This window comes from Sabulibacter ruber (genome assembly GCF_017355955.1).
Lineage (GTDB): Bacteria > Bacteroidota > Bacteroidia > Cytophagales > Hymenobacteraceae > Nibribacter > Nibribacter ruber_A.
Genome location: NZ_JAFFID010000001.1, coordinates 345395 through 402001, shown reverse-complemented (window position 1 = coordinate 402001; position 56607 = coordinate 345395). Strand labels below are relative to the sequence as shown.

General features: G+C 49.1%; 53 protein-coding genes (1 of these 53 running past the window's edge). 32 read left to right on the top strand and 21 right to left on the bottom strand.

Annotation, left to right across the window (positions count from 1 at the left end; all coding sequences use genetic code 11):
• Both JT719_RS01715 and trmB read left to right on the top strand, forming a co-directional pair.
• Nucleotides 1-908, top strand: partial view of a bifunctional folylpolyglutamate synthase/dihydrofolate synthase gene (locus JT719_RS01715; protein ID WP_341350730.1) — the 3' portion only. Its footprint begins 385 nt before the window's first position; only the last 908 of its 1293 coding nucleotides appear in the window; its start codon lies off the left edge, out of view; the stop codon is at nt 906-908.
• Between the two features lie 3 nt (nt 909-911).
• Entirely contained in the window at nt 912-1634 is a 723-nt protein-coding gene (gene trmB / locus JT719_RS01710) for a tRNA (guanosine(46)-N7)-methyltransferase TrmB (protein ID WP_207430456.1), read from the top strand.
• A 110-nt stretch (nt 1635-1744) separates the two neighbouring features.
• Here trmB and trpF read toward each other — a convergent pair whose 3' ends face one another.
• The gene (trpF, locus tag JT719_RS01705) at nt 1745-2365 is read right to left on the bottom strand and encodes a phosphoribosylanthranilate isomerase (protein WP_207430454.1); all 621 of its coding nucleotides are present in this window, start codon (nt 2363-2365) and stop codon (nt 1745-1747) included.
• Nucleotides 2366-2649: 284 nt separating this feature from the next.
• Between trpF and mnmA the strand changes: the two genes are divergently transcribed.
• From mnmA to JT719_RS01685, 4 genes are all read left to right on the top strand, one after another.
• A complete protein-coding gene (gene mnmA / locus JT719_RS01700) occupies nt 2650-3756 on the top strand; it encodes a tRNA 2-thiouridine(34) synthase MnmA (protein ID WP_207430452.1) in 1107 nt (368 codons plus the stop codon).
• Between the two features lie 18 nt (nt 3757-3774).
• A complete protein-coding gene (locus JT719_RS01695; protein WP_207430450.1) occupies nt 3775-4485 on the top strand; it encodes a hypothetical protein in 711 nt (236 codons plus the stop codon).
• 215 nt (nt 4486-4700) lie between these two features.
• The gene (rpe, locus tag JT719_RS01690) at nt 4701-5357 is read left to right on the top strand and encodes a ribulose-phosphate 3-epimerase (protein ID WP_207430448.1); all 657 of its coding nucleotides are present in this window, start codon (nt 4701-4703) and stop codon (nt 5355-5357) included.
• A gap of 5 nt (nt 5358-5362) precedes the next feature.
• Nucleotides 5363-7822 carry a TonB-dependent receptor gene (locus JT719_RS01685; RefSeq protein ID WP_207430447.1) on the top strand — a complete coding sequence of 820 codons (2460 nt, stop codon included), beginning with the start codon at nt 5363-5365 and terminating at the stop codon, nt 7820-7822.
• Between the two features lie 106 nt (nt 7823-7928).
• Here the strand turns inward: JT719_RS01685 and JT719_RS01680 are convergent, their stop codons facing one another.
• Nucleotides 7929-8753, bottom strand: coding sequence for a DUF2911 domain-containing protein (locus tag JT719_RS01680; protein WP_207430446.1), 825 nt, complete (start codon nt 8751-8753; stop codon nt 7929-7931).
• 485 nt (nt 8754-9238) lie between these two features.
• Here JT719_RS01680 and hisG point away from each other — a divergent pair, with 485 nt between their 5' ends.
• From hisG to JT719_RS01630, 10 genes are all read left to right on the top strand, one after another.
• Complete coding sequence (gene hisG / locus JT719_RS01675; protein WP_207430445.1) at nt 9239-10090, top strand: ATP phosphoribosyltransferase; 852 nt, start codon at nt 9239-9241, stop codon at nt 10088-10090.
• 2 nt (nt 10091-10092) lie between these two features.
• Nucleotides 10093-11373, top strand: a complete 1281-nt coding sequence (hisD, locus tag JT719_RS01670) for a histidinol dehydrogenase (protein ID WP_207430444.1) — start codon at nt 10093-10095, stop codon at nt 11371-11373.
• A 27-nt stretch (nt 11374-11400) separates the two neighbouring features.
• Complete coding sequence (hisC, locus tag JT719_RS01665; RefSeq protein WP_207430443.1) at nt 11401-12468, top strand: histidinol-phosphate transaminase; 1068 nt, start codon at nt 11401-11403, stop codon at nt 12466-12468.
• A 3-nt stretch (nt 12469-12471) separates the two neighbouring features.
• Nucleotides 12472-13566: a bifunctional histidinol-phosphatase/imidazoleglycerol-phosphate dehydratase HisB gene (gene hisB, locus JT719_RS01660; RefSeq protein ID WP_207430442.1), complete on the top strand. Its 1095-nt coding sequence runs from the start codon at nt 12472-12474 to the stop codon at nt 13564-13566.
• Complete coding sequence (gene hisH / locus JT719_RS01655; protein ID WP_207430441.1) at nt 13566-14147, top strand: imidazole glycerol phosphate synthase subunit HisH; 582 nt, start codon at nt 13566-13568, stop codon at nt 14145-14147. Before hisB ends, hisH begins: the two co-directional genes overlap by 1 nt.
• 3 nt (nt 14148-14150) lie before the next feature.
• The gene (gene hisA, locus JT719_RS01650) at nt 14151-14870 is read left to right on the top strand and encodes a 1-(5-phosphoribosyl)-5-[(5-phosphoribosylamino)methylideneamino]imidazole-4-carboxamide isomerase (protein ID WP_207430440.1); all 720 of its coding nucleotides are present in this window, start codon (nt 14151-14153) and stop codon (nt 14868-14870) included.
• 205 nt (nt 14871-15075) lie between these two features.
• Nucleotides 15076-15828 carry an imidazole glycerol phosphate synthase subunit HisF gene (gene hisF / locus JT719_RS01645; RefSeq protein ID WP_207430439.1) on the top strand — a complete coding sequence of 251 codons (753 nt, stop codon included), beginning with the start codon at nt 15076-15078 and terminating at the stop codon, nt 15826-15828.
• Nucleotides 15829-15953: 125 nt separating this feature from the next.
• Nucleotides 15954-16604, top strand: coding sequence for a bifunctional phosphoribosyl-AMP cyclohydrolase/phosphoribosyl-ATP diphosphatase HisIE (gene hisIE, locus JT719_RS01640; RefSeq protein WP_242693043.1), 651 nt, complete (start codon nt 15954-15956; stop codon nt 16602-16604).
• A 22-nt stretch (nt 16605-16626) separates the two neighbouring features.
• Nucleotides 16627-17178, top strand: a complete 552-nt coding sequence (locus tag JT719_RS01635; RefSeq protein ID WP_207430436.1) for an RBBP9/YdeN family alpha/beta hydrolase — start codon at nt 16627-16629, stop codon at nt 17176-17178.
• 47 nt (nt 17179-17225) lie between these two features.
• Entirely contained in the window at nt 17226-17834 is a 609-nt protein-coding gene (locus tag JT719_RS01630) for an HD domain-containing protein (protein WP_207430434.1), read from the top strand.
• A 57-nt stretch (nt 17835-17891) separates the two neighbouring features.
• Here the strand turns inward: JT719_RS01630 and JT719_RS01625 are convergent, their stop codons facing one another.
• The 3 genes from JT719_RS01625 to JT719_RS01615 all read right to left on the bottom strand — a co-directional run bounded on the left by JT719_RS01625 (nt 17892) and on the right by JT719_RS01615 (nt 20227).
• A complete protein-coding gene (locus JT719_RS01625) occupies nt 17892-18761 on the bottom strand; it encodes an alpha/beta fold hydrolase (RefSeq protein ID WP_207430432.1) in 870 nt (289 codons plus the stop codon).
• A 12-nt stretch (nt 18762-18773) separates the two neighbouring features.
• Nucleotides 18774-19343 carry a TetR/AcrR family transcriptional regulator gene (locus tag JT719_RS01620; protein ID WP_207430430.1) on the bottom strand — a complete coding sequence of 190 codons (570 nt, stop codon included), beginning with the start codon at nt 19341-19343 and terminating at the stop codon, nt 18774-18776.
• A 152-nt stretch (nt 19344-19495) separates the two neighbouring features.
• Nucleotides 19496-20227, bottom strand: coding sequence for a LytR/AlgR family response regulator transcription factor (locus JT719_RS01615; protein WP_207430428.1), 732 nt, complete (start codon nt 20225-20227; stop codon nt 19496-19498).
• Between the two features lie 275 nt (nt 20228-20502).
• Here JT719_RS01615 and JT719_RS01610 point away from each other — a divergent pair, with 275 nt between their 5' ends.
• The 5 genes from JT719_RS01610 to JT719_RS01590 all read left to right on the top strand — a co-directional run bounded on the left by JT719_RS01610 (nt 20503) and on the right by JT719_RS01590 (nt 25145).
• Nucleotides 20503-21288 carry a cysteine peptidase family C39 domain-containing protein gene (locus JT719_RS01610; protein ID WP_341350729.1) on the top strand — a complete coding sequence of 262 codons (786 nt, stop codon included), beginning with the start codon at nt 20503-20505 and terminating at the stop codon, nt 21286-21288.
• Nucleotides 21263-22729, top strand: coding sequence for a RimK family protein (locus JT719_RS01605; RefSeq protein ID WP_207430426.1), 1467 nt, complete (start codon nt 21263-21265; stop codon nt 22727-22729). Before JT719_RS01610 ends, JT719_RS01605 begins: the two co-directional genes overlap by 26 nt.
• Nucleotides 22726-23967, top strand: a complete 1242-nt coding sequence (locus JT719_RS01600; protein ID WP_207430424.1) for a carboxylate-amine ligase — start codon at nt 22726-22728, stop codon at nt 23965-23967. The genes JT719_RS01605 and JT719_RS01600 overlap by 4 nt, the downstream gene beginning before the upstream one ends.
• A complete protein-coding gene (locus tag JT719_RS01595) occupies nt 23964-24665 on the top strand; it encodes an N-formylglutamate amidohydrolase (protein ID WP_207430422.1) in 702 nt (233 codons plus the stop codon). The genes JT719_RS01600 and JT719_RS01595 overlap by 4 nt, the downstream gene beginning before the upstream one ends.
• An 84-nt stretch (nt 24666-24749) precedes the next feature.
• The gene (locus JT719_RS01590) at nt 24750-25145 is read left to right on the top strand and encodes a phage holin family protein (protein ID WP_207430420.1); all 396 of its coding nucleotides are present in this window, start codon (nt 24750-24752) and stop codon (nt 25143-25145) included.
• A gap of 92 nt (nt 25146-25237) precedes the next feature.
• Here the strand turns inward: JT719_RS01590 and JT719_RS01585 are convergent, their stop codons facing one another.
• Nucleotides 25238-25606 carry a DUF779 domain-containing protein gene (locus JT719_RS01585; RefSeq protein ID WP_207430418.1) on the bottom strand — a complete coding sequence of 123 codons (369 nt, stop codon included), beginning with the start codon at nt 25604-25606 and terminating at the stop codon, nt 25238-25240.
• Between the two features lie 141 nt (nt 25607-25747).
• Entirely contained in the window at nt 25748-27280 is a 1533-nt protein-coding gene (locus tag JT719_RS01580) for an aldehyde dehydrogenase family protein (RefSeq protein WP_207430416.1), read from the bottom strand.
• Between the two features lie 132 nt (nt 27281-27412).
• On the opposite strand from JT719_RS01580, the gene JT719_RS01575 reads away from it, so the two are divergent.
• Nucleotides 27413-28345, top strand: a complete 933-nt coding sequence (locus JT719_RS01575) for an AraC family transcriptional regulator (protein WP_207430414.1) — start codon at nt 27413-27415, stop codon at nt 28343-28345.
• 80 nt (nt 28346-28425) lie between these two features.
• Here the strand turns inward: JT719_RS01575 and JT719_RS01570 are convergent, their stop codons facing one another.
• A complete protein-coding gene (locus JT719_RS01570; protein ID WP_207430412.1) occupies nt 28426-29358 on the bottom strand; it encodes a D-2-hydroxyacid dehydrogenase in 933 nt (310 codons plus the stop codon).
• Between the two features lie 291 nt (nt 29359-29649).
• Between JT719_RS01570 and JT719_RS01565 the strand changes: the two genes are divergently transcribed.
• Nucleotides 29650-30231 (top strand): TetR/AcrR family transcriptional regulator, encoded by a 582-nt coding sequence (locus JT719_RS01565; RefSeq protein WP_207430410.1) that lies wholly within the window; start codon nt 29650-29652, stop codon nt 30229-30231.
• A gap of 32 nt (nt 30232-30263) precedes the next feature.
• Nucleotides 30264-31517 carry a beta-ketoacyl-ACP synthase II gene (gene fabF / locus JT719_RS01560; protein WP_207430408.1) on the top strand — a complete coding sequence of 418 codons (1254 nt, stop codon included), beginning with the start codon at nt 30264-30266 and terminating at the stop codon, nt 31515-31517.
• A 143-nt stretch (nt 31518-31660) separates the two neighbouring features.
• On the opposite strand, the gene JT719_RS01555 is transcribed toward fabF, so the two are convergent.
• Nucleotides 31661-32701, bottom strand: a complete 1041-nt coding sequence (locus tag JT719_RS01555; protein ID WP_207430406.1) for a nucleoid-associated protein — start codon at nt 32699-32701, stop codon at nt 31661-31663.
• Nucleotides 32702-32976: 275 nt separating this feature from the next.
• Between JT719_RS01555 and JT719_RS01550 the strand changes: the two genes are divergently transcribed.
• On the top strand, nt 32977-33654 hold the full coding sequence (locus JT719_RS01550) for a TIGR02117 family protein (RefSeq protein ID WP_207430404.1): 678 nt from the start codon (nt 32977-32979) through the stop codon (nt 33652-33654).
• A gap of 271 nt (nt 33655-33925) precedes the next feature.
• Nucleotides 33926-34306 carry a hypothetical protein gene (locus tag JT719_RS01545; protein ID WP_207430401.1) on the top strand — a complete coding sequence of 127 codons (381 nt, stop codon included), beginning with the start codon at nt 33926-33928 and terminating at the stop codon, nt 34304-34306.
• A gap of 120 nt (nt 34307-34426) precedes the next feature.
• On the opposite strand, the gene JT719_RS01540 is transcribed toward JT719_RS01545, so the two are convergent.
• The 4 genes from JT719_RS01540 to gyrA form a co-directional block, all read right to left on the bottom strand.
• Nucleotides 34427-34987 carry a DUF4136 domain-containing protein gene (locus JT719_RS01540; protein WP_207433210.1) on the bottom strand — a complete coding sequence of 187 codons (561 nt, stop codon included), beginning with the start codon at nt 34985-34987 and terminating at the stop codon, nt 34427-34429.
• 74 nt (nt 34988-35061) lie between these two features.
• A complete protein-coding gene (locus JT719_RS01535) occupies nt 35062-35460 on the bottom strand; it encodes a methylglyoxal synthase (RefSeq protein ID WP_207430400.1) in 399 nt (132 codons plus the stop codon).
• Nucleotides 35461-35596: 136 nt separating this feature from the next.
• Nucleotides 35597-36754 (bottom strand): tetratricopeptide repeat protein, encoded by a 1158-nt coding sequence (locus tag JT719_RS01530; RefSeq protein ID WP_207430398.1) that lies wholly within the window; start codon nt 36752-36754, stop codon nt 35597-35599.
• Between the two features lie 63 nt (nt 36755-36817).
• Nucleotides 36818-39355: a DNA gyrase subunit A gene (gyrA, locus tag JT719_RS01525; protein ID WP_207430396.1), complete on the bottom strand. Its 2538-nt coding sequence runs from the start codon at nt 39353-39355 to the stop codon at nt 36818-36820.
• 459 nt (nt 39356-39814) lie between these two features.
• Here gyrA and JT719_RS01520 point away from each other — a divergent pair, with 459 nt between their 5' ends.
• Nucleotides 39815-40582 (top strand): hypothetical protein, encoded by a 768-nt coding sequence (locus JT719_RS01520; protein ID WP_207430393.1) that lies wholly within the window; start codon nt 39815-39817, stop codon nt 40580-40582.
• 81 nt (nt 40583-40663) lie between these two features.
• Here JT719_RS01520 and JT719_RS01515 read toward each other — a convergent pair whose 3' ends face one another.
• Genes JT719_RS01515 through JT719_RS01505 form a run of 3 tightly spaced genes read right to left on the bottom strand, consistent with a single transcriptional unit; the run spans nt 40664 to nt 44816 of the window.
• Complete coding sequence (locus tag JT719_RS01515; RefSeq protein ID WP_207430391.1) at nt 40664-42415, bottom strand: M14 family metallopeptidase; 1752 nt, start codon at nt 42413-42415, stop codon at nt 40664-40666.
• 8 nt (nt 42416-42423) lie between these two features.
• Nucleotides 42424-44088: a M14 family metallopeptidase gene (locus tag JT719_RS01510; RefSeq protein WP_207430389.1), complete on the bottom strand. Its 1665-nt coding sequence runs from the start codon at nt 44086-44088 to the stop codon at nt 42424-42426.
• On the bottom strand, nt 44085-44816 hold the full coding sequence (locus tag JT719_RS01505; RefSeq protein WP_207430387.1) for an HD domain-containing protein: 732 nt from the start codon (nt 44814-44816) through the stop codon (nt 44085-44087). Before JT719_RS01505 ends, JT719_RS01510 begins: the two co-directional genes overlap by 4 nt.
• Nucleotides 44817-45284: 468 nt before the next feature.
• On the opposite strand from JT719_RS01505, the gene JT719_RS01500 reads away from it, so the two are divergent.
• Both JT719_RS01500 and JT719_RS01495 read left to right on the top strand, forming a co-directional pair.
• A complete protein-coding gene (locus JT719_RS01500; RefSeq protein ID WP_207430385.1) occupies nt 45285-46340 on the top strand; it encodes a BamA/TamA family outer membrane protein in 1056 nt (351 codons plus the stop codon).
• 174 nt (nt 46341-46514) lie between these two features.
• Nucleotides 46515-46874 carry a cupin domain-containing protein gene (locus JT719_RS01495; RefSeq protein ID WP_207430383.1) on the top strand — a complete coding sequence of 120 codons (360 nt, stop codon included), beginning with the start codon at nt 46515-46517 and terminating at the stop codon, nt 46872-46874.
• 50 nt (nt 46875-46924) lie between these two features.
• Here JT719_RS01495 and pgl read toward each other — a convergent pair whose 3' ends face one another.
• From pgl to gndA, 3 genes are all read right to left on the bottom strand, one after another.
• Nucleotides 46925-47650 (bottom strand): 6-phosphogluconolactonase, encoded by a 726-nt coding sequence (gene pgl / locus JT719_RS01490; RefSeq protein ID WP_207430382.1) that lies wholly within the window; start codon nt 47648-47650, stop codon nt 46925-46927.
• Nucleotides 47647-49185: a glucose-6-phosphate dehydrogenase gene (gene zwf / locus JT719_RS01485; RefSeq protein WP_207430381.1), complete on the bottom strand. Its 1539-nt coding sequence runs from the start codon at nt 49183-49185 to the stop codon at nt 47647-47649. The genes pgl and zwf overlap by 4 nt, the downstream gene beginning before the upstream one ends.
• An 89-nt stretch (nt 49186-49274) precedes the next feature.
• On the bottom strand, nt 49275-50693 hold the full coding sequence (gene gndA / locus JT719_RS01480; RefSeq protein ID WP_207430380.1) for an NADP-dependent phosphogluconate dehydrogenase: 1419 nt from the start codon (nt 50691-50693) through the stop codon (nt 49275-49277).
• Nucleotides 50694-51226: 533 nt separating this feature from the next.
• Between gndA and JT719_RS01475 the strand changes: the two genes are divergently transcribed.
• A complete protein-coding gene (locus tag JT719_RS01475) occupies nt 51227-52315 on the top strand; it encodes an SDR family oxidoreductase (protein ID WP_207430379.1) in 1089 nt (362 codons plus the stop codon).
• A 93-nt stretch (nt 52316-52408) separates the two neighbouring features.
• Here JT719_RS01475 and JT719_RS01470 read toward each other — a convergent pair whose 3' ends face one another.
• Complete coding sequence (locus tag JT719_RS01470) at nt 52409-52864, bottom strand: hypothetical protein (protein ID WP_207430378.1); 456 nt, start codon at nt 52862-52864, stop codon at nt 52409-52411.
• A 500-nt stretch (nt 52865-53364) separates the two neighbouring features.
• Between JT719_RS01470 and JT719_RS01465 the strand changes: the two genes are divergently transcribed.
• Together JT719_RS01465 and JT719_RS01460 are read left to right on the top strand one after the other, a co-directional pair.
• Entirely contained in the window at nt 53365-54000 is a 636-nt protein-coding gene (locus JT719_RS01465; protein WP_207430375.1) for a protein-L-isoaspartate(D-aspartate) O-methyltransferase, read from the top strand.
• Nucleotides 54001-54150: 150 nt separating this feature from the next.
• Nucleotides 54151-55044 (top strand): cyanophycinase, encoded by an 894-nt coding sequence (locus JT719_RS01460; protein WP_207430374.1) that lies wholly within the window; start codon nt 54151-54153, stop codon nt 55042-55044.
• A 65-nt stretch (nt 55045-55109) separates the two neighbouring features.
• On the opposite strand, the gene JT719_RS01455 is transcribed toward JT719_RS01460, so the two are convergent.
• Nucleotides 55110-56414 carry an erythromycin esterase family protein gene (locus JT719_RS01455; protein ID WP_207430372.1) on the bottom strand — a complete coding sequence of 435 codons (1305 nt, stop codon included), beginning with the start codon at nt 56412-56414 and terminating at the stop codon, nt 55110-55112.
• Between the last annotated feature and the right edge of the window lie 193 nt (nt 56415-56607).

Here is a 56607-nt window from a genome sequence, read left to right as displayed (position 1 = left end):
TTGACTACTTTGTAGAGCAACAGGTAGACATTGCCGTTATTGAAGTAGGGCTGGGCGGCCGCCTGGATTCCACCAACATCATCACGCCGCTGGTCTCGCTTATCACCAACATCAGCTATGATCACCAGGCATTGTTGGGCAACACCCTGCCCGAAATAGCCGGGGAAAAAGCCGGAATCATCAAAGCAGGTGTTCCGGCAGTCATCAGCACTACGCAGTCTGAGGTTTCAGCGGTTTTTGAGAAAAAGGCCCAGGAAACCCAAAGCCCGCTCACGTTTGCTGACCAAACCTTTAAAATAGAGTACCTGGAGAGCACCGGACTGAACTCTTTATATACTGTTTACAGTGGAGACCAAGAGTACCTGGAAAAACTGGAACTCTCATTGCTAGGCAATTACCAGCGCTTCAATTTGCCGGGTGTATTGGCAACGGTAGAAGAACTGAACCGGCAAGGCTTCCAGATATCAGAGGAACACCTTCGGGAAGGCTTGCGGAAAGTGCAGGAACTGACGGGGCTTAAAGGGCGCTGGCAGGTACTGGGGCAGAATCCCTTGATGATCTGCGATACCGGGCACAACGTAGATGGACTGCGCGAAGTGATTAAACAGCTTATTGCCCTGAAGGCCAGGCAGGTTCACATTGTTTTTGGGGCGGTGAATGACAAAGACATCCAAAGTGTGCTCCGGCTATTGCCGGTCAGCTACAGATACTATTTCTGCCAGGCGCAAATTCCCCGGGCCCTGCCGGTGCAGCAACTGTGGGAAGAGGCGCAGTTTGCCGGTTTAAAAGGGCATGCCTACCCAACTGTAGAAGACGCGGTTTTAGCTGCGAAAGCCTTTGCCCGGGAAGATGAGGTTATTTTCATTGGCGGTAGTACCTTTGTGGTGGCGGAAATCGCCGAGTTATAATTCATGGGCAGAGGGAAATTAGAAAAGTTTGCCGTAAACGCTACTCGCCGCAATGTGGTGGAGCCAGGCAAAGAACTGTTTGAACAACTGAAAGGCCGCTGGAACAGCGAGTTTTTCCAAAACGAAAATCCAATCATTCTGGAAGTAGGCTGCGGTAAGGGCGAGTACACTATTGGTATGGCCCAACGCTACCCGGAAAAGAACTTTATTGGCATTGACATCAAAGGAAACCGGATCTGGAAGGGCAGCACCCTGGCCGAGGAAGCCGGTTTAACCAATGTAGCTTTCCTGCGGATCTTCATTGAAACCTTGGAGCAGCACTTCGGGGAGAGCGAGGTAGACGAAATCTGGATCACCTTCCCGGACCCTAGGCCCCGCAAGCGCGACATCAAACGCCGGCTTACCTCGCCAAGGTTCCTGGAGATGTACGAGCGCATTCTGAAACCCGGCGGAAAACTGCACCTGAAAACAGACAGCGCCTCGTTGTTTGAGTATTCTGTGGAAGTACTGGAAGAGCGTGGCGTCTATAACCTGCTTTATACCTGGGATTTATACCAGTCTGATCTGCAGGAGCACACCATGGGCATCTACACAACCTTTGAGAAGACTTACCTGGAGCAGGAGGTGCCCATCAAGTATCTTCAATACACTATTCAGCAAGACAAACCCAGCAAGGAGGTACCTGAGAATACCGAGGCCTTCAACCACGTTCGGTTTACTTCCTGATGCTTTTAAAAGAAGAGACCTGTTTCCGGCGCGTTTTCCTGAAAGTGCGCCAGAAACAGGTCTGCTTTTTTGAGTGATCTTCTTTTTTGATAGAACCCTTGTGCTACGGGTTAGTCTTCCAGTTGCTCAAAGATCTCTTCCAATTCATCAAAGTTCTTGAACCCGGGACGAATCTCCTGGCCACCTTTCAGGGAAATACCTGCCGGGTGAATGATCTCCAGGGCTTCGCGGGTATTTTCCTTGGTGAGGCCAAACCCTAGTAAGATGGGGTACTTTTTGGAAATATCCCGCAGGAAACGCAGGTTGGTTTCATCAATGAAAGTGAAGTCTTCTGAGTCAATCAGGAAGTACTCCACGTGCTGTTGGTACATCTCCAGCGTACTGATAATATTTTCCTCCACGGTGTCTTTGTCTATGAGCAGCCGCAGAATGATAGGCAGGGGCAGATCGTCTAATTCTTCTATAAAGTAGAGGCTGTTTAATTGGAGCATGTCAACTTTGTACTCCAACAGCAGTTCTTCTATTTCCGGAACAGAAAGATCGTTCACCTCACCTACCAGCTTCACCCCGGAAACCCAACCGGAGATTTCCTTGAAAGTGGTGGAGGAAATGTGCTGCGGAAGCCCTTCCTGTAAAGCAAACCCCAGCATCTCCACGCCCATTCCGGCGCAGTAGCGGGCATCGCTAAGGTTGGTAATCTGGTTTACTAAAACAATTGTATTAAGTGCCATTTCAGTTTTTTGCTTGTTTTAAGGAAATCGGCCCTGAAAAGAACCAATGTCGGCTCAAAAGTAATGCGTTTCACTTTTTCTGCCTATAAACTTTCGGTAAAAGGGCTTATTTGTTCGCCAAACTCCTTTTGTTCTCCATTAAACTTATTTCATTCTCAAAGGGTTAGAAAAAGACAAGGGGATAAGTGCCTGAGGCTCAATAAAGGGGCAATCCGCTTGAATTTTACTATATTTGTAACATTGTTTTTCGGCGGGACTGTGAATCCCGTTTCATCTTAGAAAAAATGAGTTCAAAAGGAAGAGTACTTGTTGCCATGAGTGGCGGCATTGATTCCTCTGTGGCGGCGGTTCTGCTGCACGAGCAGGGGTACGAAGTAGTGGGCATGACCATGAAAACCTGGGACTACTCCAGTTCCGGGGGGAGCAAGAAGGAAACCGGCTGCTGCAGCCTTGATTCCATTAATGATGCACGTGACATTGCCGTACAGTTAGGCTTTCCGCACTACATCATTGACATCCGCGAAGAGTTCGGGGATTACGTCATCAATCATTTCACCGATGAATACATTGCCGGCCGTACGCCCAACCCGTGCGTGCTCTGCAACACCCACATCAAATGGGATGCCTTGCTGCGCCGCGCCGATAAATTAGGCTGTGACTTTATTGCCACCGGGCACTACGCCAACGTACGCCTGGAAAATGGCCGTTACGTGATCTCTAAAGGAAAAGACCACAACAAAGACCAATCTTACGCGCTTTGGGGAATCTCGCAGGAGAGCCTGAGCCGCACTATTTTCCCGCTGGGCCACCTGCACAAAACCGAAATCCGGCAAATGGCCATGGACCGCGGATTTGATGCTCTGGTGAAGAAATCTGAGTCTTACGAGATCTGCTTTATTCCGGACAATGACTACCGCGGATTCCTGAAAAGAAGGGTCCCAACCTTGCAGGAGCAAGTGGCCGGCGGTGAGTTTGTGCTGGAAGACGGTACCGTAGTGGGCAAGCACGAAGGCTATCCGTTCTACACCATCGGGCAGCGTAAAGGTTTGGGAGTGGCATTAGGATATCCGGCCTTTGTAACCAGAATCGAAAAAGAAACGAATAGGGTAGTGCTGGGCAACTACGAGCAGCTGGCCAAGAACGGCATGAACGTAGGCAAACTGAGTATGGTGAAGTACGAGAACCTGCACGGGCTGCCAACCGAGACCGTGACCAAGGTGCGTTACAATGATCCGGGTACTGCTGCCACCATTGAACAAGTGGGCGACAAAATGTTGGTGAAATTCCATGCCGGTGTAAACGCCATTGCTCCAGGCCAGGCCGCCGTCTTCTACGAAGGCGACGACGTCATTGGGGGCGGCTGGATTGAAACCAGCTTTATAGTGGACTAATTTGGTCTTTTAATTCATATGAAAAGAATCTTGCTCTTTGTGGTCGCGTTGACCAGCCTTCTGACTTCCTGCGGTGATGAGGAAATAACCAGAGACCCGGACAGTGTTGGGTATCAATACTACCCGTTGGAAGTAGGCCGGTACTGGATCTTCAATGTCACAGAGAACAAGTACACTAATAATATAAAGGTAGAAACCACCGCTTACCAGACTATGGAACGGATAGACACTGTTCTGAAAGACCAGACCGGGAAAGAATGGTACCGGGTAGAGCTTAGCCGCCGGGCCGATGCCAGCTCCAGTTGGGTAATCAATGGTGTGAAACTGATTTCTCTGAGTTCCTCTGATCTGCGGGTTCAGGAAAACAACCAGACTACCGTGCAAATGGTGTTTCCGGTAAAGAACGGGTATTCTTTCATCTCCAATGGATTCCAAAACAGCGAAGACCCGGTGTACTACACGTATGAAAACTTGGGTCAGGCGCTTTCAGAAGATGGCTTGTCCTATGACAACACGTTAACCGTCATTAGGGCAGATTTTGACAAGTTACTGGACCTGGATGAAGCTTATACAATACTCGCTACAGAAGTGGGTCCCGTGAAACGAAGCGTAATCTTCTATGAGTATTGTAACAGCGGACAGGGTACTAACTGTGAAGTAGGCACCGATTACATTGTCTCTGGTTCAGATAAAACCGAGATCCTGGAAAGTACCGGTATTGAAGAATAACTTCGCTTGAATTGCAAGAAAGCCTCGCCTGGAAAATGTTTCCGGCGGGGCTTTTTCATTTGGGTTGGCAGTAAGTTTTAACCTGGTTTTAGCTTAATCTCAGAAAACTAACGCTATAATAGATTTGATAAGGCATTTAGGACTTGCTAAATACAAGGTTCATTGCTTTTTGCGGTCAGAAACCGTTGCTTTGTATTAGAATAAAAATTATCAAAATGCCTCATTTAATTGCTCCTTCCGTATTGGCTGCCAACTTTGGCCAATTAGACCAAGATGTAGAAATGCTCAACCAAAGCGCCACCGACTGGATTCACGTTGACGTGATGGATGGCCGCTTCGTGCCCAATATTTCCTTTGGTTTCCCGGTACTGCAAGCCATCCAGAAGCGCGCCCAAAAGCCTTTGGATGTGCACCTGATGATTGAACACCCTGAGCTTTACATTGAACAGTTCAGAGAAGGCGGCGCTGATATCATTTCAGTACATTATGAGGCTTGCCCGCACCTGCACCGCACCCTGCAGCAGATAAAAGCCACCGGGGCTAAAGCAGGGGTTGCCCTTAATCCGCACACGCCGGTCACGTTCCTTTCTGAGGTAATTCAGGACATTGATGTAGTTTGTATCATGTCAGTGAACCCCGGATTTGGTGGCCAGAAGTTTATTCCGCATACCTATGAGAAGATCAAAGCCCTGAAAACGATGATTCAGGAGAAAGGGTCTTCCTGCCTCATTGAGATAGACGGTGGCGTAAACCTGGAAAATGCTCCTTTGTTGTTACAGGCGGGGGCCGATGTATTAGTGGCTGGGTCCTTTGTATTTAACTCCACTGATCCAAAGCAGACCATTCAAAATCTAAAAGATATCTCTATCTAATCTATATGGGCTTTCGAACGGGTTGGTGGGCAGGAATCCTGTTGCTTTTGATTGGCTTTCCGGCCATGGCGCAGCAAGCCTTTTTACAGGGAATTGTTCAGGATGCGCAACAGAAACCCTTAGTTGGGGCTACCATCACCCTGCAAGACAAATCCCATTCTCTTGTTTCAGATGGCCAAGGAAGATTTGCACTAACGCTTGATGCCAATACTCCTTACACCTTAGTTGTTAGTTATATAGGGTACCAGGTGCACCGGCAAGAGATAGAGCTTTTGCCCCAGGAGAAACGTTTTGTCACCATTGAACTGCAGGAAGACAATACCCAACTCAAAGCCATCAGTATCAGGGGCCGGAGCCAAACCGATACCCGAAACGAGGCCAGCATTACCCGATTAGATCCCCGTCTTACCCAAACCCTGCCGGCTCCATTCCAGGAGTTTAACAAAATACTGCTCACCTTGCCGGGCGTTACCAGTAACAATGAGCTTTCCTCCAGCTATTCAGTACGGGGCGGAAGCTATGACGAGAACTTGGTGTACGTAAACGGAATAGAGGTGTACCGGCCGTTCCTGAACGTAAGCGGTCAGCAGGAAGGCTTGAGCTTTGTCAACCCAGATCTGGTGGAAGATGTGACCTTTTCCTCTGGTGGTTGGCAGCCCAAGTATGGCGATAAGCTTTCCTCGGTACTAGATATCCAATACCGGAAGCCTACCAAGTTTGCTGCTTCCATTTCAGGGAGTTTAACCGGAGGATCTGTGCACGCGGAGGGAACCGCTGCCCAAGGCCGGTTTGGCTTTCTGCTGGGTGCCCGGCATAAAAATGCGGCTTACGTGCTCAACAGCCTGGAGGTGCAGGGTGATTATCGGCCTAAGTTCTCAGATGTACAAACGTATCTCACCTATGACCTTTCCTCCAAAGAGCATCGTGCCTCAGGGCGTGAGCCCAGAACAATGCTGAGCTTTTTGGGCAATGTAGCGCAAAACAACTACCAGGTACGGCCAGATACAAGGGAAACCACTTTTGGAACCCAATCGCAGATTATGCGCCTCTTGGTGGGGTATGACGGGCAGGAGCAGATGCGGTACACCACTTACCAGGGAGGGCTGAGGTTACAGCATGAAGTAAGTCCAGATTTCAGGACAGAGCTGATCCTTTCTGGCCTATACAGCCAGGAACGTGAAATCAGGGATCTGGAATCTGGTTACCGGTTCTGTGATGTGATGCCCTCGCCGGGGGTATCGCCTTATAACCGGTGCGTGGGAGAACGAGGCGTAGGTACCCGGTATGACTACTCGCGTAATAAGCTTAGAGCGGCCATGCAGACACTGGAGATAAGAACCACCTGGACAGCTTCGGCCAGGAGCCAATTCAGTGCCGGTATCAAGGGCGGCCGGGAGAATATCCAGGATGTTCTGCAGGAGTATTCTTTTCAGGACTCTTCGGATTACGTGTACAACCTGACTACGCTTCAAACGCAGCAAGAATTGGCTTCCTGGCGGTATCAGGGATTTGCCCAGCACCAGTTAGCCATTGACAGCCTGAAGACTTTGACCTACGGCGTACGCTTCCACTACTGGAGTGTCAATCGGCAGTTGTCTATCAGTCCCAGGGTGCAGTATGCTGTACAGTTTGCAAATCTGCCGCAATGGTCATTCAAAATGGCAACTGGTTTGTACGTGCAAGCCCCATTGTACCGTGAGCTACGGGATGCCCAGGGAAACCTGCACAAAGATGTCTACAACCAACAATCCTGGCACTTTATCACGGGTACTGAGTACCGGTTTCAGAAATGGGGAAGACCTTTTAAACTCACTGCTGAGGCTTATTACAAGTACTTGCCGTCGGTGATTCCTTATGAGCAGGACAACATGCGCATCCGGTACCTGCCGGGGGTAGAGGCTAAAGCCTATGCCGTGGGGTTAGATCTGCGGGTAAACGGCGAATTCATTAAAGGAGAAGAGTCCTGGTTTAGCATAGGCTTCCTACGCACCAGGGAGAACCTGGTAGGAGATTCCACCATCATCCGAGATCCCCAAACCGGGCAGGTAGTGAGCAGAACCGAGAAAGGTTACATCAGAAGACCCACCGATCAGTTCCTGAACTTCGGGATCTTCTTTCAGGATCATTTACCCAACAACCCCACCTTGCGCATGTACCTGAACACGGTGTTCAGTACTGGGTTGCCGTTTGGCCCTTCGGGTGACATTAACTTGAGAAGCAGTTTTCCCGGACCATCTTACAAGCGGGTAGACATTGGGTTCTCCAAGCTCATTACCATCAGAGGCACAGAATTAAATGGTCCGGGTTTAAACAGCCTCTGGTTAAGCCTGGAGGTCCTGAACCTGATTGCTGCCAACAACGTGATTTCCTATAACTATGTGCGGGATTTCAACGGAATCACTTATGCCGTTCCTAATTATCTGACCGGAAGGCTAGTGAACCTTCGGTTTATAGCGAAGTTCTGACATGCAGAACAGCCTTTTTTTGAATCAATATAAAAACAGAGAAGCCGGTCAAGTTCATTGACCGGCTTCTCTGTTTTTGTGCCTATTTATAGAAAACAGACGAAAATCAATTCACCGCAAAGCGTTTTTCTTTCCAGAGCACCGCGTCATCTTCTATTTCATCGGCGTACGCCTCGTAGCTTTCTTTAGCCTTGCTTTCTTTGGCTTTTTTACCTAGTCTTTGGGCTTTCTTGTTGAGCTCCAACGCTTCTGAATACTCGTTTTTCTGCGCCAATAAACGGGCTTTGAGCCAGGTATTGTAAAAGTTCTCCCCAATACCAATGGACTTATCTACCCACTGTAAAGCCAGTTCATGGTCTGAGTTTTGCATTAGGAGGTAATTCACGGCTTGGGCGTAAACTGTCCAATCGGTGGGTTTGGCCATGGAAAGCGAGTCTTTGATGAGGTTCAAGGTTTCCTTATGCGTCTCAACTCTGATAGGCACCACCAGTTGCTTGTTGGCCCAGGTTAAAGTCAATCGGCCTATATTGGTGGAAATGTCTTTTACTGAGTACTCCAGGGTTTCATGGAAGGGAGCGGGTTGCGGACTGAAAGGGATGCGCACCTGGTCTTGTTTCGGGTCATAGCCATCGGTGCCCCAAAGGCCTTTCTGCTTGCTTAAAATGAGGGTCCAGTTTGTAGAGTCTACTGGTAAGACATACAAGGTATAGGTTCCGGCCGGAATGGTCTCCTGGGAGATACGAACTTCTGTACTGAATTTAATGGTTGTCGCTTCATTGGCTCCGGCGCGCCACACCTGCCCGTAAGGAACCAGCTTTCCCCAAACCTCCCGGTTCTTAACTCCTGGAGCGCCATAGTTTATGTTGACTTCCGTTACTCCAATGGTGTACGTTAAGTTAGCCCTGGGACTAGGCTGAGGCAATTTCAGCATGGTTTGGGCAAAAGCAGAAGCGGAACAGAGGAGAAGAAAAACAGCAACTATGTATTTAGTCATTTTTAAAACAATGTGTTTTTAGGAAGTACAGTATAAACTAAAACAGCCCCAAGCAGAAAAAAACATGCCAATGATTTTGGCTTATTTTGCTAATATATTGTAAAAAACAAATATCGTGCTTTTTTTAGAATTAATCAAGTCAAAAAAACAGCAGGGATGTTGATTGTTTTTCAAGGGAACGCACTACCTTTGGTTTACATTATGAGCAGCACCTACAAAAATATCTCCCTTTCTAACGCCGCTTCTGCGGTACATGGGGTGCATTGCCATCACTTCCATCATTCCTCTTAGGAGGAATAAAATCATCATATCGCCCGTACTGGGGCTGGGCCCCATTTAGCCGTCGCTTTACTCAGAGATAAGCGATGCAGCCACTATCTTTGTTCCCGATTTCACGCTTCGCAAAGCAATTATTTAAAAATATGATCCGGTTAGCCATTCAAAAATCCGGGCGCCTTTCAGATGATTCCTTAAAACTCATCCGGGAGTGCGGCATCTCTTTCATCAGTGCTTCTTCCAAACTCAAAACCGAAGCCACCAATTTCCCCCTAGAAATCCTGTTCTTGCGCGACGACGACATTCCCGGCTACGTAGCCGACGGCGTGGCCGACATTGGCATTGTGGGTCAGAACGTGCTGGTAGAGGAAGGTCTGCAGGATTTATCTGTGAAGAACCTGGGCTTCAGCAAGTGCCGTCTTTCTTTGGCGGTATCCAAAGGAGACACGTACACCGATGTTACTTCTTTACAGGGCAAGAACATTGCGACTTCTTACCCCAACCTGCTACAGGAATTTTTAACCTCGAAAGGGGTGCAAGCCGACATCCATACTATCAGCGGCTCCGTGGAAATTGCTCCCAGCATTGGCCTGGCGGATGCGGTGTGTGACATTGTAAGTTCCGGCTCCACGCTTATCAGCAACGGTCTTCGCGAAGTGGAAACCGTTTTCAAATCAGAAGCAGTTTTAATTGCCAACAAGAACCTGGATGCTGATAAGAACCGGCTGTTGCAGCAGTTGTTGTTCAGAATGGAAGCGGTTCAGAAAGCGCAGAAATCTAAGTACGTGGTTTTGAACGCACCTAACTCAGCTATTCCGCAGATCAAGCCATTGTTGCCAGGCATCAAATCGCCTACCATCATTCCGTTAGCGGAAGAAGGCTGGAGCTCGCTGCACTCGGTTGTGAACGAAGATGATTTCTGGGACATCATCCAGAAACTGAAAGAAGCCGGTGCCGAGGGTATTTTGGTGGTTCCTATCGAAAAGATGATTGGGTAAGTATGAAAACCTATCTATATCCTAAACAAGAGGAATGGGCAGCCTTAACCCAGCGACCAGTTCAAAAGCTGGATGAATTAAGGGCCGGCGTGCAACAGACCTTTGATCTGGTTCAGCAACGTGGCGATGCGGCTCTGATAGAATTAGCAGCCAAATTCGACAAAGCTACGCTGCAAAGTGTATGGGTAACCGAAGAGGAAGTTGCCGCTGCCATTCCGCAAGTTTCAGAAGAACTGAAAGAAGCTATTGAGTTAGCTTACAATAACATAAAGCGTTTCCATGAAGCGCAGCGTGAACCAGTACAACAGGTGGAGACCATGGCAGGAGTTACCTGCTGGAGGAAATCTGTGGGAATTCAGAAGGTAGGTTTGTACATCCCAGGAGGTTCAGCACCTTTGTTCTCTACGCTGCTTATGCTGGGTGTTCCCGCCCAGATTGCCGGTTGCCGCGAAATCATTCTTTCTACTCCGCCTAGTGCAGACGGTTCTATTAACGCTACCATTCTCTATACCGCTAACAGACTTGGCATTAAACGCATCCTGAAAGCAGGTGGGGCGCAGGCAATTGCTGCTATGGCTTTCGGGACGGAGACTGTTCCGGCTGTAGATAAGATTTTCGGTCCGGGTAACCAGTACGTAACCGCAGCCAAGCAAATGGTGACGCAAATAGGAGTAGCCATTGATATGCCGGCAGGTCCATCAGAAGTATTGGTCATTGCAGATGATTCTGCGGATGCAGACTTCGTAGCTGCCGACTTACTTTCACAGGCAGAACACGGCCCCGACTCACAGGTTGTTTTTGTTACGAATTCCGAAAATCAGCTCAAAAACGTACAGGCTGCCGTAGCAGACCAGGTAGCAAAACTACCACGGCAGACAGTTGCTGAACAAGCGCTGAATAACAGTATTGGTGTGGTAGTAAGCACGCTGGAAGAAGCGTTAGCTTTCTCTAACCTGTATGCTCCTGAGCACCTAATCCTTTCTGTGGATGCACCTGAAGTACTGGCTGAAGAAGTAACCCAAGCTGGTTCTGTCTTCATGGGCCACTTTAGCCCGGAATCGGTAGGAGACTATGCTTCAGGAACTAACCATACGTTACCTACCAACGGGTATGCCCGCAACTATAGCGGTGTTTCTCTGGATAGCTTCGTGAAGAAGATTACGTTTCAGCAACTGACTCGTGAGGGATTAGAGCGCATTGGCCCTGCCGTAGAAATAATGGCAGAAGCAGAAGGGTTACATGCCCATAAAAATGCAGTGACCATTAGACTAGCCAAGAAATAACAATACTGATTACCTGAACTAACAAACATGTTTTCAATAGATAATTTCATTCGTCCGCACCTGAAGTCACTGAAGCCTTATTCATCGGCACGTGATGAGTTTGAAGGCGAAGCCAGCGTCTATCTGGACGCAAACGAAAATAACCTGGGAAGTCTGGCAGGAGGCGTAGATTATAACCGCTACCCAGACCCTTACCAGAAAACCATCAAAGAAAAGCTGTCGAAGCTGAAAGGGGTAAGACCTGAGCAAATTTTCATTGGCAACGGTTCAGACGAAGCCATTGACCTGCTGATGCGCTTGGTATGCGAGCCAGGCCGTGACGAGGTGTTGCTGTTGCCTCCAACCTACGGCATGTACGAGGTAAGCGCTAACATCCACAACATAGGCATTCAGCGGGTACCGCTAGATGAGCGTTTTCAGCCTGTTTTTGAGAAAATAGCCGAAAAACAAACCGAGCGTACCAAAATTCTTTTCCTGTGCTCACCTAATAACCCAACCGGAAATATTCTGGAGCCTGCCACGGTAGAGAAGCTCATCCGTTCTTTTAGTGGTTTGGTAGTAGTAGATGAAGCATACATTGACTTCACCGATTCACCTAGCTGGATTACCCGTTTAGACGAGTTCCCGAACCTGATGGTGATGCAGACGCTTTCTAAAGCCTGGGGAATGGCCGGCCTTCGTTTAGGAATGGCTTTCGCTTCGCCGGAAATTATTGGCTACCTGAACAAGATTAAGCCTCCTTACAACATCAACGTGGTCACGCAGGAACTGGTAAGTGCTGCTTTAGATAAAACTGCACAACTAGAGGATATGCTGCAAGTTATTATCAAGGAGCGTATTCGATTGATGGATGCTTTTGCAGCACTTCCGCTTATTGAAAAGGTGTACCCGTCAGATGCCAATTTTGTGCTGGTACAGGTACCGAACGCGAATGAACTGTATGCCTACTTGCTAGAGCGTGGCGTAGTAGTTCGTAACCGTTCTACTCAACCGGGTTGTGCGAATTGCCTGCGCATTACCATTGGCACACCTGCCGAAAACGATAATCTTTTAGAATCACTGAACGCTTATTCTGCTCAAGAAGCCACTCTGTAAACCATGAAAAAAGTTTTATTCATAGACCGCGACGGTACCATTCTTCTTGAACCACCTACCGATTATCAGGTAGACTCATTTGAGAAGTTCTCTTTCTACCCGAAGGTCATCCGTAACCTTTACAAGATATTTACAGAGCTGGATTACGAATTCGTGATGGTCACCAACCAGGACGGACTAGGCACAGATTCTTACCCTGAAGATACGTTCTGGCCTTACCAGAACAAGATGCTGGAAATTCTGGAAGGCGAGGGCATTAAGTTCTCTCACATCCACATTGACCGCAGCTTTGAACACGAGAACAGTCCTAACCGCAAGCCACGCCTAGGCATGATGGGCCAGTACTTAACTGGTGAATATGACCTTGCCAACTCTTACGTAATTGGTGACCGCCTTACTGATGTGCAGATGGCAAAAAACCTCGGTTCTAAAAGCATCTTGTTACAAGACGTAGCCAATGAAGATGCTTCCTTCATCAGCACAGATTGGGACGAGATATACAACTTCTTGCGTTTGCCAGCCCGTACCGCTACTATTCAGCGGAACACTAATGAAACGCAAATCAGCGTGGAGATAAACCTGGACGGCGAAGGTAAATCAGATATGCAGACGGGTGTTGGCTTCTTTGACCATATGCTGGACCAATTGGCTCGCCATTCAGGCGTTGACATGCGCATTCATGTGAAAGGCGATTTGCACATTGATGAGCACCATACTATTGAAGATACTGCTTTAGCTTTAGGGGAAGCCTTCGCACAAGCCATTGGCGACAAACGCGGCATTAACCGTTACGGCTTCCTGTTACCAATGGATGATGCCCTGGTACACGCTGCTATTGACTTCTCTGGTCGCCCATGGTTGGTGTGGGATGCTAAGTTTTCTCGTGAGAAAGTAGGAGACATGCCAACCGAGATGTTCATGCACTTCTTCAAATCCTTCTCAGACACGTCAAAGTCTAACCTGAATATAAAGGCTGAAGGCGAGAATGAGCACCACAAAATTGAGGCTATCTTCAAAGCCGTGGCCAAAGCTATTAAGATGGCGTTAGTGCGTGACGTGAATAAGATGGAGATTCCAAGCACCAAAGGCGTTCTATAATGAAAATCGTCATAGTAGATTATAAAGCAGGTAACGTGCAGAGCGTGCTCTTCGCCTTGGAGCGACTAGGCGCACAAGCAACCGTTACCTCTAATGCCGAAGAGATCCAATCTGCGGATAAGGTAATTTTCCCGGGTGTGGGCGAAGCTTCTTCAGCGATGCGTGCGTTGAAAGAAAATAACCTGGATCTGCTGTTGCCTACGCTTACGCAACCATTCCTGGGTGTTTGCCTGGGAATGCAGTTGTTGTGCCAGCACTCTGAAGAAGGTGATACCGAGATGCTCGGAATCATTCCGGTGCCGGTGAAAAAATTTGAGGCAGCGGTGAAAGTGCCGCACATGGGTTGGAACAATTTGCATCACCTAAAGAGCAATTTATTCACTGGAATTAAGGAAGATGAGTACGCTTACTTCGTGCATAGCTTTTATGCTCCGGTAACAGAGCATACCATTGCGCAGAGCTCGTACCCAGAGCCTTTCAGTGCCGCCCTGCAGTACAAAAACTTCTACGCGGTTCAGTTTCATACTGAGAAAAGTGGTCCTGCGGGAGCACACATTCTTCAGAACTTCTTAAATCTCTAAGCCATGGACATTATTCCGGCTATTGACCTTATTGGCGGACAATGCGTTCGCCTCACCGAAGGTGATTTTTCGCAGCAGACTACGTACCACACAGACCCGGTTGAAGTAGCAAAACAATTTGAAGGCCTTGGCCTGCGCCGACTGCACCTGGTAGACTTAGATGGCGCTCGTGCCAAACAACCAGTGAACCTTCCGGTGTTGGAGCGCATCGCCAGCCAAACCAAACTGCATATAGATTACGGCGGAGGTCTGCAAAGCTCTGAAGCCATCCGTCAGGCGTTTGATGCCGGTGCAAAGCAAATCACCGCTGGTAGCATTGCGGTACGCGAGCCACAAACCGTAGAAGCCTGGCTGCAGGAGTATGGTGCTGACCGTATCATTGTAGGCGCTGACTTCAAAGACAACCGCATTGCCATCAATGCTTGGGCGGAGCAAAGTGAATTAACACTGGAATCGTTTTTAGCCTCTTTTGCCGAAAAGGGCGGAAAAACGTTCATCTGCACCGATGTAAGCAAAGACGGCAAACTGCAAGGTTCTTCTATTGAGGTTTACCAGCGTTTACTGGAGCAGTTTCCTACGCTACAGTTCATCGCTAGCGGCGGCGTAACTACTATTGAAGAAGTACGTCAACTCCGCGAAGCTGGTCTGCATGGTGCTATCATCGGCAAAGCCATCTATGAAGGCACCATTTCCCTGGAAGATCTGGCGAAAGAAGTTATCTAGTTAACAAGGTTTGCTGGCGCGAGCGTCCCGCTCGTGTCCCCACGCATTACTGACTAGTGATTCACTGAGACGCAAAAGAGCATCAGGTCTGCATACGGACACGAGCCGGAGGCTCGCGCCAGCGGAAAAAATGATTTAAACAAGTAAGATGTTCAGACTTGACTCTGAAGTCCAGCATCTAACATCTAAATACTAGCATCTACAAATGCTCACAAAAAGAATTATCCCTTGCCTGGATATCAAGAACGGACGAACTGTAAAGGGCGTACGGTTTGAAAATATCCGCGATGCCGGTGACCCGGTGGAACTGGCAGCTTTGTACGCGAAACAGGGCGCTGATGAACTGGTGTTTCTGGACATTACTGCTACCAACGAGAAACGCAAAACCCTGCGTGAATTGGTGCGCGAGATAGCCCGTTATATAGATATTCCATTTACTGTTGGTGGTGGTATAAGTGCTGTGGAAGACGTGGAAGTACTGTTGCAGAACGGCGCCGATAAAGTATCAGTGAACTCCTCGGCCATCCACCGACCGGAACTGATTACTGAACTGGCGAGCCGTTTCGGGAGCCAATGCGTGACCGTGGCCATTGACACCAAAAGCACCCCAGAAGGCTGGAAAGTCTTCAGTAAAGCAGGTACGGTAGATACCGGACTTTGGGCGCTGGACTGGGCCAAGGAAGTGGTAGATCGTGGCGCCGGAGAGATCCTGCTTACCTCCATGAGCAACGACGGCACCAAGAACGGCTTCGCGCTGGATATTACGGGCGAGATTTCCCGCAACGTGATAGTTCCGGTCATTGCCTCAGGCGGAGCCGGGAATGAGCAACACTTCTTAGATGTATTTGAAGCCGGTGCTGATGCCGCATTGGCCGCCAGTATATTCCACTTCCAGGAGGTACCGTTACTCGGCTTGAAGAAGTTCTTGGCGGAGAATAAGATTGATATAAGATGTTAGAGCCAAACCTCACAGGTTAAAAAAACTGTGAGGTTTTCCTTTACTGACACAATCTGTTTTTGACTTGTTTCTCTAAAACCATGTCAAAAACAGAAACATCTCAAAAGCAGACAAAGGTTAAAAACATGACCATAGATTTCAACAAAGGAGAGGGGCTGGTACCCGCCATCATCCAGAATGCCGCTACCGGTAAAGTATTGATGCTGGGCTACATGAATGAAGAAGCCTTTCAGCAAACTCAATCTACAAGCTTGGTAACCTTCTTCTCCCGCTCCAAGAACCGCCTCTGGACCAAAGGCGAAACATCGGGCAATACGCTCAAGGTGGTGAAGATAGAACTGGACTGCGACCAGGACACCCTTCTGATATTGGTGGACCCAACCGGACCAGCCTGTCATCGCAACACTGAGACCTGCTTTGATGTGGAAGGCGACAGAGACTCTTATCATCTGAGAAGCTTCCAGAACTTCACGCCAACCGAACAAGCGTTGCAGTTCATCGCTCAACTGGAGCAAACCATTAAGGACCGTAGAAAGAACCCTATTGAAGGCTCCTATACCAATCACCTGTTCAACAAAGGCCTGAACAAAATGGCCCAGAAAGTAGGGGAAGAAGCTGTAGAAGTGGTCATTGATGCAGTAGCCGGAAACACAGAACCGATGAAAGGCGAAGCAGCTGACTTGATCTTCCACTTACTGGTGCTGTTAGAAGCAAGTGGGCTCTCTCTGGCAGAAGTAGTGCAGGTTCTGGAAAGCCGTCATAAGCCTAGGGAGTAAGGTTAATATTAATTGAAGTGAAATGACTTTTAACGCTACCATTCTCATCGTCCCGGGTTTGGGGAATTCAGGTGACCAGCACTGGCAATCGCTTTGGGAAAAGCAGTTTGAATTTTCCAGGGTGCAGCAGCTGGATTGGGAAACTCCAGATTGTGCTGATTGGGTAGAGACCTTGGAGACCGCTGTAAACCAGCATAATCCAGAAAACCTCATCCTGGTGGCACATAGCCTAGCCTGTATCACCATTGCGTTTTGGGCCGCAAAATACCAAAAGAGGATCAAAGGAGCCCTTTTGGTAGCGCCTAGTGACACAGAAGCTGCTTCTTTTCCGGAGGGAACCACCGGATTCACGCCCATTCCTTTGCTAAAACTGCCATTTCCTTCTGTGGTGGTGGCCAGCGACAACGATCCTTACATGGAACTAGGTCGGGCAGAATACCTGGCAAGCCAGTGGGGCAGCAGCTTCCTGAATATCGGAGCGGGGGGCCATATCAACGTAGCCGCAGGATTCGGAGAGTGGCCCCAAGGCTTGGAGCCTCTCCAGCAACTTGACTCAGGAGTAGAATTCAAATGATTTAGTTCTTTAGGTTAATAGAAATTACTCAAATTACCAGGTTGATTATGACACCCTTTGATACCCTCCTCCAGCAAATTGCTTTCATTCACGAGATAGACAAACTCAAATACATCATCCGCAAAACTCGCCTCTTCAACAGCGACCGGCACGAAAACGACGCGGAGCACAGTTGGCACCTGGCCATGATGGCGATGGTGCTGGCAGAGCATGCCAATGAACCGGTGGATGTACTCAAAGTCCTGAAGATGCTGCTGGTGCACGACCTGGTGGAAATAGACGCCGGTGATACCTTTTTGTTTGATACCGTACTCAACCACACCAATACTGAGGCAGAGCGGAAAGCCGCCGAAAGGCTGTTCGGGTTACTGCCCGAGCAGCAGGCAAAAGAACTCATCACCGTGTGGGAAGAGTTTGAAGCCGGAGAAACCCCCGAGGCCAGATTCGCCAAATCCATTGACCGTTTAGAGCCAATCCTGCAAAACGTCTCTAACCAGGGTGGCACCTGGATGGAATTTAACGTTCCTTATAACAAGGTCCTTGAGAAAACCCTAATAATAAAGCAGGGTTCTACCGCCTTATTTGATTTCGCCAAAACCTTGATTGATACCTCCGTTGAGAAAGGGATATTGAAAAAGGAAGCCTCTGAAGCATAATGTTTTCCCTCTGATTCACCTTTAATTCTGATTAAACCAGACAAATATCCGTTCCTGCTATCGGGATGCTTTCACAAATTCTTGGATGGCATTAGTCACTGTATCAGGTGCTTCCTCCTGTACAAAGTGCCCTGTCTCTAGGTTTACAACCTTAGATAACGGAAGCGTTTCCTGCCACTTCTCCAAAAAGGAGGCGGGAATCAGTTTGTCCTGTTTGCCCCAGATAATGAGAGTAGGGTCATCCAGAAGCAAGTCTCTTTGATGGTAAAGACCTTGGAAGAAGGCTGTTTCGCCAGCCAGGGCCTTCGCAAAGTGCCAGGTGCCTATTCTTTCTTTTCTTTTTTGGAAAGGACCCAGGTACTGCTGGTGAATCGGTTTGGTGAGGGTCTCCTTTTTATAAAAGGCTTTCGGGAGGAGAAACCGGGGAGAGAAGTTCAGGTTCACGTACAGGAACTTGCCAAAGCCACTGCCAAACAACCTGCTGCCTTGCATCATAGGCTTCACCTCCGTGAGCGGCCACATCCAGGAATTCAGCACTACTAACCGGGCTACTTTTTCGGGGTTCTTCATGACCCAGCCCAGTCCAATGGGCCCACCAAAGTCATGCACCACCAACGTGACCTTATCCAGCCCCAAATGATTTACCAGAAATTGCAAGTTGGAGCTATGATCTTCCAAGGAATAAGAGAAGTCTCTTGGTTTGGAGGAAAGGCCAAAGCCGAGATGATCCAGAGCGATGCACCGGTAATTTCTGGAGAGTTCCTTTACCTGATTTCGCCAGAGAAAAGACCAGGTGGGTGTACCATGCACAAACAGGAGAGGCTCGCCCTGGCCCTCGTCTATGTAATGTAAATGTCCGTTGGGTATGGGCAAATAATTATGTTTAAAAGGGTACTCATCTCGGTTAAGCCATGCTGGTGTTTCCATAAGATGAAAAATTTAAGAGGCCAGGTGATTTTTAAGTTGCACAATGTAGCGGATCATCACATCCTGTAATGGATAGTTGGGGAGCATGAGGTAATGCTGGGCAATGCCGTCAATGGTGGCAAACATCAATACGGCTTCGGCAGAAGGAGAGGTGGAGCCAGCCGCTGCCAGGTTCTGGGTGAGCAACTGCAACACCAGTTGGTTTTCCTGTTCTACTTCCTTTTCCAGTTCTTTCAAAATTTCAGACTGTAAACGGAGGCTGTGGTAGAGCCGCCAGAAATTCTTGTTTTGCTCCAGCACCTGGAAGGTAGTCCTGATGTGGTGCTCCAGGTACCCGAAAGGAGTGAGGCCCTCCGGTTTTTCAAATGATTTCAGAATATCTTCCCTGCCTTTCACCAGAATTGCTTTGAGCAGTTCGTCTTTGCTTTTATAATAATTATAAAGAAGCCCCAGGGAAATGCCTGCGCTCTCCGCAATCTGCCGGATGGAGGTCCGGTCGTACCCTTGTTCGGCGAACAAAGCCATGGCCGTATCAATGATGTTTTGCGCACTCGCTTCACGCTGTAATACTCTCTTTGACATATGAGTGAACGTTTGTTCAATTTCTAAATGAATGAACACTTGTTCAATGTATAAATTAGAAAGATAAAAGCAAAATTAAACTCCCGTTTTAAGTCTCTTTTACAAAAAGAAGCTTAAAACGGGAGCGAAGAATATTCTGGAATAATTGAAAGTTATAGCTTGTTGATGCGGCTATAGAATTTAGACTGGTAAGAACCGCCAATGGGAATGTACTTGTCCTGCATCAGCACGGAGTCGTCTTCAATCAATTCAATCTTTTTCAGGTTGATGATGAACGAACGGTGGATGCGCAGGAACTGGTCAGAAGGCAGTTTCTGGTCAATGGCGCTCATGGTGGTGTACACAATGTGCTTTTTGTTATCAGTGTTGATCACCACATAATCACCTCGGGCCTCAATAAAGGAGATGCTGTTCAGGTTCAGCTTGATGATCTTGTTGTCTACCTTCACAAACAATTCATCTGGCTGCGCGGCGGCTTGGGCGGCAACCGGAACCTGGTGGCCATTCACGCCTTCCAGTTTCTTGGTAGCATTGAGCACGGCTTGCGTGAAACGGGTAAAATCAACCGGTTTGAGCAGGTAATCGGCTACCTGCAATTCAAAGGCCTGGATGGCGAAATCCTTATGGGAAGTGATGAGAATGGTCAACGGCTTATGAGGCAGAGTGCGCAGCAGCTCCAGACCCGTCATCTCAGGCATTTCCACATCCAGAAACAGGAGGTCTACGCCATCGTTCTTCAATAGCCAGGCCAGCCCTTCCACACTGGAGCTGAACGTCTGAACCAACTCTAACGAAGGAGTAGATTTGATATGACGCTCCAGAATCATCCGGCTCAGTTCATCATCGTCTATAATTATTGCGCGAAAGGGGGTTTCCTTTTTCAAAGGCTTCACATTTGAATTTAACAATCCACTAGGCTCTCTAGCCCCAAAGATATTAATCTAAACTTCTTTTTCTGTATTGATACCGCCTAAATTTATAAAAGATACGCTCCTCATCAAAATAGAAATATTTAAGTAACAGTACTTTACCGGTTTTTAGCCCCCTTTTTAGAAAAAGACCATAAACCGGTCGGCAAGATACTTCCGCCAGAAAAGCACGCGGGCAAGTAACTCCCTCGTAAAAACACGTATAAAAGGCACAACCAGAGAAAAGAAAAGTGCTTCCAGTTACGCTGTTAAATTCACTCAGGATCCTTACCCAGCCAGATGATTCCACCTGCGGACCCACCAGTTTGCACGCCGTCTACCAGTATTTCCAGGACATAGTGCCGCTGGAGCAGGTGATCTCAGAGGTGTCGTTTTTAGAGGAAGGAGGTACCCTGGCGGTGTTGCTGGGTTGCCACGCCTTACGCAGGGGGTACAAAGCCCGCATCTACACTTATAACCTGCACGTGTTTGATCCTACCTGGTTCAAGATGGGACGGGAAAAGATGATCCAGAACCTGCGTGAGCAGATGATCTATAAATCAGATGCCAAGCTGCACGTAGCTACCAATGCCTACATTGAGTTTCTGGAGCTGGGCGGGGAAATCCTGCACAAAGACCTGACTTTAAGCTTGCTGGATCAGTACTTCTCCAAAGGGATTCCGCTGCTGACCGGCCTCAGCGCTACCTACCTCTACAATTGCGCCCGTGAACGCATCAATGACCGGGGCGAGTCCATCTATGACGATGTGCGGGGCGAACCTTTGGGCCATTTTGTGGTGCTGGCCGGCTTTGACAACGAACAGGAAAAAGAACACGTGATTGTGGCAGATCCTTACCAGGAGAACCCATTGTTTGGAAACAACTATTACAACGTACCGGTTTCAAGGCTCATCAATGCCATCATGCTGGGCATAGTTACCTATGACGCCAACCTGCTGGCCATACAACCTCAGGGTATTAAAACAAATACAACAGAACAGACCAACCTTCATGCGCAAACTAGTAGTGGTCAATAATCCCAAGGATTGGGACCTTGATGTAGAAGATGTGGAAGTAGTAGACGCGCAGCGGTATCTCACCGATCCTGCCTACACAGAATTAAAAAGTGCCCGCATCTTTAACCTGTGCAGGTCTTACAAATACCAGAGCAGCGGCTATTACGTCTCGCTCCTGGCCGAAGCCAGAGGCCACCGGGCTATCCCCAACGTAACGACTATCCAGGACCTGAAGTCGCAGACCATTGTGCGGGCCATCACCGATGAGATCAACGAGACCATCCAGAAAAGCCTGCACAAGCTCAAGTCCAAGAACTTCACCCTCAGCATTTACTTTGGGCAGAACGTAGCCAAACAATACGAGAAACTGAGCAAGCAGCTGCATGACCTGTTCCAGGCGCCTCTGTTGCGGGCGCAGTTTGTCTACAACAAAGAATGGGTGCTGGAAAGCATCAACCCCATTCCGGTGAACGAAGTACCCGAGCATCACCTGAAAGACCTGTATAAGTTCGCGAAGGCCTACTTTGCCCGTAACCGCTTCTCCAACATCAGAACCAATAAGAAGATCTATGACCTGGCTATTCTGGTGAACCCCGCCGACAGTGATCCGCCCTCCAACGACAAGGCCATCCAGAACTTCATTGAGGCGGCAGAAGGGCTTGGTTTCTACACCGAACTCATCACCAAGGAAGATTACCGGCGGCTGTCCGAGTTTGATGCCTTGTTTATCCGGGAAACTACCTCGGTGAACCACCACACCTATCGGTTTGCCAGGAGGGCCCATGCCGATGGGCTGGTGGTGATTGATGACCCCATCTCCATTCTGCGGTGCACTAACAAAGTCTACCTGGCCGAACTGCTTACCAAAGCCAAGGTGAACATCCCCAAGAGCATGATCATCCACCGGGACAACTGCTGCAAAGTGGTGGAAGAACTGGGCCTGCCCTGCGTGCTGAAGAAACCGGATTCGTCTTTCTCGCAGGGCGTGGTGAAGGTCAAAACCCAGGAAGAGCTGGAGGAGAACCTCAAGGAAATGCTTTCTGAGTCTGACCTCATCATCGGGCAGGAGTTTAAACCCACAGACTTTGACTGGCGCATTGGCGTGCTGGACAAACAGCCGCTCTATGCCTGTAAGTATTTCATGGCCAAAGACCACTGGCAGATTTACAACTGGGACGGCAAGAAGAAAGACATCACCGGCGATTTTGAAACCGTACCGTTTGAGCAGGTGCCCTTCTTTGTGCTACACACCGCCCTGAAAGCCGCCAACCTCATTGGCGATGGCTTATACGGGGTAGACCTAAAGGAAATTGACGGTAAGGCCTACGTCATTGAGGTAAACGATAACCCTAACATTGACCACGGTGTGGAAGATAAAATCCTGAAAAAGGACTTGTACCACACCATCCTGAAGTCCATCAAGCGGCGCATTGACAACCAGAAGAAATTTGAGAACACATGAGCGGGCCCAAAAGATTAGGTTTGTTTGAAGGTTACGGCGTGGAAATGGAATACATGATTGTGGACCGGGATACGCTGGAAGTAAAGCCCATCTCAGATGAAGTCCTGAAAGCGGAGGCCGGTGAACTTACCTCTGACGTGGAGCGTGGTTCTATGGCCTGGTCTAATGAACTGGTGCTGCACGTGCTGGAACTGAAAACCAACGGACCGGCCCCTGAGCTTTCTTCCTTAGCCCTTAAATTTTACGGAGAGGTGAAGCGGGTGAATGCATTGCTGGCGCCTTTCAACGCCATGCTGCTGCCCACTGGTGCCCATCCGTTCATGAACCCTTACACCGAAACCAAACTTTGGCCCCACGAAGCCAGCGAGATCTACGAAGCCTACAACCGCATTTTCAATTGCCAAGGCCACGGCTGGTCTAACCTGCAGAGCACGCATTTGAACCTGCCTTTCAGCTCAGACGAGGAGTTTGGCAGGTTGCACTCGGTTATCAGGTTGGTGCTGCCGCTCATTCCAGCCTTAAGTGCCGCATCGCCGGTGTTAGACGGGAAAGTATCGGGTTTGCTGGACACCCGCCTGGAGGTGTACCGCACCAATCAGCAGAAACTGCCTTTTATTGCGGGGAAAGTAGTACCAGAGGCGGTGTTTTCCCAAGCTGAGTATGAGGCGCAGATTTTCCAGCCCATGTTCCGGTCCATAGCCCCCTATGACCCCGAAGGAGATTTGCAGGAAGAGTTCCTGAACTCCAGAGGCGCCATTGCGCGGTTCAGCCGGGGAGCCATTGAGATCAGGATTATTGATAACCAGGAATGTCCCTTGGCAGATATTGCTATTGTGGCGTTGGTGTCAGAAGTACTGAAGAAACTAGCGGCCAGAGAGTGGAGCACTTTTGAAGATCAGCAGAAAATGGACACCGATTACCTGGCCTCGGTTTTCCTGTCTTCTCTGAAAAACGGCCCCAAAACAGAAGTAGAAAATGCTGACTATTTGCGGTTGCTGGGCATCAGTCAGGAGAAAGCAAATTTGAAAGAAATATGGCAGCATCTCTGGCGGCAGGTTCAGGGAGAGGCTGTGTTTACTCCCACCATTTCCCAAGCCATTGAAACTATTGTTCAGCAGGGCAGTCTGGCGGAGCGGATTTTGCAGGCCCTGGGGCGGGAGCCCTCTTTGGAGAGAATCAAAGACGTGTACAGAAAGCTAGCCGATTGTCTGGCTCAGAACCAATTGTTTGTGCCATGAAAGATCCCCGCGTGAAAGTGCTGGTTACCTGTGAACACGGAGGAAACGAGATTCCCCCGGCGTACGCCTCCGCTTATGAGCAAGCGGAGCAGGTACTTTCCACGCACCGCGGGTATGACATTGGCGCCTTGGAGTTGTTCCACCAGTTTGCCGAATCCGCTGATTTCTCGCTCTACAGTACCACCAGCAGGTTGGTGGTTGAGTTGAACCGGTCTTTGCACCATCCCAATCTTTTCTCTGAATTCATGCACCCACTTTCTACTGCCCAGGCAGAGGAGGTACTTAACCATTTTTACTTTCCTTTCCGGGAAAAGGTAGAAAACCAGGTGGCAGAGTGGGTGCAGCAGGGTTTCTTTGTAATGCATGTATCGGTGCACAGTTTTACGCCTGAGCTGAATGGGAAGGTGCGCAAAGCCGACATCGGGCTGTTGTATGATCCCAAACGGGAACGCGAGCAGCTTTTTGCGGCCCGTTGGCGGCAGCAGATTCAGGTATTGAACCCCAGGTACAAAATCAGGTACAATTATCCTTACAAAGGTACCGCCGATGGATTTGTCACTTACCTCCGTCGGCACTTCACCAATGAGCAGTATGCCGGGCTAGAACTGGAGGTGAACCAGCGGTTTCCGGTAGCAGAGCAAGTGCAATGGCAGGAACTGCAAAAGGTTTTGATACAATCTTTTGTAAAAGCCCTTTAACCAAAATTTACAAAACGCAGTATATGTAGCAACACCCATATAAACCGGGTACCTGTTCTTTTACACCACCTAAACTATGAAAAAATGACTTGGATTATTGAGCTTCTTGTAAGTGCGGGAGTGATTCTGCTAATGGCCTACATTCTGCCTCAGGTAACTATCAAAAGCTTTGGCACCGCCCTTTGGGTGGCCGTTTTGATTGCAATCCTGAATGTGTTGATTGGATGGATCTTCACCGTGATCCTGAACCTGGTTACCCTGTTCCTCCTCAAATCAGTGGTGAGGTTGATTGTAACCGCCATCGTCATCAAAATTGCGGACAAACTGGTGCGCAACTTTGAGGTGAAAGGGTTCTGGCCCGCCTTGGTTATTGCGGTAGCCCTTGCAGTTGCCAGCTATTTCCTGGACCGCTCTAACGACGATGAACAACAGCAAATGTCAAGAGTTTCGCAGCCGGCTATGCAGCTATTGACTGTTTAAGCCTCTAAATTTCTGAATACAAAAACGGGAGCTTCTCTAAAGGAGGCTCCCGTTTTTAGTTTAGAATTGAAAAAGCAGCCTACAATCAAATGCTACGTGGCTCCTTGATTCAATAGTTCCTGTTCTTCTGGGGTAAAAAGCCGGGAATGGATCATGAACCGAAGCCCCAACGGAATCTCCAGTGAGAAACTGGAACCCCGGCCAGGAGTCACATCTAAAGTTAAGTGGGTATGTTTCCAGTATTCGTACTGGTCCCGGTGCATGTAGAAGTTGCAGCCCTCTACCTGGCCCAGCAGTACATCACTGTCTCCAATCCTGAATTCCCCATCTTCAAAACACATGGGCTGAGAACCATCACAACACCCGCCGCTCTGGTGGAACATGAGCGGGCCATGCTTCTGCTGAAGCCGGTGGATCAGTTCTTTGGCTGCCTGGGTTGCCTCTACTTTCTGTACTGCCATATAATTGGTGGTAGCACGTAGCGCGTATAATGTATCAAGACGGTGGTTAGATTAATCAGCTTAGCTTAATGAACTATGAGCTAGTAAGATAAGTGTACACTCTCTCCCTCGTGCTACCTGATACGCGCTACGTGTTACGTATTAAAAGAAGCCCAGCTTTTTCTTGTCGTAAGAAATGAGCATGTTCTTGGTTTGACGATAGTGATTGAGCATCATCTTGTGGGTCTCCCGCCCGAAGCCCGATTTCTTGTAGCCGCCAAACGGGGCGTGGGCAGGGTAGGCGTGGTAGCAGTTCACCCAAACCCGACCGGCTTCAATGGCTCTGGGAACCTGATAGATTTCATGGGCATCTCTGGTCCACAGACCGGCACCTAACCCGTACAGCGAATCATTGGCGATGGCAATTGCCTCGGCGGTGTCTTTAAAGGTAGTCACCGATACTACCGGCCCGAAGATCTCTTCCTGGAAGATACGCATGCTGTTAGTGCCCCTGAAAATGGTAGGTTGGATGTAGTAGCCGTTGTCCAGGTCGCCGCCCAGTTTAGCCGATCCGCCGCCGCACAGCACTTCGGCTCCTTCGTCTTTCCCGATGGCCATGTAGGAAAGGATTTTCTGGAACTGGTCGTTAGAGGCCTGAGCTCCCATCATAGTGTCATCGGCCAGAGGGTCACCCATTTTGATGGCTTTGGTACGCTCTACCACGCGCTCTATAAACCGGTCGTACACGCTTTCGTGCACCAGCAAACGCGACGGGCACGTACAGACTTCGCCCTGGTTCAAGGCAAACATCACGGCACCTTCCACGCACTTGTCAAAGAACTCATCATCGGCGTCGGCAATGCTGGGCATGAAGATGTTCGGGGATTTTCCGCCTAGTTCCATGGTTACCGGCACCAGGTTCTCAGAAGCATACTGCATGATCAGGCGGCCTGTGGTGGTCTCACCGGTAAAGGCCACTTTAGCTACGCGCGGCGAGGAGGCCAACGGCTTGCCTGCTTCTGGCCCAAAACCCGTAACCACGTTCAACACGCCGGCGGGCAGAATGCCCTGGATCAACTCCATCAGTACCATAATGCTGGTAGGCGTCTGCTCGGCGGGTTTCATTACCACGGTACAACCCGCCGCCAGAGCCGGGGCCATTTTCCAGGTGGCCATCAGCAGCGGGAAGTTCCAGGGAATAATCTGGCCTACCACGCCAATGGGTTCCTGCAGGTTGATGCTCACGGTGAACTCATCGTGCTCAGACATGGTGCTTTCATCGGCCCGGATTACCCCGGCGAAATAGCGGAAATGGTCAATGCACAGGGGAATATCGGCGGCGCGGGTCTCCCGGATGGCTTTACCGTTGTCAATGGTTTCTACCCGGGCCAGCAGTTCGGCATTCTCTTCTATGATCTGCGCGATGTCCAGCAGCAGTTTACTGCGGGTAGCCACCGAGGTCTTGGACCAGGTCTTAAAGGCTTTGTGCGCGGCGTCCAGGGCTTTGTCTATGTCTTCTTTGGTGCCCCGGGCGGCTTTGGTGAAAGGTTTGCCATCTATGGGCGAGATGTTGTCAAAGTACTCCCCGTTGGCGGGTTTCACCCATTCGCCACCAATGAAGTGCTCATATCTTTCTTTGAAGTTTGGTCGTTTGTTAGCAGAAGAGGCTTCCTGCACAAGATCTAAGGTTTCCATGGTGTTTGTTAGCGGTTTATTGGTTTGACATTTTATCAAAGTTTCTTCTTTAAACACCGGCACGCTTGACATATCGTCTAAAAATATGTACCTATGGTATCAATCGTACAAAAACCAGAGAAAGCAAACCCTATGGCAACACCCACGCACCTGCTTCAACCGGTTCCTTTGCACCATGAAAACAGCCTCTCTACGTTGGTTGAAAACCGATCGGCCTTTACCCTGGAGAACTGCGAACTGAACGTGTTTGAAACCCACCAACGCGCCGCGCGGGTGCCGCTGGTTTTTGACGATCTGGTGCTGACCAGCATGTTGCGCGGTAAAAAGGTGATGCACCTTTTTGACCAACCCGGATTTGAGTATTTGCCCGGCGAATCTGTGATAGTGCCGCCCAACGAGGTCATGACCATAGATTTCCCGGATGCCGATTGGCAGAACCCCACGCAATGTATTGCGCTGGCTATCTCCAAAGACCAAATCCAAGCCACGCTGAATCTCCTGAACGAGCATTTCCCTAAAGCCGAAACCGATCAGCAGTGGAACCTGGATCAACAGATGTTTCATTTGCTGCACACGCAGGAGCTCAATGACATCATCAACAGATTCATCAAAATCAGTCTGAACGAAACCTCCCGTGAGAAGGACCTGCTGGCAGAACTTGCGCTGAAGGAACTTCTCATCCGGCTCATGCAGACCCAGGCCCGCCAGTTCTTTCAGATTAATTACCTGAAACTCTCCAGCAGTAACCGGTTCGCGCATGTAATCCGCTACATTAAAGAAAACATAAGGGAAAAGCTGGACGTGGAGAAACTGAGCGAAAAAGCCTGCATGAGCCGAGCCAATTTCTTCCGTAAGTTCAAGGAGGAATTCGGGTTTGCTCCCGCAGATTTCATATTGAAAGAGCGCCTGAAGTTAGCCAAGGAATACCTCCGGCAACCCAGCAATTCCGTGACCCAGGTGTGCTACATGGCGGGTTTCCAGAACCTCCATTACTTTATAAGGGCCTTTAAGAAAGAGGTAGGGCTCACCCCTAAAGCATACCAGCAGAGCCTTGTTTTTGCCTAGCGTTTTAACCTTCTTTTTGTGAAAGTAGGCCTAAAACAAAGGAGCATACGCTTTATAAGCGAGCGTAAAACAGATTCTTCTCAATACCCTTGAGACAGATTCACCTGCCCAAGGATTTCCTCCCCGGCCAGAAAGCGTTTCAGGTTTGCCAGAAACCGGTCAATTTTGCGCTCCACTTCATTGGCTTGCCCGCCGCCGGTATGTTGCGTGAGCAGAACGTTCTCCATTTGCCACAAAGGGCTGTCCTGGGGCAAAGGTTCTGTTTCTGTCACGTCTAATACCGCTCCGGCTAAATGCCCTTCCTGCAGGGCGCTGATCAGGGCTTGTTCGTCGGTGGTGGTGCCCCGGCCCACATTGGCATAAATGCTTCCTTTCTTCATCTGCCGGATGAATTCTGCTGACACGTATTTCCCGGCATTGCCAGGCAACGTGTTCACTACAATATCAGCCTGGGGCAGACGCTGGAAGAGCTCTTCTTTGGAATGAATGTCTGCTTCTGGATTTTGCCGGGCCGTCATCTTTACCTGTGTTCCAAAACCTTCCAGTATCTTTTTGGTCGCTTTTCCAATAGTACCAGCGCCTAATACCAGAGCGGTTTTCTCGCTGAGCAGATCCAGGGTGAACCGCACTTTTTTGCCTTGCCAAGATTTTGCATCCTGCAACCTGAGCAGGGTGGGAAGCCCCCGGTAAAGCGCCAGAATTCCCGCTACCATGGTCTCGGCACACGCCATGGCAAAGAAATCGCCCATGTTGGCCACTTTTGCCGATAATTGCAGTTGCTGGTATTGTTCAAATCCCGCCGATTCTAATTGCCAGAACTTAAGCCCGGCAGGCGCACTATTGAACCAGTCGGCTGGTGGATTCCCAAAAAGCAGTTTGGCTTTGGAGAATGATTCTAGGCCATTTTCCTGAGTAGAAGGATTGTAGAAAAAAGGGACCAAACCTGAAGGAAGTTGCTTTGTAAGGTAAGCTTGTTGGTGTTGTTCCAGTTCAGAATAAATAAAGAGATGCATTCCGGTGGGGGTTACGTCTAGCTGCGCAAGGTACGCCCTTTCCTGTGACTTTGCGCTTTATACTAAGACGTAAGCCAAAGCCCTAGTGTTTAGTGTAAGTAATATCTCCTAGCTTTGCAGACCATTTCTCAAATGAGGAGTGTTCTGGTAAAAGAGCCTGAAATTTTGTCAGTACAGGTGCATCTAAAACTATTGCTATAGCATTTAGCATACCTAACTTGTTTACATGGAGGAATATGAAACAAACTTGTTTACTTACTAGTTAGTAAGTATGTTTGTGCGATATAATTTATGGCAACACGTACCGATACAAAAGAAAAGATCTTAGACTTGGCCGAAGCCCTTATGCGAGAGAAAGGATTTGGCGAGTTCAGCTATGCCCACCTTTCTTCTGAACTGAACATTAAGAATGCTGCCGTCCACTACCATTTTCCTTCTAAAGATGATTTGGGCAAAGCAATCATTGAGCGGGCTCTGCAAAGATTTATCACCTGGAGCCACCTGGATTCCATAAAAGAAATGCGCCCCAAAGAGAAACTAGCAGCCTTTATGGAGGTCTACTATAAACAAAATCTAGATTATTCTTTCCGGTTATGCCTCATTGGGAGTTCTGCTGCCGCATTTCCAGCCTTGCCCGAGAGAATGCAACAGGAAGTAAAGGGACTGGCCGAAACGATTCTGGGGTGGTTAGCGCAGGTTTTCGAGGAAGGGAGAGAAAAATGGGAACTGAACTTCAACGGATCAGCAAAGGCGATGGCCAGTGTCTTCATCAGCACCCTGGCCGGAGCCCTTCAGCTTTCCAGGATCGGCGGGAAAAGCTTTTACACCACCACGGTAGAGCAGCTCTGGAACCAACTTTTAGTTAAACATTAATCAAGCTTTTACAACTTACTTACTAATAAGTCATGCAATTAAAACGTGTGGTCATTACGGGAATGGGAGCCATTACGCCCATTGGAAACAATTTACAGGAGTACAAAGAGGGACTGTTCAGTGGCAAAAGTGGCGCAGACCTCATTACCCGTTTTGACACAACCAACTACAAAACCAAGTTCGCCTGCGAGGTAAAAGGCTTTGATCCATTAGCGCATTTTGACAAAAAATCGGCCCGCAAGATGGACCTCTTTGTGCAGTATGCCATGGTAGCCGCCGATGAAGCCATTGCGCATTCAGGCTTGCTGGATTCTGAAGTAAACAAGCAGCGCATTGGGGTGATCTGGTCAACCGGAATGGGAGGGATGATCTCTTTCCAGGAAGAAGTCCTGAACCTGGCTGCCACTAACATGGTCCCTCGCTTTAATCCGTTCTTCATCACCAAAATAATCGGGGATATCAGTTCCGGCATGATCTCCATCAAGCACAGGTTCATGGGCGTGAACTTTAACACGGTATCGGCTTGTGCTTCTTCCAGCCACGCCATCATTGATGCTTTCAACTACATCCGGTTGGGCAAAGCGGATGCCATTGTAACCGGCGGTTCTGAGGCGGTTGTAGCCGAAACCGGGATAGGGGGCTTCAGCGCCATCAAAGCTTTGTCGCAGAACAATGAATCTCCGGCTACTGCTTCCCGTCCGTTTGACCAAAGCCGGGATGGCTTTGTGATGGGAGAAGGGGCAGGAACCCTGGTGCTGGAGGAATTGGAGCATGCCCTGCGCAGGGGAGCCAACATCCTGGCCGAAGTAGTGGGAGGTGGGGTTAGCGCCGATGCCTACCACATCACGGCCACGCACCCCGAAGGAGCCGGCGCTCTGTTGGGTATGCAAGATGCCCTGAATGAGGCAGGTATCACCGCGGCAGACGTGGACTATCTGAATCCACATGCCACATCCACTCCGTTGGGCGACGAAAGTGAGGCCAAAGCCATAGAAAAACTATTCGGTACCGATTTTGGGAAGGTAGCCATCAGTGCCACTAAATCCATGACCGGCCACCTGTTAGGAGCCGCCGGAGCCGCGGAAGCCATTGCCTGTGTGTTGGCCATTCAGGAAAACAGAATTCCGCCTACCATCAACTGCGAAACCTTGGATCCGGAGATCAATCCCAACTTCCCGCTGGTGCGGCACCAAGCCATTGACAAACAAGTAGAGATTGCAATGAGCAACACCTTCGGGTTTGGCGGGCACAATGCCACGGTGGTTATGCGGAAGTTTAAAGGATAACCAATTGCATTTTGCGCCTCTTTTAGGAAAATCAGGTGTAAAATAGAAAAAGAGAGCGGCTTACTTCTAAGAGGAAGTGAGCCGCTCTCTTTATTTTAACTACGTTTAAAAGCTGATTCAATAAAAAGAGGTGCAAAACAGAATTACTCTTCGTCTTCATAGTAGAGCTTGTAGAATTTGCGCCCATCTTCGTCCACGCCTTTTTCAATCATGTCTTTGTTTCCGTGGATGTACACGTGGAAGTTCTTGTCCAGTTTGAGCACGCTCTTGAACACCCTTGCCTGCTTCTTCACCGCCTGGGGCGAAATGTCAAAGCTGTCTTCCAGCTCAATGTCATAGTTCTGGCGGTACTCAGTATCATAGTTCCGGAAAGATTCAATCAAATCGGGTTGGCCTAGGACTTCGGCCTCAAATTCTTCTTTGTCAAATCGCTCGTGCTTGTTGAAGTACTCCACTGATTTGTTCAGCAGCACAATCTGGTCGGTTTTGTCTACCTCAAATTCCTCGGTCATCCGCTCAGAGATGAACTCCTTGGCCAAGTTGAGCACGTGGTTGGTTTGGTGGAACTCGTTGTTGATCTGGGTTAGGCCAAGGAAATTCTCCCGCCAGTACTGGGCTTCCTCGCCACGGTTCTGGTTGTCAATAATGGCCACAATGAAGCCGTCCTCGGGTTGGGTATTGAAGATGATGCAGCCTTTGTCAAACTTGTTGGAGTCAATGCCCTCCAGGTACTCCATGGTGAAATCACGGTTCTTACGCGAAACATCAAAGTAGCCACTTTTCACCTCGGTTTTGAAAATGCCCACGGCTTCTACCACGCGCTCTTCAATCTCGCAGTTGATGAAATGCGCCACGTACAACTCGCCTGGTTTGATCTTGGGGTGGCTGGAGTTCTCAAACAAATGGCGGGCAATGTTGCGGGTGTTCTCGTGGAAAGCCTCTTTGTCAGCGAAGATGTTCTCGGCGTAGCTGTAGACTTCGTTGAACTGCAAGGAGGAGGGATGCGTGAATCTGAACCGCTCGTGCGCTTGGGTTAGCTTGGTTAAAAAGAATTTCTCCAGCTTTTCGGCAAGGCCATCGCCAAAGTCAAACTGGTTTTCTGAAAGTGTCAGTTTCTGCTCCAGTCCTTTGTTGCCCACGTGGTGAATGGAAAGATTGGTCAGGGAAGCGGTATCAAATTTCATGGCAGCAGCTTTGCAAAGGAAAGTTTATAAGTAAAGAAGCAGCAAAAATACAGAAACTGTGGCATCTGCTACCGTGCAGAGAGTTCAAAGCAATAATTTGTTGGAGCGTTTTGCGGCTCTTTTAGGAAAAAGAAACCAAAAACAGCCGATATCCAAAGTCAGAAACAAGGCAGGAGAGAGGCAACCCAAGCTTTATTAGTCTTATAAGTGAACCCATGGACTATTGCGCTTTGGCAACTATGCACTAACTTTCTGGGTCTAAAACCTGTTTTCCCTTGAAATCTGCTCTGGTTACCTCAGGATATGTATTCCTGGCTTTTATCTGTCTGGTATTACTTTATTTCCTGGCCTCTTTTGTGCTGTCCCGTTTAAGTGTGGCTCCAGAGCCGAACACCAAAAAAGAAGTTTCCATTTACATCCTGACCAACGGAGTTCATACGGATCTGGTAGTGCCGGTAAAGAACGATGTCTATGATTGGAGACTTTATGTTAAATATGAGCATACGCTCGCCAAAGACTCCACCAACAGGTTTGTCGCCTTCGGGTGGGGCGATAAAGGGTTCTACCTGGAAACGCCCACCTGGGCAGACCTGAAGGTGAGTACCGCTTTCAAGGCAGTATCGGGCTTAAGTTCTTCGGCCATCCATGCTACTTTTTACAAGAGTTTACGCGAAGGCGAGGCTTGCCGGAAGATTGACATGAGCCGTGAGCAATACGGAAGACTGGTAAAGTTTATCCAACGCAGGTTTGATCTGGATGAAAACGGGAATACCATCTTTATAAAGACCACTGCCAACTACGGAGAAGATGATGCTTTTTACGAAGCGAAAGGGAGCTACAATCTTTTTTATACCTGTAACACGTGGGCCAATGAGGGATTGAAAGCCTGCGGACAGAAAGCATGTGTCTGGACACCATTTTACAACGGAATATTTTACCACTATAAAAAGTAAGCTGCGGATGAATGCTAAGCCAGTTTTGAATCTTTCATTGCAAGCAGTAGAAATAAAGCTTTTATTCGCCTACTTAACATATAATAAGCTATAAGTCTTATTAAACTGTCTTTTACAATTTGCCATATAATTTATATTATGTTAAGTAATATATAGAATAGATCACTGGGCAAGTAAATAAGGCCTCTTCTATTACCTTCATCCATGGTTCTGTAAAACTTACCAACCCTAAAATCAGTAGCTATAAACATACATTAACTTCTGTAATCTTATGGCTACACAGACATCCTTTGATGAACTTTTAAATACAAAACAGAAAAAGCTGGCTTTCTTTCAGAACCTGATTCTGGTAGCGGTGGCCGATAACTACCTGGACAGACAGGAAAGCGATTTTCTGGTGAACATTGGCCGACGGCTCGGGCTTACTGAAGAAGATACTACTCCTATTGCCGATAATTTACCTTTGCTTTCCTTTATCATTCCGGATGAAGGTTTGCAAAAAACGATGGAGCTCCAGACATTGGTGATGATGGTTCTGCAGGACGGGAATATTGACAATAATGAGTACAACCTTTGCCTTGAATACGCCCGCCGCATTGGCTACAGCAAAGACACCTTGGATGAATTTATTAATGAGCTAAGCAAGTCTTGAAATTCAATCCAAAAGTACCAACCCTGTTTTTAACCTACATTCTCTTCTAAACTTAAAAAGCGCTCCTTCTATAAGAGCGCTTTTTTAGTTAACATAATTATTATCCTAAGTTGATTAGGTTTATCTACTGTTCTGGGTTAAAGAACTGAATAGCTTTTCTACTCCCTCAGAGATTCTCTCCTGTACTTTCTCGTTTTTGGTTGGAACCACAGATTCTGCTTCGGCGCTCCACACCAAGGCATTTTGGGCTCTGTCTACCAGGTGAACAGATAAGGTTCCTTCTTTGTAGCGGCCTACTTCCACTTCTCTGGATTTCCAGGTATATCTTCTCTGGCCCATGTAAAAAGGCGGATCGGTCCGGATATCGGTTTGCCGGGTCTGCCGTTTCTCCATGACCACTACCCCAAGATTCACCTCAAGATCTGGGTTTGCAGAACTCTGAGTTAAACCCCGCTGCTGGAGTTGTCTGGCAATTTCGGTTTTCAGGGCAGAAACGTATTCTGGAGGAATTGGAATGCTGGCAGTATCTGAGCCTGTATTCACCTCCATAAACCCGAAGGTTTTATATGAAGCCAGGTTGAAGTTTGGGGCTGCCTCTGTATTCACCACCCGTACCGAACTACAGGCAGCCAGAACGCAAACCAAAAGAATCAAACTGTTAAAAATCAGCTTATAGTTCATCTTTCTCATTCAAGTTTGTACTGCTTCTGTGTACTGAATTGAGAAAGTTTGGTTTACCTGTATACTTACACCCCTTATTGATGGCTGCTTGAATCCAGTTCCGCTTCCAGGCCCTTCACCATCAATCTGGCTGTTGAGGTGTTGGTGGCCAAAGCTACATTGTGTAAGTCGCAAAGGCGCATGAGCATTTGCACGTCTGGTTCATGGGGGTGCTTGCCCAAAGGATCTCTGAAGAAGATGACCGCTTTCAATTTGCCCTCTGCTACCATAGAAGCGATCTGGGCGTCCCCTCCTTTCGGACCCGAGAGCAGTTTCTTTACTTTCAATCCGGTCTGTTCCACAAATTGGCCGGTTGTGCCGGTGGCTACCAGTTTTGAATTCTGGAAGAGTTTTGAGTGGTCTTTCACAAAGGCAATCATTTCAGCTTTTTTCCCGTCATGGGCAATGATAGCGATTCCTTTCTCTGTAGGCATAGCAATTGTTTTTTATTCAAGCTAAAGCTAATGGATTTTATACATCGGATGCTATACGTACATGAATTTTAGGCAGAAAAGTTGACCCATAAAAAAAGGGGCCTTTTAAGCCCCTTTTTCTTAAATCATTGGAAAACTACAGTTGCTGCAGCAAAGTGTCCATGCGCTTGGCATCAGCTTGTCTGTCCAAAGCAGTATAAACTTTCAACAGAGACTGCACGGTAGTACGGTCTTTTGGCTGAGCTTTCAGAGCAGCTTCAAAGTGAGGCAGTGCCTGGGCGAAGAATTTCTTGGCTTCGGCCTGAACAGCTTTACCGCTCTTCTGATATTCAGCAAGGCTCATTTTGTTTGCCTTGTTGTTCAGGTTAGCACCTTTGTTGAAGTAGAACACCCCAAGGTTGTATTGAGCGTCAAAGTTATTTGGATCCAGTTCCGCAGCTTTTTTGTAGGCGGCTAGGGCGTCATCGGCTTTTTTCAGACGCTCTAGCATGTTACCACGCACGGTGTACAAGTTAGCGTTGTTAGGATCTGCCTGGATAGCGGCATCCAATTTCGCCATGCTTTCTTTCTCTCTACCAGACTTCAGGTAAAGATCCAGCTCCTGCAACATGAAGTTGCGGTCGTTAGGATATTTGGCACGGGCTTTCTCCAGGATAGCCAGTGTTTCCTGATCGTTTTTCTCTACGTTGCTGGAAATGTACAGCAATTGGTTGAACACCGTAGGAGAAGCCAGGTTCTTGTCTACCAATTGGTTGTACAGTTTCTTAGCGCTGGCGTAGTCTTCAGCCCCGGCAGCAGCATAAGCGGCGTAGATATAAGCCGTGGTATCCTCTGGCTTATACGTGATGGCCTGCATGTATGCTTTCTGAGCATCCGCGAACTTTTTGTTGTTGTAGTGCTCTACCCCTTCGTTCAAAGCAAACGCATACATGTTGCTTTGCAGCGCTTCTTTCCGTTTGTTGGCCTCCTCGGTAAACTCTTTCTTTTTAGCGGTAGACTCCAGTTCAACGGTTTTGTTGAAAGCCTCAAACGCTTGTCTGGAAGCATCTGCCGGATCTACGGTTTTCCCGTAAATTGGGTGAGTAGACATATCCTGGTAGATCACACCTTTGTAATACCAGGCCTTTGCGTTGCCTTTGGTTTTCTCGTGCACAACGGCTTTGTCAATCTCTTCTTTGGCCTTGTCAAGCGTACCTTTTTGCTGGTACATGATGGCACTGGTTACGGCAGAGGTCTGTGCAAACGCCACTTGCATGGAGATTGCCGCTGCTGCTGTTAAAAGAAACTTTTTCATTGCTTTCTTTTTTGGGTTATGGTTGTTTGTGTTTTACTAAAAGAATTAAAGATATAAGCGAAATTAGTTCTCACTTATTGTCTCTGGATCAATAAGGTCTGAAGGGTTCAACGCTTCGTCTACCGGAAGTTCAGATTCATTCAAAATCACTTCCGTCTTATCTTCCACCTCTATCTTCGCTACTGAGGAAATTTCATCTCCCTCGTTCAATCTAATTAGTCTCACCCCTTGTGACACCCTACCAATTACTCTGAGATCGGCCACGCGCAGGCGGATGGTGATACCAGATCTGTTGATGATCATGAGGTCATCTGAGTCCAGAACACCCATGATCGCTACTAAGTGCCCGGTTTTCTCGGTAATGTTCAGAGTCTTCACCCCTTTACCACCGCGGTTAGTAATACGGTATTCTTCCAAAGCAGATCTCTTCCCGAAACCTTTTTCAGATACTACCAGCAGGTTGGTGTCTGGGTTATGTACACAAACCATACCAACTACTTTATCGTCATCGCCGGCAAGGGTTACGCCACGTACTCCGGCAGCCGTACGGCCCATGGTACGCACCTTTTCTTCGTTGAAACGGACGGCTCTACCAGAACGCAGCGCAATGATGATGTCATTGGCGCCATTGGTCAGCTGCACATCTAACAGACGGTCGCCCTCGTTGATGGTGATGGCCTGGATACCGGCGGCTCTTGGTCTTGAATATGCCTCCAGCGGAGTTTTCTTGATGGTTCCCTGCTCTGTACAGAACACCAGGTAGTTGTTCAGCACGTAGTCGGGATTCTTGAGGCCATGTACGTTGATTACCGCCCGTACCTTATCCTCTTTCTCAATGTTGATGAGGTTCTGGATGGCGCGACCTTTGGTGGTCTTCCCTCCTTCAGGAACTTCGTACACCTTGAGCCAGAATACTTTACCGGACTCGGTGAAGATGAGCAGGTAGTTGTGGGTGCTGGCAATGAACAAGTGCTCGGTAAAGTCGTCTTGTTTGGCCGATGCGCCTCTGGACCCAACCCCACCACGGCTTTGGCTGCGGTACTCGGTCAACGGAGTGCGTTTCACGTATCCTTCGTGCGAAATGGTGATCACCATGTTCTCATCCGGGATCATGTCCTCTAGAGAGATATCGCTGGAAACCATTTCTATAGCCGTACGACGCTCATCACCATAGCGGTCTCTGAGGTCAGTCAACTCTTGCTTGATGATATTCATCCGAAGACCTTCATCGGCCAGCACCTGGGTCAGGTAATCAATCTGTTGCTTGATCTCGTCGTATTCCTTCACAATCTTGTCACGCTCCAGACCGGTCAGGCGCTGCAAACGCATGTCCAGAATAGCTCTGGCCTGAATGTCTGATAAGCTGAAGCGCTCAATCAACCCGGTTCGGGCAATCTCAGGATCACGCGAAGAACGAATCAGGTTAATTACCTCATCCAGGTTGTCCAGCGCAATCAGCAAACCTTCCAGAATGTGGGCGCGCTTACGGGCTTCTTCCAGTTCAAACTCGGTTCTGCGGATCACCACTTCATGCCGGTGGTCCACAAAGTGCTTGATGAGGTCTTTCAGGTTCAGGGTCATCGGACGACCCGCTACCAGCGCCACGTTGTTCACCCCGAAGGAAGACTGCAGTTGGGTGTATTTGAACAGGTTGTTCAATACCACGTTTGGTACGGCATCACGCTTCAGGTCATACACAATGCGCAAGCCCTCGCGGTCAGACTCATCACGCAGGTCAGAAATTCCCTCGATTTTCTTCTCGTTGATGAGCGCAGCGGTTTTCTCAATCATGGCGGCTTTGTTCACCATGTAAGGAATCTCGGTGACAATGATCTGGTCCTTGCCTGATTTGGAAGTCTCAATCACTGCTTTAGCCCGTACGATTACCCGACCACGGCCGGTTTCAAAGGCTGATTTCACGCCATCGTACCCGTAAATGATACCACCGGTTGGAAAATCCGGAGCGGTGATATGCTTCATGAGCTCTGCTACGGTGATCTCGTGGTCATCAATGTAAGCAATGATGCCGTTCACCACTTCGGTAAGGTTGTGCGGGGCCATGTTGGTGGCCATCCCCACGGCAATACCAGAAGTTCCGTTTACCAGCAGATTTGGGAGTTTTGCCGGGAAAACGCTGGGTTCTTTAAGAGAGTCGTCAAAGTTGGGAACAAAGTCAACGGTATTCTTCTCCAGATCGGCCAGCAACTCATCGGCAATTCTCTTCAGGCGAGCCTCGGTGTAACGCATAGCCGCCGGAGAGTCACCGTCAATGGAACCGAAGTTCCCTTGCCCGTCTACCAAAGGGTAACGCAGAGACCAGGGCTGAGCCATCCGCACCATGGTTTCGTACACAGAGCTGTCTCCGTGCGGGTGGTATTTCCCTAAAACCTCCCCAACAATCCTGGCGGACTTTTTATATGCTTTATTATAGGAAACCCCTAATTCAGACATCCCATACAACACTCTGCGGTGCACTGGCTTTAAACCATCGCGCACATCAGGAAGCGCCCGGGAGATAATAACGGACATTGAGTAATCAATGTACGCTCCCCGCATTTCGTCTTCAATGTTTATGGGGATAATCCGCTCGTTTTCTGCCATTTTACTTCAATAGAGCTTAAAAATTTGTACTTTTTATAAGCCTGCAATTTACGCAGAAAGATAGTGAAATACTAATTTTTACCCTTCTTCCGGCTGCTCTTCCCAGACATTTCCTGCTGCATTTCTTTTGAAGGTTTAGGCAGCTTCTCTCCTATTCTTGGGTTCTGCTTTTTGTACCAGGGCATGCCCCTATATTCTCCTTCGCCATGCCGGTGCACCATACGGGTTTGGCAGGATTTAATGGGGCAACGGGGTCTGCAGGAAAGCGCGAGGCTGGTAGAAAAAACAATTAAAAGCAAGTAAACGCCTGTCTTCAGAAATGACATCATAGAAGGGAATCAGATTATTGTTCTCCGCAAAATAAACTATAAAGACCTAATCCTCCTTACATTTTTGGTTAACGCGCTAAGAATACTATATTAGTAAAGTTAAATACTTCTTAAGTTAAACCAGAATACTATGCAATTGCTTCAAGTAAAAACCTTACTACTATTAGGTTTTGGTATATCCTTCTCAACATTGTCATATTCTCAAGGCAACGCCCCACAGGGAATGGCCGCTCAGCAAAATCTACAGACCCTGACTGATGGAAAAACCTTTTCCAGTGTAAGAGTTTTTGACAACAGGTATGAAGGTGTAAAAGGAAGCCCGTATTATACAACCGCTTGGGTACCTGGGAAAATAGAAATTAAAACAGGCAATACGGGGAAGACACAGGTATTTAATGACCTGCAGTTGAAGTATGATGTGTATTCTAATTATTTACTGGCGGTTATCCCACAAAGCAAAGACACCCTGCAATTGAGCACAACACCTGTGATATCTTTCACCTTGGGTATTCCTTCTGGCAGCGGAGATTTAGTTTTTAAAAGATTCAAGGAGGCGCAGGCACTTGATCCGGCATTAGGAGAAAGCTTCTTTGGTGTCCTTTATAACGGTGAAAATAACAAGCCAACGTTGGTGAAGCGGGTTGCCAAGAAAAAGATTGAAGCAAATTTCAAAGGGGCCTACAGTGCAGGCCAAACGTACGATGAGATTGTAGATGAAACCCAGTATTACGTAGTTTCTGACGGGAAAATGCAGCGGGTGAAACTTAATAAGAAATCAATACAGGAAGCTTTCCCTTCCCAGGCAGATAAAATCAAGAACTTCATCTCCAGCAACAAACTAGCTATGTCATCAGAGGCAGACCTTATTAAGGTTGTAGCGTATATTCAATCCATTTAACGGGACTGCACTCATAAAAATAACAAGGGCGGCTTTGTAAAGCCGCCCTTGTTATTTTTAGCCAATTTTCAGAAAAAGACCTTAAAAGCGCCTAGATATTACTCCGCCCTTTCTGCTGTCTACTTCAACAGTTAAATTGGGTTTGTTGGCCATAACTCTCCAGCGCACTTTGATCTGGCTCATCCCGGGGATGTTAGGTACCTCTAAACGGGCGGGATTTCCCTTTTGCTCTTTCCACTTGTTTTGGGCAGCGTTTTCCAGAAACACGCCAGAAACAACGGTTGTATCTTTCAAGGAGATGAAATCGGGCCTTTCTATGCTTTGCTGCTGATCATGGGCCGAATGGGTAGGGAGAGCGCGGGTGTTCGCAATGGTGGCGGTCACCTCGGTTAAGCCATTGGGAAGTTTCTTTGTAGTGAGGTCCTGCACCACCAGTTGCGGCAGTTGGTAAGCCTGGTAAAGCGTCAAAGCCATGTTCCGGTGCGCATCCTCGGCTAGCAGAAAGCTTGGGTGCACCAACAGGTGGTTCTTGTTATAGCCTCCTATCTCTATTGCGCCAAAGGTGGGGTGTTCAAAAGGTACCCATTCTACGTACGCTTCCTGGAACAAAAGCATCTTGTCAATCTCCTCCTGCTGAATCTCCTGATCTGCTCCTGATGCTAATTTTCTTTCCACCTGCAGGTAGGGCGCCAACAGTTCGTTAGAAAACGTGAAGATTCCGCGGGAACCCTGAAACCAATTCAATTTACCGCTATAGGTAGAGAGCAACCCATTGTACACTTCCATGTAGGTGAAATCTGGAATGACGCCATCTGCCTGCTTCACCAATAGCTCATAAACCTGTTGGTCTATCCCCGAACGGCTGGTTTGCGACTCACCTACTCCGGGCCCGATCATGTCAATGCCGTTGTTGTAATGGTAACTTTGCGCCCCGGCAATGTTGGGATGCAGCATCACAAACTCTTTTACGGCCCGGCTCTCAGGCAAGGAAAACGGGTACTTGTAAGCACCTGATTGCACGTATTCCGGTTGCCAGTTCCAGCCCCAGTCGCGGTTAGGATCATACTGGCCGGGCGGATCTTCGTTTACGCTACCGTCGCCATCGGTATCAAAGCCTTCATAGCCCAGCACTTCATATTCCCCGTTCTGGCCGGGATAAGCTGGAATCAGCCGCAGGGGATTTTTAGGGTCCACTATGTATTTCCCCTTAGAGGATTTCCGCCGCATGAGGGTAATGAAACCGTCTTTGTTGATGTCCTCAGGCTGGTCTTCGTCTACCAAGCCATCTCCATCGTCATCCAGGGGAATAAAGCCATTCCGCTGGGAATAGACTGTTTTGCCCGGGTGCATCAGGTGGTTACGAGCGTCTGGGTTGATGGTGGGCAGGATGTAAAAGGTCTTTTGTTGGAGTAACTCTTTGATGAATTGGTCATTGCTGAAGTTCTCTGCCAGATACCAGGCAGTGTATAAGGCAAATTCTGCGCCCTGCACCTGGTTAGCATGGATATATCCATCCAGGTACATGGCCGGTTTACGGTCTGAATCTCCGGTCTTAAAATCGGTGATGGTTAGAGCCCAGATCCTGCGGCCCTCATAGGAATCGCCAATGGTTTCCAGCTTTACCAGATCTGGGTGGGCTTTGGCTAATTGCGCGCAGATTTCGGTGATGCCTTCGTAGTCATAGTACTTATTCCAGCTCACCTGAACCTTAGGGTTCTGTGGCAACCCGGCGGGCTTGAAAACCGAGGCAGGAGTTTGGGCCCAGGTCTGTTCGCTACGGGGAAACAGCAAGCCGGAAGCCAGTAAAGCCGCTACTACAATTCTTTTCTTCATGATCTGCGTTAGCGTAAATACACTTCTTTGGATTGTTTCCCGGCGGTTGGACTGCTGGCTTCCACCTGTATGTAACCGTTGCCCTCCACTACCCAGGAGACCTGAAACTTCTCGCCTCCGGCCAGCGCCTTGCTTAAGTGGATTTTATTCCCTGATATTATTTTCTGGCTGTCACTTAGTTTAAGGATTACTTTCACTTTCTGGACCCACTTGGTTTTGTCTCCCATTTCTGAGTGGGTAGGCAAAGCACCCTGGTTGAACACCTCTGCGGTAATACGGGTATGCCCTCCCTCTACCTTTTCGGTTTGAACGTTCCCGATCCTCAGATTAGGCATCTTTTTGGCAAAAGCCGAGAAAAACCGGAAGTGCTTGTCAGCGATGGGCTCCAGTAGGTGAATGGGAGGAGTATGTTTTACATACGGGGCAAACCCGCCTACTTCTACCTGTTGGCCCGGAAAATCGGGGTGCTGAACAGGTTTCCAGGGAACAAAGGTTCCAATAAAATCATTGGCCTGGGCCCAGCGCAGGAAGTTCAAATCTTCCGGAACGGTAGAGTCAGCGGCGTCTTCGATTGACTCTGTGCTCTCCTTTTCAGGGGGAAGTTTAGGAACCCACCAACCCGGTGTGCTGAAGCTGAATCTGCCGTAATGGTAGTACGCCCATTGGAGCACATCTCCGGCGGAGGGTGCCACCCGCGGGGCATCTTTCAGCTGGGTAGTAGTATTGTACAGGGTAGAGATGGTACTGTTCACCGCGGCATCATTTTCCGTCAATCCATTGATGATACGCGCCGAGGCCATTTCCTGGTTGTACTTCAAAGGCTCCGTTAAGGTATTGGCTGGCCCGAAAACAAAAACGGCATAGACGTTTTTGGCATCGAACATGAAATCAGCGAAAGCTTTGGTTTCCCGCTCAGACATGGGGTGCTCGCCGGCACCGGGCTGGAAGTTAGGGTAATCAAAAGAGAAGTTTCGGTTGAACACCACCCCACCCTCGGGGTCTTCGTTCCATTTGCCGTCTTTGTCGTTGTCAATGCCTTCGGTGTAGAGGAGATACTCGCCTTTTTCTCCTTTGGTCACGTCGGCGGGTACCATGATCCGGGGATCTTCTTTGGACGGACGGTAAATGCCAGATTTGTTTTTCACCCGCATCATGGTGATGAGCCCGTCCTTGTTAAGGTCCTCAAATGGATCTTCGAACATGCGGCCATCGCGGTCGTCGTCAATGGGTTGGGCGTTGGCAACCCGTTCCCAGCGTAGCTTTTCGTGGTACTGCTCGGTGGCGTCAAGCGAGAGGTTTGGAAAGATGTAGAACGTTTTTGATTGCAGCAGCTCGCGCACCGAATCCTGCAGCACGGCAGCTTGCAGCATCTGTTCTGCCATTTGCATGACCAACTCTGTGGTGGCTAACTGGGTGCCCTCCACTCCGGCCGCAATCACAATGGCGGGTTTATTGGCCGCATTTTCCCGCCCCAAGGTCAAAAGCCAGACTTCTTTTCCAGTAGCGGTTTTCCCAACGGTGTTCAGGGAGCTAAGGGTGCTGTATCTCCTGGTGAGTTGCTGAAGCCGGGAGGTTAATTGCTCGTAGCTCTGGTAGTCGCGCTGAGCCACGGCCATGGTACTTATTCCTGAAAAGGCCAGCACCAGAAAGGCGGCCTTCAATTTACTTTTCATGCAGAAGCGGATGGGTTGTAAGCGGCGGCAATCTGAGAGGAAGCAGGTTCCTGCAACCGGAATGCGGCGGGCGGAAGTTCCTCCCCGTGCCATTCCAGCAGAAATCGCTCCACAAAGTTCTGCATGTACGCGTGTCGTTCCTGGGCCATTTGCTGGCCGGTGCGGGTGTTCAAGCGGTCTTTCAAGAGAAAGAGCTTCTCATAGAAGTGGTTGAGCGTGGGGCTCTGGTTTTTCTTGTATTCTTCAAAAGAAGCGTGTAACTGCGGCTCCTGCCCTGGATGGTACATTTCGCGGCCTTTGTGGCCTCCGTAGGCAAAAGCCCTGCCTATCCCGATGGCGCCAATGGCATCTAACCGATCAGCATCCTGCACCACCTGGGCCTCCAAAGACGTGGGGGTAGTGTCCACTCCGGCGCCTTTGAACGTCACTTCCTTCACTATTTGGCAAACTCTTTCAATCAGTTCTTCCGGCGCATCCAAGGATAAAAGCCACTGCCGGGCTGCTTTCGGGCCGGCCTCTTCGTCACCGGCATGGAATTTCCAGTCGGCGATATCATGCAGCAGGGCTCCTAGCTGCACAATGGTTAAATCGGCTTTCTCTTGCCGGCCTATCATCAGGGCATTCTGCCACACCCGTTTGATGTGCCACCAATCATGGCCAGACCCCTCGCCGGCAAATAATTTCTCTACATGTTTGGCAGTTGCTGCCACCAATTCTTCCGCCTTCATCGCCGAAAACTACTCAAAAAATAGGAAAGCCCCGCATAAAGAAAGCTTTATCATAAGTAACCACTTGATCAGCAATCTCTTTCTAAAACCATCCTCAGGTTCAGGTTTGGAGAAAAAACCGCCTATATGAAAATGAATTAAAGATTCATCCGCACCATGATTGCTTCCGTTTTTAGCCTGTTTCAAACAAAAGGGGTTGAAAACAGTTTTGATTTCATAGGCAATTGCCTTCCGTACGGTATCTTCTCTCCTAACTTAAGTGCTGCTCTCTAAGCTGCGCCTAAGTTCTTTCCTGATTCCTGTTTTCACGTTAATGCACAATTCAGCTCCTTCTTCAGAATTTTAGAAGGCTTATGAAAAAATTGTTTGATTTTGATATATTCAATTATTAGTATACCCGTATAGAGGCGCAGACAGATAACTTAAAATCAATTGAAAACAAAACTACTAGCCTTTGTATTTTCAGCAATGAGCGGAATTTCCCTTGCCCAGACCACGGCAGAGATTCCGCAGGATTCTGTTGCGCCCGCCTCTAAGAAATGGAATATTTTCCCGGTGGCCTATTACACCCCAGAAACACAGTTTGGTTTTGGGACTAAATTGATTCACGTGCGGAAATCGGAAGGATTCCTGCCCACCGACAGGCCTACGGTTTATTCGCCCACGTTGGTATACACCACCAGAAAACAGATCCTGACGGCCTTTACCGCCGATGTCTGGAGAAAGCACAACAAAGAGCATTTCCAGGGACAGGTGGAGTACAATGACTACCCTTACTTCTTTTTCGGGTTAGGGAATGAGGCCCCAGACCACCAGGAAGAGGCCTACACCAGCCGTACGGTAAACTTTGCGGCCCAGTATGAGCGCGCCTTTTACGGGAAAGTGTACCTGGGAGCCCGCTATGAGTTCAAATACGAGACCATCCCCGAGGTAGAACCAGGCGGGCAGCTAGCCGAGAAAACCATTCTGGGTAGCGAAGGAACCCGGTCCTCGGGGTTTGGTCCGTCCTTAATGGTAGACAGCCGCGATAATGTGTTTACCCCAACAAGAGGGTATTTCAACCAGGTATCGGCTATGTTCTTCGGGAAGTATTTGGGCGGCGAAACCAATTTCAACCGGTATAAGGTGGACTTGCGGAAGTACCAGAAAATCGGTCCCGGGGTTTTTGCCGTGCAGGGGCTCTTCACCTTTGTGACCGGCGATGCTCCGTTCCAGTTTCTGTCTCCCTTGGGCGGCGTAAACGTGATGCGCGGCTTGCTGGAAGGAAGGTTCCGGGACGAGGATGCCGCCGTAATCCAGGCCGATTACCGTTTCCCGCTGTTCTGGCGGATTGGCGGTGCGGTCTTTGGCGGGGCAGGCCAGGTTTCCCGCAGAATCCCCGATTTCGCCTTCAACCGCTTTCACCTGACAGGCGGCGGCGGTTTGCGCTATAAACTGAATAATGAAGGCATGGTGGTGCGCGGCGACGTAGCTTTCTCTGACCAGGGCATGTACCTGTACTTTGCGTTCTCAGAAGCGTTTTAAGCCTGGTTATCCAAAAGGAAGCTGGAAACAGTACCTGTGTTTGTAGAGGGCTATTATGCAATCAGGCTCTGATTGGACGTAACAAGAGAAGCCTACCTAAGAAACCATCAGAATACGCGGTGCAACTCAAGTAGCATATTCTGGTATAAAAGAATTCAACTACGTTAACCCGATATGATCAAAGCCTATAAGTTATATACTGATGAAGACGGGAACTCGCAGTTTCAGGCGGGCTCCATTTTAGAGAACGTGTTTACGCAGGTGAAAACCCTGCACTTCAAGGAAACCGCTCCCTCATCGGTTTATGACTGGCACACCGCCCCCAATACCCAATACGTTCTCACCTTAACCGGAACCCTGGAGTTCACCACCAGTTTGGGTGAGACCTTTACTTTAAACCCCGGTGAGGTCTTGATTGCCACCGATACCACCGGGGCCGGCCATAAATGGCGACTCCTTGGCGATCAGCCCTGGAAACGGGCGTATGCCGTCTTTGCCCAGGATACCGAAATCAATTTCGTAGCCGATCTATAGAATACTTTGATTCTCGCCTGTTTTGGAGAAAACAGGCGAGAATCTGAAAGCTACTCCTTTCTAGTCAAAAGACGAACGGCGGCTTCGTCTACCAACCAGATGGGCTCTCCGCTCTGGGGCTGGATCAGTTGCGAGGGATACTGGCTTGGGTTGCGCTCTCCCTCCAGCACTTCATAAAGTGCCTTCGCCTTTTTATCCCCGAAAGTGAGAAACACTATTTTCTTCGCCTGGTTAAGGCAAGGGGCTGTTAACGTGATGCGGTACATGTCCTGGGGCTCCAGAAAATAGGCGGCTACCCATTTGTTTTTTTCCTGCAACACAGCGGTGCCTGGAAAAAGAGAAGCCGTATGCCCGTCATCGCCCATGCCTAACAGGATTAAGTCAAACTGAGGAGTGGGTCCCAAAACTTTGAGGAGTTGCTGCTCATATTGCAGGGCGAATTCCTCAGGAGTGCCTTCCCAAAACATTGGGAAAACTTGTTCCTCAGGAACCGGCACTTGCTCCAGTAAGGCCTGCTTTGCCATACGGGCATTGCTGCGTTCATCGGTGAGGGGAACCCAGCGTTCATCGCCCCAGAAAATAAAGGTTTTCTCCCAGGGCACTTGCTCGCGGTAGGGAGATTGGGCCAGCAACTTATACAACTCATCCGGCGATGTGCCGCCCGTGAGCGCCACCGTAAACTTGCCGTTTTGTTCAACCGCCTCCCTGGCCGTTTGAACGAAGATGTCGGCGGCGGCTTGGCTGAGTTCGGATTTGTCTTTGAATACCCTGATCATACTTTCTCCTTTTCTTTGCCCTTGGGTTTGCCGTCATAGAACGTAGACACGGCCCAGGTATGGCCCTCCCGGGCAATAAGTGCTTCGGCGTTTTCAGGTCCCCACATACCGGCGGAGTAATTGGGGAACTCCAGCGGAGTGCGCGACTCCCAGGTTTCCAGAATTGGCGTGATCACCTCCCAGGCGGCTTCTACCTGGTCTGAGCGCATGAACAGGGTGGCATCGCCTTGCAGGGCATCCAATAACAAGGTTTCGTAGGCCTCCGGGGTTTGGGTAGAGCAGGTGTCATAATCAAACACCATCTCGGCAGGGGTAAGCTCCATCTCCAGACCGGTCCGTTTGGCGGTGAACCGTAACCGGATGTCCATCTGCGGTTGAATGTTGATGGTAAGCCGGTTAGGCAGCAGGTTTTCTGACATGGTTGCCGAGAACGTGGAGTGCGGTACCGGCCGGAACTGGATGGTAATGGAAGAGGTTTTTTCCTGCATCCGTTTGCCGGTGCGCAGGTAAAACGGTACTCCCTGCCAGCGCCAGTTATCTAGGTAAAACTTAATGGCGGCGTACGTTTCTGTGTTGGATTGCGGATCAACGCCTTCTTCCTCGCGGTAGCCGGGTACTTTTTTCCCCTGCAGCCAACCGGGGCCATACTGGCCGCGCACCGCACTTTTGTTCACCTGATCTGGCGTGAACCTTCTTACGGCCCGCAACACGTCTGCTTTGCGGTTCCTGATCTCCTCTGCCTCAAACGAGACGGGCGGTTCCATGGCCACCATACAAAGAAGTTGTAACAGGTGGTTCTGGATCATGTCGCGCAGTGCGCCGGCCCCTTCGTAATAGCCCCCCCGGTCCTCCACTCCTACCTGCTCGGCCACGCTGATCTGCACAAAATCAATGTAGTTGCGGTTCCAGAGGGGTTCAAACAGGGCATTGGCAAACCTAAAGGCCAGAATGTTCTGCACCGTCTCCTTGCCCAGGTAATGGTCTATGCGGTAAATCTGGCTTTCCTGGAAGTTCTTGGTAAGCAGGTGGTTTAGATACCGGGCGCTTTCCAGGTCCTTTCCAAAGGGCTTTTCTACGATGATGCGGTCTCGTTGTACATCGGCGGCAATACCGGTTTCGTGCAGGTGGGTGGTCACTGCCTGAATGAACTGCGGCGCAATGGATAGGTAAAACAACCGGTTGGCGCGGGTTCCCCAGGCCTGGTCAAAAGAATCCAGTTTCTCGGATAGTTTCTGGTAAGCCCCGGCATCGTTGATCTCAGATTGCAGATAAGAGATATTCCCCTGGAACGTTTCCCAGATTTCCTCCTCGGGCGGGCCCGTGCGGGAAAACTCCGTTAAGCCTTCGTACAGCTTCGCCTGGTATTTCTCATCGGTGAACGAGGAGCGGCCCATCCCAATAATGGCGAATTCTTCCGGAAGCCACCCTGCTATATAAAGATGGTAAAAGGCGGGCAATAGTTTGCGTTTGGTTAAATCGCCGGTTCCTCCAAAAATCACCACAACGGTGGGCGCTGCTTTTTTTACTGCTTTCATGGGAATGTGCTGAAAGGATCTTTATCCAGAAAGTAAATCGTGTTGTGTAATCAATTAAATGAGGGAATTCTACCCCAGCCCCAGAGAAACTAGCTCCACTGGGTATGGAAGATTCCCTCCTGGTCTATCCGCTCATAGGTATGGGCGCCAAAGTAATCGCGCTGGGCCTGAATGAGGTTGGTGGGCAGAGTGCCGCTGCGGTAGGCATCAAAATAAGACAAAGCCGCCATGTAACCCGGTACCGGAATTCCTCTGTCAATGGCCAGCTTAACAATGTAGCGGATATCCTCCTGACGCTCCAGCAACGCTCCACCGATGCCTGGGTCCAGCAGCAGGTTCAACAGAATAGGGTCATTGCTGTAGGCCTTCCGGATGTCTTCCAGACAAGCCGCTCTGATAATACAACCCCCGCGCCATATTTTGGCTACTTCCTCTAAATGTAAGCCGTAGTTGTACGTAGCCGAGGCTACCCGTAACTGCGCCAGCCCCTGAGCATAGGTGACCAGCATGGCAAAATAGAAGGCGTTTCTGAGCTGTGTTTCTAAAATGTACCAGTTTTCAGGATCCTGGTCTGTGGTGGGTGGGGTGGCCAGCGTTTTGGAGGCTAAAACCCGTTCCTCTTTGTACGCCGACATGTCACGCATGGTCACGGCCATGTCAATGTTGGGCAGTGGCACCTGCAAATCCATGGCGTTCTGGGACGTCCATTTGCCGGTTCCTTTCTGCCGGGCCCGGTCAGAGATGAGGTTCACCAAGCGTTGGCCGGTTGTTTCATCGGTCTTTTTAAGTATCTGGCCGGTAATCTCCACCAGGAAAGACTGTACCTCGCTGTTGTTCCATTCCTCAAAGATGCGCTGTAGTTCATCATCGGAGCGCCCCAGGCCGCGTTTCAGCAGGTCGTAGGTCTCGGCCAAGAGCTGCATGATGCCGTACTCAATGCCGTTGTGCACCATCTTCACGTAATTGCCGGCTGAGCCATTCCCCAGGTAAGCCACGCAGGGCTCACCGTTTACCTTGGCCGCTACCGCCTCAAATACCGGACGCAGCCTTTCATAGGCTTCACGGTCGCCGCCGGGCATCATGCTAGGGCCAAACCGGGCGCCTTTTTCGCCGCCAGAAATACCCATTCCAAAGAAATGCAGGCCTTTCTCGGCCAGAGCGGTAAATCTGCGGTCTGTATCCGGGAAGTAGGAATTTCCTCCGTCTATGACTATGTCACCGGGCTCCAGGTAGGGCACCAGATTATCAATGGCGGCATCTACCGGTTTACCGGCGGGTACCAACAGCATCAGGGCCCGCGGGGATTTCAGGGCGGCGGCAAACTCCTGAATGGAAGTTGTTCCCTTCACAGATTTACCGGCTTCTGCTTCCTCTTCCAGAGCAGCCGCTTTCTTGGGATCCAGGTCTAGCCCCATAACGGAGAACCCGTGATCTGCCATGTTCAATAGTAAATTCCTGCCCATCACTCCCAGCCCCACTATACCAAAATCGTACTTTGTATCTGTCATAGATGGTTTACATTAAATGAAAACGGTTGAAGATTAGATGGCCTAAACTTAAGGCAAAGTTTTAAGAACCCCGCTTGTTCCCGCTTTAAATTCGTTCAAAATTCCTGTTTTTACGCAATGACCCCGTTTTTAGCAACTTTTTGAAGAATCCATTCAGAACTGATTCTAAGGTTTAGGTCAGTCCGGTAAAGGATTTGGATGTCCTCTATTCTCTTCTTTCAGCATCTCCCTTGTTTCTAGCCTCTTTTCCGAAAATCAGCCATAAAATCACTCTACCAAAAAGCAAAACAAGGCAACTCCTGGAGAAGATACCTGGCGTGTGCTGGCTCCAATTACGGCTCTTCTACCAAGCCTTAAAGTACGCGAAACTGGCTTATTTTCTGTTGTAACTGGCAGTAAATGAAGCAGGTAAAAACCAGCTTAATGCGCAAGAACTGTCTTTTACAGTAAAACTACTGAATCTAACGAGGGGTATACTCGTAAGACAAAAGCAAGTTCAAACTTCAATAAAGAAATAAACTAAAATCAGAGGTATGAAATATTCATTAAAACCACTCAACGAGCAGGTAATGGTAATTACCGGGGCCTCCAGCGGAATTGGACTGGCCACCGCCCGCGCAGCCGCCAAGAAAGGCGCTACCGTTATTCTCGTAGCCCGTAACCGCGAAGCTTTGCTGGACATTGAACAGCAAATCAGAGCCGAGGGAGGAAAAGCCTTCCATTGCGTGGCCGATGTGGGCCGTAAAGAAGAAGTACAGTGGATAGTGGACGTGGCCCTGACCGAATGCAGCGGCTTTGATACCTGGGTAAACGATGCCGGGGTTTCCATCTACGGCCGTCTGGAAGAAGTAACCGATGAAGACAACCGACGCCTCTTTGATACTAACTTCTGGGGAGTGGTATATGGCTCATTGGCGGCTGCACAGCACCTGAGAACCAAAGGCGGTGCCATCATTAACGTGGGTAGCGAAGTCTCAGACGTAGCGGTGCCGTTGCAGGGCATGTACTCCGCCAGCAAACATGCTGTGAAGGGCTTTACCGATGCCTTACGGATTGAGTTGATGGAAGACGAAGCTCCGGTTTCGGTGACGCTGATCAAACCTGCGGGAATTGACACTCCTTATCCTTTGCACGCCAAAAACTACACAGACAAAGCGCTTACCCTACCGCAACCTGTTTACACGCCCGAGGAAGTAGCCAACGCCATTCTGGAAGCAGCCGTGCATCCATACCGCGACATTATGATAGGCGGCGGCGCTAAAGTGATGAGTGCACTCAACAAACGGCTTCCTGGCCTGATGGACTGGATCAGCTCCCGGATCATGTCTAAGCAACAAGTAGAAGACGAGGCTCCGCTAAACACTGCAGGCTCTTTGCACCAACCTTCCCAGGACGGCGAGGTACGCGGTAACCACAAAGGCTATGTGATGAAAACCAGCCTGTACACCCGCGCCAAAACGAACCCCGTGGCTACCAGTGCCCTGGCGGTAGCCGCCGGCGCAGCCGTGATTGCGTTAATCAACAGCAACGCCAAAAGAAATGGCAGAAGACAAAGAACAGAGCCTTCTGAGGAGGTAGTTACCAGCAGAATTGTGGTAGTACAGCAAGATCCTTTGCTGTAGATTTAACTAACCTGAATGTAAAAGGGTGCTCAGGAGAAAGCTGAATCTCCTGAGCACCTTTTTTTATGTTACCTCAGTTCGGGGATAGTTTCCTCAGGAACTAATGGCATTATTGAAGAGGAAAAGGAAGGTTTTAAATTCGGTCAGATCACTATAGTCTTCCAGGCCCGGGGCGGTTTTAGCTTTGCCTTTCAGTTGCTTGAATTCCTGGTATATATTCCTGAGTAACAAAAGCTGAGCCTGGTCCTGAGCAGCAGACAAAAAGAACTGAAGGCTCGGAACAGTACTGAGGACTATGTTTTTCTTTCCAAATACTTCCGAGGCAAGTATAAAGCACTCTACAAGAAAGGAATTGTCCTGAACGTCTATTTTGATGTGGGGCTTCATGGGTACACCAGATTGCGAAGAGCAGGTGGCAAAATGCCCCGCCACAGAAACCTGAGCCGACTCCACCACCTTGGTTGTGACCTCGTTGAACCTAGCCTCTTCTTCCTCTAACTCCTCTGTCAGGTTCAACAAGGCACTATGAATAGATCTTAATTTCTGCATGTAGGGCTTTTTAGAATTTCTTTGAAACAGAACAACTACCATCAATAGCCCAGGCAGACAGATTTTAGAACCTAGCAGGAGGGAAAAAGATCAGTAAAGAGGGTGTACTTACAACAGTTAAGAATCAGGGATTTTCCAAAAAAATAGCTGGTTAGAAGTTCCTTTGCTCTTTATCATGATATAAAGGGAACCGCTAGGGCCGGAAGCAATTCAACGCCTGTGGTAGAACGATGTGCTAACCCAGGAATTTACTTTTTTCTTTCCTCTGCTTTATTTCTCTTTGAGGCAATCCTGTTATTTCCCTTTCTTATGCAAAACACCTTTGTTTGTTAAAGCTAAACAAAGTTTCTATAAATCAAGTACTTGTTATTGGATATATGTTCCAGAAGGTACCTTTCATCAAGTAAGCCCCTGTTTTTCTGAAAAGACCGGAACAATGGATTCTGGTTAAGCAAGGTTTGTGGTTGCTAGAAAAATAGAACACATAAAACCTTATCGCCATGTATGTGCACAAAGAGGAAATGATGCGAAAACACCTCAGGCAACGAGGGATCACTGACCGGGCAGTTCTCAATGCTATGTGGGAGGTGGATCGGTCATTGTTCGTGCCAGACGACCTGAAGGATCAAACCTACAATGACTCTGCCTTACCCATCGGGATGAACCAAACCATTAGTCAACCCTTTATTGTGGCTTACATGGCGCAGGCTTTGCGCTTGAGCCCGGAGGAAGTGGTACTGGAGGTTGGCACGGGGTGTGGGTACAATGCCGCAGTTCTATCCCGCATTGTCTCACATGTATACAGCGTGGAAGTGATAGAGTGGTTGGTCCGGGTGGCAGCCGTAAACCTAAACAAAGCCGGCATCCAAAATGTGAGTACCCGCCTGGGCGATGGGTACCTGGGTTGGCCCGAAGCCGCCCCCTTTGACGCCATTGTTCTCACGGCAGCGCCCCCCGTCATACCTGAACCATTGATGTATCAACTTAAGATTGGCGGCAGGTTATTGGCGCCGGTGGGCACCAACCTCCAAAGGCTGTTCATGCTGGTGCGAGTGAAAGAGAACTACTTTGACCAGCGGGAACTGATACCCGTCAAATTTGTGCCCATGACCGGCGAAGCCCAACGAAGGCACTAAGCTCTTTTCTCTGCAAAGAAATCAATCAGTGCTACCTGTCAATTTACTTCCCCCCTCCTAACCACTGCTTTCCTATTTGTGATAGGACCAAATAAGATTGATTACCAGTTGCTTGTTTACTAACCCCACAAAAACATCCACTCAACCGTTATGGCAAAAGAAAAAAGAGAAGGCATTCCTAATTCAGAGGCTTCCAGAGTAATTCCCAGGGGCAAACTATTGATTATTGGAGGCAAAGAAGATAAGGGCGCAAAAGCTTCTGAGGGCACAATCCACAACATCAATTTTGTTGATGAGCAGATCATGAAACGGTTTGTGCAGGAACTCAAAGGCGAAAACCCTTTGATCGTCATCATTCCAACCGCCTCGCAGATCCCCGAAGAATCAGCGGGAGACTACGTGGAGGTGTTCAGGGGGTTAGGAATCACCAATATTGAGGTAGCAGACGTGCGCACCCGGCAGGAAGCCAACAAACCAGAGTACATTGAGTTAATCAATAAAGCCGATGGTATTATGTTCACGGGCGGTGACCAGCTTCGGCTAACCGCTATTTTTGGCGGAACCCAGATGCTCATGGCCATGAAAGAAGCCTATGCTTTCAGGGACATCCTCATTGCCGGTACCAGCGCCGGAGCCACTGCCATGTCTACTCCAATGATTTACGAAGGCGAATCGCAGGGCGGCTATATCAAAGGCGACGTGAGGATGACCACGGGCCTGGAGTTTCTGAAGAACGTGGGCATTGACACCCACTTCTTGAAAAGAGGCCGCATTGTGCGGTTAACGCAAGCCATCTGCACCAACCCAGAATGCATCGGGATTGGCCTGGAGGAAGACACGGCAATTTTGGTCACGAATGGCGGCAATGTGGAAGTAGTGGGCAACGGTTTGGTCACCATTGTAGACGGCATGGAAATGACCGAGACCAATATCTATAACATCGGCAACGGGGAACCCTTCACCGCCAAAGGCCTGAAGGTACACATGCTGGGAGACAAAGAAGAATATTTCGTGCCTTCTTACAAACGCTTCCAGTTGCAATAAGCAATAACCTGTTTTGGGGCAGTTGCAGGCAAAACGGCCCCAAAACAGGTTTTTAGTTTATGAATTCACATTCCAAACGGGAACGTCTCGGGGGTTTTATGACCTGTGGTTTTCATATGGAGCGGGTGCAGGGCTTTGGTTTTGTCCAGGTACAGGAAAGCGTCATAGCGGGCAGAAAGCCGGGTGGGAACGTAGTTGCCTCGCTCCCGGTCCGGGCGGTACACTACCCCTATAGCCCGGTGCCCCATCCAGCCGCGGAAGAATTCTTTTATGGCTGGTTCCTGGTCAAAGATCAGTAGCTTGTTTTCGGGCGAGGCCGAGTGCAGAACTTCCTCAACGCTTTTCTCAATGGCGGGCGGGACCCGCATTTCCTCCATGGGCGCATCCCACATCCTGCCGGCGATGACAGAACCTTCATAGGACCCAAACCCCACCAGCACCACCTCTTCTGGTTTGTGTTGCTCGCGCACTAACTGTCCCACGTTTATGTCGCCGCTCTCGGCCATATCGGTGGCCCGGGCATCGCCAATGTGGGTGTTGTGCTCCCACACAATCACTTTGGCATCTGGCCCGTGGTAGTTCATGATGGTGTTCAGGGCCTCTACCATGTGGCGGTCGCGCACGTTCCAGGAATTCTCCCCAAACGCCGACATGGCCCGGTAGTATTTCTCGCCGTTGGCGGCTACCAGGGCGTTGATTTCGGCATTTAAGCCTGCCTCGGGGGCGTGGTCGTACTGGGCGGCATTCTGCCTTACTTCCAATAGCAACTGAAGCACCGCCTCGCGGCAGCTGGATTTCATCATACTCAGGGCGGTGGCGTAAGACTCTTCCTCGCCGTAGGGCTCAAAGCAGTCAATGGCCCGTTTGGCGTAGGCGGCGGCTTCGGGGTCTTCTTTCTCCAGGTAGTCTACAATGATTTTCATAGAGTCCCACATGCTGTAGACATCCAGTCCGTAGAAACCAATCCTTTTGTCTTTGGAGAGGCCCTGGTTGTGTTTGCGCATCCACTCGGCCAGGGCAGCAATCTCCCAGTTGGCCCACATCCAGGTGGGCCACCGGTCAAACTGGGTAAGCACATCGGTGATTTGTTCAGCGGTATCGGGGTAGCCTTTTACCCAGCGGTTAATCTCAAAGCAGTCTGGCCAGTCGCCCTCCACGGCAATAAAGGAAAAGCCTTTTTCCTGGATGAGCCTGCGGGAAATCTCGGCGCGCCAGGTGTAATACTCATGCGTACCGTGCGATGCCTCTCCCAGCAACACATACCTGGCATCGCCAATGCGCTCCATCAGCGGGTCCAGATCCTGAGCGTTCTGGAGGGGAAGACAATATTTTGCAAGACCGGTTTTAGCTTTTGAGATGGTTTCTGCCATAGGTAAGGGTATTAAATGAACTATGATTATTGAGATATAGGCCCGCGTCTCTCCTGCTCCGTGCACAAGGTCAATTAGGATGTAATTCTGGGAATAGGAAGAGTAATTCAGCTTTCTGGTATACCAAAGAGAATCAAACCAGAAAACTGAAATGCCTAATTTTTTAAAACGATCAGTATTTCAGGTGGTTCTA

What these genes read in the sequence shown, in the direction of transcription:
- trmB (WP_207430456.1), top strand. Translation starts at nt 912, where the DNA reads ATGGGCAGAGGGAAATTAGAAAAGTTTGCCGTAAACGCTACTCGCCGC.
- trpF (WP_207430454.1), bottom strand. Translation starts at nt 2,365, where the DNA reads ATGGCACTTAATACAATTGTTTTAGTAAACCAGATTACCAACCTTAGC.
- mnmA (WP_207430452.1), top strand. Translation starts at nt 2,650, where the DNA reads ATGAGTTCAAAAGGAAGAGTACTTGTTGCCATGAGTGGCGGCATTGAT.
- JT719_RS01695 (WP_207430450.1), top strand. Translation starts at nt 3,775, where the DNA reads ATGAAAAGAATCTTGCTCTTTGTGGTCGCGTTGACCAGCCTTCTGACT.
- rpe (WP_207430448.1), top strand. Translation starts at nt 4,701, where the DNA reads ATGCCTCATTTAATTGCTCCTTCCGTATTGGCTGCCAACTTTGGCCAA.
- JT719_RS01685 (WP_207430447.1), top strand. Translation starts at nt 5,363, where the DNA reads ATGGGCTTTCGAACGGGTTGGTGGGCAGGAATCCTGTTGCTTTTGATT.
- JT719_RS01680 (WP_207430446.1), bottom strand. Translation starts at nt 8,753, where the DNA reads ATGCTGAAATTGCCTCAGCCTAGTCCCAGGGCTAACTTAACGTACACC.
- hisG (WP_207430445.1), top strand. Translation starts at nt 9,239, where the DNA reads ATGATCCGGTTAGCCATTCAAAAATCCGGGCGCCTTTCAGATGATTCC.
- hisD (WP_207430444.1), top strand. Translation starts at nt 10,093, where the DNA reads ATGAAAACCTATCTATATCCTAAACAAGAGGAATGGGCAGCCTTAACC.
- hisC (WP_207430443.1), top strand. Translation starts at nt 11,401, where the DNA reads ATGTTTTCAATAGATAATTTCATTCGTCCGCACCTGAAGTCACTGAAG.
- hisB (WP_207430442.1), top strand. Translation starts at nt 12,472, where the DNA reads ATGAAAAAAGTTTTATTCATAGACCGCGACGGTACCATTCTTCTTGAA.
- hisH (WP_207430441.1), top strand. Translation starts at nt 13,566, where the DNA reads ATGAAAATCGTCATAGTAGATTATAAAGCAGGTAACGTGCAGAGCGTG.
- hisA (WP_207430440.1), top strand. Translation starts at nt 14,151, where the DNA reads ATGGACATTATTCCGGCTATTGACCTTATTGGCGGACAATGCGTTCGC.
- hisF (WP_207430439.1), top strand. Translation starts at nt 15,076, where the DNA reads ATGCTCACAAAAAGAATTATCCCTTGCCTGGATATCAAGAACGGACGA.
- hisIE (WP_242693043.1), top strand. Translation starts at nt 15,954, where the DNA reads ATGACCATAGATTTCAACAAAGGAGAGGGGCTGGTACCCGCCATCATC.
- JT719_RS01635 (WP_207430436.1), top strand. Translation starts at nt 16,627, where the DNA reads ATGACTTTTAACGCTACCATTCTCATCGTCCCGGGTTTGGGGAATTCA.
- JT719_RS01630 (WP_207430434.1), top strand. Translation starts at nt 17,226, where the DNA reads ATGACACCCTTTGATACCCTCCTCCAGCAAATTGCTTTCATTCACGAG.
- JT719_RS01625 (WP_207430432.1), bottom strand. Translation starts at nt 18,761, where the DNA reads ATGGAAACACCAGCATGGCTTAACCGAGATGAGTACCCTTTTAAACAT.
- JT719_RS01620 (WP_207430430.1), bottom strand. Translation starts at nt 19,343, where the DNA reads ATGTCAAAGAGAGTATTACAGCGTGAAGCGAGTGCGCAAAACATCATT.
- JT719_RS01605 (WP_207430426.1), top strand. Translation starts at nt 21,263, where the DNA reads ATGCGCAAACTAGTAGTGGTCAATAATCCCAAGGATTGGGACCTTGAT.
- JT719_RS01600 (WP_207430424.1), top strand. Translation starts at nt 22,726, where the DNA reads ATGAGCGGGCCCAAAAGATTAGGTTTGTTTGAAGGTTACGGCGTGGAA.
- JT719_RS01595 (WP_207430422.1), top strand. Translation starts at nt 23,964, where the DNA reads ATGAAAGATCCCCGCGTGAAAGTGCTGGTTACCTGTGAACACGGAGGA.
- JT719_RS01590 (WP_207430420.1), top strand. Translation starts at nt 24,750, where the DNA reads ATGACTTGGATTATTGAGCTTCTTGTAAGTGCGGGAGTGATTCTGCTA.
- JT719_RS01585 (WP_207430418.1), bottom strand. Translation starts at nt 25,606, where the DNA reads ATGGCAGTACAGAAAGTAGAGGCAACCCAGGCAGCCAAAGAACTGATC.
- JT719_RS01580 (WP_207430416.1), bottom strand. Translation starts at nt 27,280, where the DNA reads ATGGAAACCTTAGATCTTGTGCAGGAAGCCTCTTCTGCTAACAAACGA.
- JT719_RS01575 (WP_207430414.1), top strand. Translation starts at nt 27,413, where the DNA reads ATGGCAACACCCACGCACCTGCTTCAACCGGTTCCTTTGCACCATGAA.
- JT719_RS01570 (WP_207430412.1), bottom strand. Translation starts at nt 29,358, where the DNA reads ATGCATCTCTTTATTTATTCTGAACTGGAACAACACCAACAAGCTTAC.
- JT719_RS01565 (WP_207430410.1), top strand. Translation starts at nt 29,650, where the DNA reads ATGGCAACACGTACCGATACAAAAGAAAAGATCTTAGACTTGGCCGAA.
- fabF (WP_207430408.1), top strand. Translation starts at nt 30,264, where the DNA reads ATGCAATTAAAACGTGTGGTCATTACGGGAATGGGAGCCATTACGCCC.
- JT719_RS01555 (WP_207430406.1), bottom strand. Translation starts at nt 32,701, where the DNA reads ATGAAATTTGATACCGCTTCCCTGACCAATCTTTCCATTCACCACGTG.
- JT719_RS01545 (WP_207430401.1), top strand. Translation starts at nt 33,926, where the DNA reads ATGGCTACACAGACATCCTTTGATGAACTTTTAAATACAAAACAGAAA.
- JT719_RS01540 (WP_207433210.1), bottom strand. Translation starts at nt 34,987, where the DNA reads ATGAACTATAAGCTGATTTTTAACAGTTTGATTCTTTTGGTTTGCGTT.
- JT719_RS01535 (WP_207430400.1), bottom strand. Translation starts at nt 35,460, where the DNA reads ATGCCTACAGAGAAAGGAATCGCTATCATTGCCCATGACGGGAAAAAA.
- JT719_RS01530 (WP_207430398.1), bottom strand. Translation starts at nt 36,754, where the DNA reads ATGAAAAAGTTTCTTTTAACAGCAGCAGCGGCAATCTCCATGCAAGTG.
- gyrA (WP_207430396.1), bottom strand. Translation starts at nt 39,355, where the DNA reads ATGGCAGAAAACGAGCGGATTATCCCCATAAACATTGAAGACGAAATG.
- JT719_RS01520 (WP_207430393.1), top strand. Translation starts at nt 39,815, where the DNA reads ATGCAATTGCTTCAAGTAAAAACCTTACTACTATTAGGTTTTGGTATA.
- JT719_RS01515 (WP_207430391.1), bottom strand. Translation starts at nt 42,415, where the DNA reads ATGAAGAAAAGAATTGTAGTAGCGGCTTTACTGGCTTCCGGCTTGCTG.
- JT719_RS01510 (WP_207430389.1), bottom strand. Translation starts at nt 44,088, where the DNA reads ATGAAAAGTAAATTGAAGGCCGCCTTTCTGGTGCTGGCCTTTTCAGGA.
- JT719_RS01505 (WP_207430387.1), bottom strand. Translation starts at nt 44,816, where the DNA reads ATGAAGGCGGAAGAATTGGTGGCAGCAACTGCCAAACATGTAGAGAAA.
- JT719_RS01500 (WP_207430385.1), top strand. Translation starts at nt 45,285, where the DNA reads ATGAGCGGAATTTCCCTTGCCCAGACCACGGCAGAGATTCCGCAGGAT.
- JT719_RS01495 (WP_207430383.1), top strand. Translation starts at nt 46,515, where the DNA reads ATGATCAAAGCCTATAAGTTATATACTGATGAAGACGGGAACTCGCAG.
- pgl (WP_207430382.1), bottom strand. Translation starts at nt 47,650, where the DNA reads ATGATCAGGGTATTCAAAGACAAATCCGAACTCAGCCAAGCCGCCGCC.
- zwf (WP_207430381.1), bottom strand. Translation starts at nt 49,185, where the DNA reads ATGAAAGCAGTAAAAAAAGCAGCGCCCACCGTTGTGGTGATTTTTGGA.
- gndA (WP_207430380.1), bottom strand. Translation starts at nt 50,693, where the DNA reads ATGACAGATACAAAGTACGATTTTGGTATAGTGGGGCTGGGAGTGATG.
- JT719_RS01475 (WP_207430379.1), top strand. Translation starts at nt 51,227, where the DNA reads ATGAAATATTCATTAAAACCACTCAACGAGCAGGTAATGGTAATTACC.
- JT719_RS01470 (WP_207430378.1), bottom strand. Translation starts at nt 52,864, where the DNA reads ATGCAGAAATTAAGATCTATTCATAGTGCCTTGTTGAACCTGACAGAG.
- JT719_RS01465 (WP_207430375.1), top strand. Translation starts at nt 53,365, where the DNA reads ATGTATGTGCACAAAGAGGAAATGATGCGAAAACACCTCAGGCAACGA.
- JT719_RS01460 (WP_207430374.1), top strand. Translation starts at nt 54,151, where the DNA reads ATGGCAAAAGAAAAAAGAGAAGGCATTCCTAATTCAGAGGCTTCCAGA.
- JT719_RS01455 (WP_207430372.1), bottom strand. Translation starts at nt 56,414, where the DNA reads ATGGCAGAAACCATCTCAAAAGCTAAAACCGGTCTTGCAAAATATTGT.